This is a genomic window from Streptomyces sp. NPDC107581 (genome assembly GCF_055657175.1).
Window position 1 is genome coordinate 679,996 of the sequence record NZ_JBVKBH010000001.1, and the last position, 56,402, is coordinate 736,397.

At 71.6% G+C, this 56,402-nt stretch carries 51 protein-coding genes, 2 tRNA genes and 1 pseudogene (1 of these 54 running past the window's edge); 26 read left to right on the forward strand and 28 right to left on the reverse strand.

Annotation, left to right across the window (positions count from 1 at the left end; translation table 11 throughout):
• Positions 1–24 precede the first annotated feature (24 nt).
• The 6 genes from ACZ7P3_RS03120 to ACZ7P3_RS03145 all read right to left on the reverse strand — a co-directional run bounded on the left by ACZ7P3_RS03120 (position 25) and on the right by ACZ7P3_RS03145 (position 6,296).
• Positions 25–912, reverse strand: coding sequence for an HAD hydrolase family protein (locus ACZ7P3_RS03120; RefSeq protein WP_472078627.1), 888 nt, complete (start codon positions 910–912; stop codon positions 25–27).
• Between the two features lie 160 nt (positions 913–1,072).
• Positions 1,073–1,975 (reverse strand): LLM class flavin-dependent oxidoreductase, encoded by a 903-nt coding sequence (locus ACZ7P3_RS03125; protein ID WP_472078628.1) that lies wholly within the window; start codon positions 1,973–1,975, stop codon positions 1,073–1,075.
• Between the two features lie 112 nt (positions 1,976–2,087).
• A complete protein-coding gene (locus tag ACZ7P3_RS03130) occupies positions 2,088–2,636 on the reverse strand; it encodes an RNA 2'-phosphotransferase (protein WP_472078629.1) in 549 nt (182 codons plus the stop codon).
• 122 nt (positions 2,637–2,758) lie between these two features.
• The gene (locus tag ACZ7P3_RS03135; protein ID WP_472078630.1) at positions 2,759–3,706 is read right to left on the reverse strand and encodes a MerR family transcriptional regulator; all 948 of its coding nucleotides are present in this window, start codon (positions 3,704–3,706) and stop codon (positions 2,759–2,761) included.
• The gene (locus ACZ7P3_RS03140) at positions 3,703–5,457 is read right to left on the reverse strand and encodes an SDR family oxidoreductase (protein WP_472078631.1); all 1,755 of its coding nucleotides are present in this window, start codon (positions 5,455–5,457) and stop codon (positions 3,703–3,705) included. The genes ACZ7P3_RS03135 and ACZ7P3_RS03140 overlap by 4 nt, the downstream gene beginning before the upstream one ends.
• Positions 5,454–6,296 (reverse strand): M24 family metallopeptidase, encoded by an 843-nt coding sequence (locus ACZ7P3_RS03145; protein ID WP_472078632.1) that lies wholly within the window; start codon positions 6,294–6,296, stop codon positions 5,454–5,456. The genes ACZ7P3_RS03140 and ACZ7P3_RS03145 overlap by 4 nt, the downstream gene beginning before the upstream one ends.
• Before the next feature lie 241 nt (positions 6,297–6,537).
• On the opposite strand from ACZ7P3_RS03145, the gene ACZ7P3_RS03150 reads away from it, so the two are divergent.
• The 6 genes from ACZ7P3_RS03150 (at position 6,538) to ACZ7P3_RS03175 (ending at position 10,819) form a co-directional block, all read left to right on the forward strand.
• Entirely contained in the window at positions 6,538–7,509 is a 972-nt protein-coding gene (locus ACZ7P3_RS03150; RefSeq protein ID WP_472078814.1) for an ABC transporter ATP-binding protein, read from the forward strand.
• The gene (locus ACZ7P3_RS03155; RefSeq protein WP_472078633.1) at positions 7,499–8,416 is read left to right on the forward strand and encodes an ABC transporter permease subunit; all 918 of its coding nucleotides are present in this window, start codon (positions 7,499–7,501) and stop codon (positions 8,414–8,416) included. The genes ACZ7P3_RS03150 and ACZ7P3_RS03155 overlap by 11 nt, the downstream gene beginning before the upstream one ends.
• 52 nt (positions 8,417–8,468) lie before the next feature.
• Entirely contained in the window at positions 8,469–9,380 is a 912-nt protein-coding gene (locus tag ACZ7P3_RS03160) for an ABC transporter ATP-binding protein (protein ID WP_472078634.1), read from the forward strand.
• Between the two features lie 10 nt (positions 9,381–9,390).
• Complete coding sequence (locus tag ACZ7P3_RS03165) at positions 9,391–10,110, forward strand: ABC transporter permease (protein ID WP_472078635.1); 720 nt, start codon at positions 9,391–9,393, stop codon at positions 10,108–10,110.
• 93 nt (positions 10,111–10,203) lie between these two features.
• Complete coding sequence (locus ACZ7P3_RS03170) at positions 10,204–10,470, forward strand: SGM_3592 family protein (protein ID WP_472078636.1); 267 nt, start codon at positions 10,204–10,206, stop codon at positions 10,468–10,470.
• Positions 10,471–10,734: 264 nt separating this feature from the next.
• Positions 10,735–10,819 (forward strand) — tRNA-Ser (locus tag ACZ7P3_RS03175).
• Between the two features lie 228 nt (positions 10,820–11,047).
• On the opposite strand, the gene ACZ7P3_RS03180 is transcribed toward ACZ7P3_RS03175, so the two are convergent.
• From ACZ7P3_RS03180 to ACZ7P3_RS03220, 9 genes are all read right to left on the reverse strand, one after another.
• The gene (locus tag ACZ7P3_RS03180) at positions 11,048–11,851 is read right to left on the reverse strand and encodes an HAD family hydrolase (protein ID WP_472078637.1); all 804 of its coding nucleotides are present in this window, start codon (positions 11,849–11,851) and stop codon (positions 11,048–11,050) included.
• Positions 11,848–13,125, reverse strand: coding sequence for a serine--tRNA ligase (gene serS, locus ACZ7P3_RS03185; protein WP_472078638.1), 1,278 nt, complete (start codon positions 13,123–13,125; stop codon positions 11,848–11,850). The genes ACZ7P3_RS03180 and serS overlap by 4 nt, the downstream gene beginning before the upstream one ends.
• Before the next feature lie 552 nt (positions 13,126–13,677).
• The gene (gene pheA, locus ACZ7P3_RS03190; RefSeq protein WP_472078639.1) at positions 13,678–14,610 is read right to left on the reverse strand and encodes a prephenate dehydratase; all 933 of its coding nucleotides are present in this window, start codon (positions 14,608–14,610) and stop codon (positions 13,678–13,680) included.
• Positions 14,611–14,692: 82 nt separating this feature from the next.
• Positions 14,693–16,018 carry an iron uptake transporter deferrochelatase/peroxidase subunit gene (gene efeB, locus ACZ7P3_RS03195; protein WP_472078640.1) on the reverse strand — a complete coding sequence of 442 codons (1,326 nt, stop codon included), beginning with the start codon at positions 16,016–16,018 and terminating at the stop codon, positions 14,693–14,695.
• A gap of 8 nt (positions 16,019–16,026) precedes the next feature.
• Positions 16,027–17,952 (reverse strand): copper resistance CopC/CopD family protein, encoded by a 1,926-nt coding sequence (locus ACZ7P3_RS03200; RefSeq protein ID WP_472078641.1) that lies wholly within the window; start codon positions 17,950–17,952, stop codon positions 16,027–16,029.
• A gap of 13 nt (positions 17,953–17,965) precedes the next feature.
• Positions 17,966–18,469 (reverse strand): copper chaperone PCu(A)C, encoded by a 504-nt coding sequence (locus ACZ7P3_RS03205; RefSeq protein ID WP_472078642.1) that lies wholly within the window; start codon positions 18,467–18,469, stop codon positions 17,966–17,968.
• Positions 18,466–19,119, reverse strand: a complete 654-nt coding sequence (locus ACZ7P3_RS03210) for an SCO family protein (protein ID WP_472078643.1) — start codon at positions 19,117–19,119, stop codon at positions 18,466–18,468. The genes ACZ7P3_RS03205 and ACZ7P3_RS03210 overlap by 4 nt, the downstream gene beginning before the upstream one ends.
• A gap of 89 nt (positions 19,120–19,208) precedes the next feature.
• Positions 19,209–19,940, reverse strand: coding sequence for a YcnI family copper-binding membrane protein (locus ACZ7P3_RS03215; RefSeq protein ID WP_472078644.1), 732 nt, complete (start codon positions 19,938–19,940; stop codon positions 19,209–19,211).
• 174 nt (positions 19,941–20,114) lie between these two features.
• A complete protein-coding gene (locus ACZ7P3_RS03220; protein WP_472078645.1) occupies positions 20,115–20,942 on the reverse strand; it encodes a hypothetical protein in 828 nt (275 codons plus the stop codon).
• Positions 20,943–21,206: 264 nt separating this feature from the next.
• Between ACZ7P3_RS03220 and ACZ7P3_RS03225 the strand changes: the two genes are divergently transcribed.
• Together ACZ7P3_RS03225 and ACZ7P3_RS03230 are read left to right on the forward strand one after the other, a co-directional pair.
• Positions 21,207–21,656: an ATP-binding protein gene (locus ACZ7P3_RS03225; protein WP_472078646.1), complete on the forward strand. Its 450-nt coding sequence runs from the start codon at positions 21,207–21,209 to the stop codon at positions 21,654–21,656.
• A 38-nt stretch (positions 21,657–21,694) separates the two neighbouring features.
• Positions 21,695–22,273 (forward strand): GNAT family N-acetyltransferase, encoded by a 579-nt coding sequence (locus tag ACZ7P3_RS03230; protein WP_472078647.1) that lies wholly within the window; start codon positions 21,695–21,697, stop codon positions 22,271–22,273.
• 179 nt (positions 22,274–22,452) lie between these two features.
• On the opposite strand, the gene ACZ7P3_RS03235 is transcribed toward ACZ7P3_RS03230, so the two are convergent.
• From ACZ7P3_RS03235 to ACZ7P3_RS03250, 4 genes are all read right to left on the reverse strand, one after another.
• On the reverse strand, positions 22,453–23,742 hold the full coding sequence (locus ACZ7P3_RS03235; protein ID WP_472078648.1) for an MFS transporter: 1,290 nt from the start codon (positions 23,740–23,742) through the stop codon (positions 22,453–22,455).
• Between the two features lie 69 nt (positions 23,743–23,811).
• Complete coding sequence (gene pdxR, locus ACZ7P3_RS03240) at positions 23,812–25,176, reverse strand: MocR-like pyridoxine biosynthesis transcription factor PdxR (protein WP_472078649.1); 1,365 nt, start codon at positions 25,174–25,176, stop codon at positions 23,812–23,814.
• 196 nt (positions 25,177–25,372) lie between these two features.
• Entirely contained in the window at positions 25,373–26,860 is a 1,488-nt protein-coding gene (locus tag ACZ7P3_RS03245) for an aminopeptidase P family protein (protein ID WP_472078650.1), read from the reverse strand.
• Between the two features lie 229 nt (positions 26,861–27,089).
• Positions 27,090–28,505, reverse strand: a complete 1,416-nt coding sequence (locus ACZ7P3_RS03250; protein ID WP_472078651.1) for a PP2C family protein-serine/threonine phosphatase — start codon at positions 28,503–28,505, stop codon at positions 27,090–27,092.
• A 612-nt stretch (positions 28,506–29,117) separates the two neighbouring features.
• Between ACZ7P3_RS03250 and ACZ7P3_RS03255 the strand changes: the two genes are divergently transcribed.
• Together ACZ7P3_RS03255 and ACZ7P3_RS03260 are read left to right on the forward strand one after the other, a co-directional pair.
• Positions 29,118–29,783 (forward strand): bifunctional DNA primase/polymerase, encoded by a 666-nt coding sequence (locus ACZ7P3_RS03255; protein ID WP_472078652.1) that lies wholly within the window; start codon positions 29,118–29,120, stop codon positions 29,781–29,783.
• Between the two features lie 55 nt (positions 29,784–29,838).
• Positions 29,839–30,450 (forward strand): hypothetical protein, encoded by a 612-nt coding sequence (locus ACZ7P3_RS03260; protein ID WP_472078653.1) that lies wholly within the window; start codon positions 29,839–29,841, stop codon positions 30,448–30,450.
• A 243-nt stretch (positions 30,451–30,693) separates the two neighbouring features.
• On the opposite strand, the gene ACZ7P3_RS03265 is transcribed toward ACZ7P3_RS03260, so the two are convergent.
• From ACZ7P3_RS03265 to ACZ7P3_RS03275, 3 genes are all read right to left on the reverse strand, one after another.
• Entirely contained in the window at positions 30,694–31,656 is a 963-nt protein-coding gene (locus tag ACZ7P3_RS03265) for a DUF5926 family protein (RefSeq protein ID WP_472078654.1), read from the reverse strand.
• A 398-nt stretch (positions 31,657–32,054) separates the two neighbouring features.
• The gene (locus ACZ7P3_RS03270) at positions 32,055–32,693 is read right to left on the reverse strand and encodes an ATP-binding protein (RefSeq protein WP_472078655.1); all 639 of its coding nucleotides are present in this window, start codon (positions 32,691–32,693) and stop codon (positions 32,055–32,057) included.
• Positions 32,694–32,909: 216 nt separating this feature from the next.
• A complete protein-coding gene (locus ACZ7P3_RS03275) occupies positions 32,910–33,737 on the reverse strand; it encodes a glycerophosphodiester phosphodiesterase (protein ID WP_472078656.1) in 828 nt (275 codons plus the stop codon).
• A 317-nt stretch (positions 33,738–34,054) separates the two neighbouring features.
• On the opposite strand from ACZ7P3_RS03275, the gene ACZ7P3_RS03280 reads away from it, so the two are divergent.
• Both ACZ7P3_RS03280 and ACZ7P3_RS03285 read left to right on the forward strand, forming a co-directional pair.
• Entirely contained in the window at positions 34,055–35,563 is a 1,509-nt protein-coding gene (locus ACZ7P3_RS03280) for a S1C family serine protease (protein ID WP_472078657.1), read from the forward strand.
• Between the two features lie 250 nt (positions 35,564–35,813).
• Positions 35,814–35,900 (forward strand) — tRNA-Ser (locus tag ACZ7P3_RS03285).
• A gap of 338 nt (positions 35,901–36,238) precedes the next feature.
• On the opposite strand, the gene ACZ7P3_RS03290 is transcribed toward ACZ7P3_RS03285, so the two are convergent.
• The gene (locus ACZ7P3_RS03290; RefSeq protein WP_472078658.1) at positions 36,239–36,736 is read right to left on the reverse strand and encodes a hypothetical protein; all 498 of its coding nucleotides are present in this window, start codon (positions 36,734–36,736) and stop codon (positions 36,239–36,241) included.
• A 677-nt stretch (positions 36,737–37,413) separates the two neighbouring features.
• Here ACZ7P3_RS03290 and ACZ7P3_RS03295 point away from each other — a divergent pair.
• The 3 genes from ACZ7P3_RS03295 to ACZ7P3_RS03305 all read left to right on the forward strand — a co-directional run bounded on the left by ACZ7P3_RS03295 (position 37,414) and on the right by ACZ7P3_RS03305 (position 38,991).
• Positions 37,414–37,632 (forward strand): hypothetical protein, encoded by a 219-nt coding sequence (locus ACZ7P3_RS03295; RefSeq protein WP_472078659.1) that lies wholly within the window; start codon positions 37,414–37,416, stop codon positions 37,630–37,632.
• 186 nt (positions 37,633–37,818) lie between these two features.
• Entirely contained in the window at positions 37,819–38,172 is a 354-nt protein-coding gene (locus ACZ7P3_RS03300; RefSeq protein WP_472078815.1) for a hypothetical protein, read from the forward strand.
• 378 nt (positions 38,173–38,550) lie between these two features.
• Positions 38,551–38,991 (forward strand): VOC family protein, encoded by a 441-nt coding sequence (locus ACZ7P3_RS03305; RefSeq protein WP_472078660.1) that lies wholly within the window; start codon positions 38,551–38,553, stop codon positions 38,989–38,991.
• A 245-nt stretch (positions 38,992–39,236) separates the two neighbouring features.
• Here the strand turns inward: ACZ7P3_RS03305 and ACZ7P3_RS03310 are convergent, their stop codons facing one another.
• On the reverse strand, positions 39,237–39,881 hold the full coding sequence (locus ACZ7P3_RS03310) for a LysE family translocator (protein WP_472078661.1): 645 nt from the start codon (positions 39,879–39,881) through the stop codon (positions 39,237–39,239).
• A 136-nt stretch (positions 39,882–40,017) separates the two neighbouring features.
• Complete coding sequence (locus ACZ7P3_RS03315) at positions 40,018–40,983, reverse strand: TetR/AcrR family transcriptional regulator C-terminal domain-containing protein (protein ID WP_472078663.1); 966 nt, start codon at positions 40,981–40,983, stop codon at positions 40,018–40,020.
• Between the two features lie 140 nt (positions 40,984–41,123).
• Between ACZ7P3_RS03315 and ACZ7P3_RS03320 the strand changes: the two genes are divergently transcribed.
• Together ACZ7P3_RS03320 and ACZ7P3_RS03325 are read left to right on the forward strand one after the other, a co-directional pair.
• Positions 41,124–42,233, forward strand: a complete 1,110-nt coding sequence (locus tag ACZ7P3_RS03320; RefSeq protein ID WP_472078664.1) for an FAD-dependent monooxygenase — start codon at positions 41,124–41,126, stop codon at positions 42,231–42,233.
• Between the two features lie 395 nt (positions 42,234–42,628).
• Positions 42,629–43,804 (forward strand): esterase/lipase family protein, encoded by a 1,176-nt coding sequence (locus ACZ7P3_RS03325; protein WP_472078665.1) that lies wholly within the window; start codon positions 42,629–42,631, stop codon positions 43,802–43,804.
• A gap of 91 nt (positions 43,805–43,895) precedes the next feature.
• Here the strand turns inward: ACZ7P3_RS03325 and ACZ7P3_RS03330 are convergent, their stop codons facing one another.
• Positions 43,896–44,768 (reverse strand): bifunctional DNA primase/polymerase, encoded by an 873-nt coding sequence (locus ACZ7P3_RS03330; RefSeq protein WP_472078666.1) that lies wholly within the window; start codon positions 44,766–44,768, stop codon positions 43,896–43,898.
• A 367-nt stretch (positions 44,769–45,135) separates the two neighbouring features.
• Between ACZ7P3_RS03330 and ACZ7P3_RS03335 the strand changes: the two genes are divergently transcribed.
• From ACZ7P3_RS03335 to ACZ7P3_RS03370, 8 genes and pseudogenes are all read left to right on the forward strand, one after another.
• A complete protein-coding gene (locus tag ACZ7P3_RS03335; RefSeq protein WP_472078667.1) occupies positions 45,136–45,453 on the forward strand; it encodes a hypothetical protein in 318 nt (105 codons plus the stop codon).
• A 202-nt stretch (positions 45,454–45,655) separates the two neighbouring features.
• A complete protein-coding gene (locus tag ACZ7P3_RS03340) occupies positions 45,656–46,807 on the forward strand; it encodes an acyl-CoA dehydrogenase family protein (RefSeq protein WP_472078668.1) in 1,152 nt (383 codons plus the stop codon).
• The gene (locus ACZ7P3_RS03345) at positions 46,804–47,772 is read left to right on the forward strand and encodes a bifunctional MaoC family dehydratase N-terminal/OB-fold nucleic acid binding domain-containing protein (protein WP_472078669.1); all 969 of its coding nucleotides are present in this window, start codon (positions 46,804–46,806) and stop codon (positions 47,770–47,772) included. Before ACZ7P3_RS03340 ends, ACZ7P3_RS03345 begins: the two co-directional genes overlap by 4 nt.
• A gap of 1 nt (position 47,773) precedes the next feature.
• The gene (locus ACZ7P3_RS03350; RefSeq protein WP_472078670.1) at positions 47,774–48,805 is read left to right on the forward strand and encodes an acyl-CoA dehydrogenase family protein; all 1,032 of its coding nucleotides are present in this window, start codon (positions 47,774–47,776) and stop codon (positions 48,803–48,805) included.
• Positions 48,795–49,211, forward strand: a pseudogene (locus ACZ7P3_RS03355) (MaoC family dehydratase); the annotation flags it as partial. The gene ACZ7P3_RS03350 and the pseudogene ACZ7P3_RS03355, both read left to right, overlap by 11 nt.
• A gap of 167 nt (positions 49,212–49,378) precedes the next feature.
• On the forward strand, positions 49,379–50,545 hold the full coding sequence (locus ACZ7P3_RS03360) for a lipid-transfer protein (protein ID WP_472078671.1): 1,167 nt from the start codon (positions 49,379–49,381) through the stop codon (positions 50,543–50,545).
• A gap of 230 nt (positions 50,546–50,775) precedes the next feature.
• Positions 50,776–51,369, forward strand: a complete 594-nt coding sequence (locus tag ACZ7P3_RS03365) for a SigE family RNA polymerase sigma factor (RefSeq protein ID WP_472078672.1) — start codon at positions 50,776–50,778, stop codon at positions 51,367–51,369.
• A 99-nt stretch (positions 51,370–51,468) separates the two neighbouring features.
• Positions 51,469–53,124, forward strand: coding sequence for a long-chain fatty acid--CoA ligase (locus ACZ7P3_RS03370; RefSeq protein WP_472078673.1), 1,656 nt, complete (start codon positions 51,469–51,471; stop codon positions 53,122–53,124).
• Positions 53,125–53,326: 202 nt separating this feature from the next.
• Here ACZ7P3_RS03370 and ACZ7P3_RS03375 read toward each other — a convergent pair whose 3' ends face one another.
• Positions 53,327–54,577, reverse strand: a complete 1,251-nt coding sequence (locus ACZ7P3_RS03375) for an MFS transporter (RefSeq protein WP_472078674.1) — start codon at positions 54,575–54,577, stop codon at positions 53,327–53,329.
• Positions 54,578–54,703: 126 nt separating this feature from the next.
• Between ACZ7P3_RS03375 and ACZ7P3_RS03380 the strand changes: the two genes are divergently transcribed.
• Complete coding sequence (locus tag ACZ7P3_RS03380) at positions 54,704–55,285, forward strand: TetR/AcrR family transcriptional regulator (RefSeq protein ID WP_472078675.1); 582 nt, start codon at positions 54,704–54,706, stop codon at positions 55,283–55,285.
• Positions 55,286–55,646: 361 nt separating this feature from the next.
• Here ACZ7P3_RS03380 and ACZ7P3_RS03385 read toward each other — a convergent pair whose 3' ends face one another.
• Positions 55,647–56,402, reverse strand: partial view of a PAS domain-containing protein gene (locus tag ACZ7P3_RS03385; protein ID WP_472078676.1) — the 3' portion only. It continues 4,044 nt past the right edge of the window; the window shows 756 of its 4,800 coding nt (coding positions 4,045–4,800); the start codon falls outside the window, past its right edge — the gene reads right to left on this strand; its stop codon occupies positions 55,647–55,649.

Consider the following 56,402-nt stretch of genomic DNA (forward strand, 5'->3'; position numbering starts at 1 on the left):
ACGGGCCGCACTCCCGGGGTGGGGTCAGTCGCGTTCGGCGAGCAGCCGCTCGATCACGACCGCCACGCCGTCCTCGTTGTTGGCGACCGTACGGCCCGAGGCCGCGGCGACGACGTCGGGGTGGGCGTTGCCCATCGCGTACGACCGGCCGGCCCAGGTCAGCATCTCGACGTCGTTGGGCATGTCCCCGAAGGCGACGACCTCCTCGTGCGAGATACCGCGCTCGGCGCAGCACAGGGCGAGCGTGCTGGCCTTGGAGACGCCGGGGCCGCTGATCTCCAGCAGGGCGCTGGGGCTGGAACGGGTGACGTTGGCGCGGTCGCCGATCGCGAGGCGGGCGAGGGTGAGGAAGGCGTCCGGGGTGAGGGCGGGGTGGTAGGCGAGGATCTTGAGCACGGGCTGGTCGGCGTCCGGGCCGTCCGCGGCGAGGAGGGCCTCGGCGGGCAGGAGGTTGTCCGGTATCTCCATGTGCAGCTTGGGATAGGCCGGTTCCTGGTGGAAGCCGTACGTCTGCTCGATCGCGAACACCGTGCCGGGTGCCGCGTCGCGCAACAGCCGTACGGCGTCCAGCGCGTTCTTCCGGGCCAGCTCGCGTACCTTCACGAACCGGTGGGCGCCGGGGCCGCCGTGCAGGTCGACCACGGCGGCGCCGTTGCCGCAGATCGCCAGGCCGTGGCCGTGGACGTGGTCGCTGACGACGTCCATCCAGCGCGCCGGGCGGCCGGTGACGAAGAACACCTCGATGCCCGCGTCTTCGGCGGCGGCCAGCGCGGCGACCGTCCTCGGGGAGACCGACTTGTCGTCGCGCAGCAGAGTGCCGTCGAGGTCGGTGGCGATCAGCCGCGGCCGTAGGGCGGCGGCCGGGGTCCCGGGCTGTCTGGTCGCTGAGGTCACCCGGCCATTCTCGCGCATATGCCTGCACGGCCGTGCGAGAGTCCGCACAGATGAGTCCACAGACACATCACAGATGGCCTGCGGGCGACGTCTGTCGCGTGGCCGGTGGGCGATGCCTGTTATCTGGCCGGTGGGCGACGCTCGTCACCCGGCCGGTGGGCGACGCCCGCCACCGGGGTCACGCCAGCTGGGCCAGACCCTCCATGGCGATCTGCTCGAACACCTTCTCTTCCGCAGCGAAGTCCGAGTCCGGGATGGGCCAGTGGATCACGATCTCGGTGAAGCCCAGCTCCCGGTGGCGGCCGGCGAAGTCCACGAAGGCGTCCAGGGACTGCAGAGGCCGGCCGCGGTCCGGGGTGAAACCGGTGAGCAGGACCTTCTCCAGCCCGGCCGTGTCCCGGCCGGTCGCCGCGCAGGCCTCGGACAGCTTCTCCATCTGACCGCGCAGCGCCTCGACCGACTGCTCCGGGGTGCCGCTCTCGTACAGCTTCGGGTCGCCGGTGGTGACCCACGCCTGTCCGTACTGCGCGGCGAGCCTCAGTCCGCGCGGGCCGGTGGCGGCCACCGCGAAGGGCAGCCGGGGCCGCTGGACGCAGCCGGGGATGTTGCGGGCCTCGTGCGCCGAGTAGAAGCGGCCTTCGTACGACACGGCGTCCTCGGTGAGCAGCCGGTCGAGCAGCGGCACGAACTCGGCCAGCCGGTCGGCGCGCTCGCGGGGCGTCCACGGCTCCTGGCCGAGGGCGGTGGCGTCGAAGCCCGTGCCGCCCGCGCCGATGCCCAGGGTGATGCGTCCGCCGGAGATGTCGTCCAGGGAGATCAGCTCCTTGGCGAGGGTCACCGGGTGCCGGAAGTTCGGCGAGGTGACCAGCGTGCCCAGGCGGAGCCGCTCGGTGGCGGCCGCGGCGGCGGTCAGCGTCGGTACGGCGCCGAACCACGGGCCGTCGCGGAAGCTGCGCCAGGACAGGTGGTCGTAGGTGTACGCGGTGTGGAAACCGAGCTGCTCGGCCCGCATCCAGGCCGAACGGCCGCCCTCGCTCCAGCGGCGGTAGGGCAGGATCACGGTGCTCAGTCGCAGACTCATGGGTCCGAGGGTAAGCGGACCCACCGGCAGGGTCCGAAATCGGTCACCGCACGTGCCCGCCGGGCTACGGGGTGAGCAGGACCTGCGGGGGGTGTGCTTTTTGTGGGTGCCGTCAGTGCCGGTCGGGAAAGCGCAGGTAGCGGGGCGGTACGGCCGGGGTGAGCCACACGCCGTTCGCGCTGCGGTGGAAGACATGGCCGTCGCGGTGCATGGCTGCGGCGTCCACGGCGAGCACGACGGGGCGGCCGCGCCGGGCGCCGACCCGGGTCGCGGTCTCGCGGTCGGCCGAGAGGTGGACGGCGTGCCGGTTCATGGGCCTGAGGCCCTCGGTGCGGATCGCGTCCAGGGAGCGGGCGACGGTCCCGTGGTAGAGGTACGGCGGAGGGGTCGCCGGGGGCAGCCCGAGGTCGACGTCGATGCTGTGGCCCTGGCTGGCGCGGATCCTGGTGCCCTCGATCGCGAAGCGCTGTTTGTCGTTGACGGCCACGACGTGGTCGAGTTCCTCGCGCGAGATGCGGAAGCCGTGTGCGGAGGCGGCGGCGATCAGGGTGTCGATCTCGACCCAGCCGCCCGCGTCGAGGGTGAGGCCGATGCGTTCCGGCTGGTGGCGCAGATGCTTCGAGAGGTACTTCGACACCTTGACGGTGCGTCTTTCATCCATCTCCCCAGCGTGCGGGAGAGATGCGGATCACGCAGGTTATTTTTTGTCCGGAGGTTTGATCCACAGCCAAGTCGAGTTATCCACAGGGGAATTGGCGAAGTTGTGGACAACTGACGGGCTGTTCAGGGTGATTCGCCAAGACCTTTGTGCGGAAGTTCCGATGATGACAGTTCGTCCAAGAGGCGTGCCCGGACCTCACGTTCGGCCGAGAGGGTGATGAACGCGACGGTGTGCTCGGGGCCAACAAGGCTTTCCACGGCGCTGATCGTCTCCTCGGGCAGCTCGACGGAACGCCTGTCCCTGCGCGGCTCGGGCGGAGTCCCGGTGCCCAGGCGGGTGCGAAGGTGCCGGGTCGCGAACACGCGCATGGCACGGGCCAGTTCGGCATCGACCGTCTGCTGGGCGAGGGGCCGTAGCCGGCGTACCAGCGAGGCGGCCTCCGCCGCGTGTGCGTCCGTGCGCCGGCCGGGGTCGTCCAGGTAGCGGGCGAAGACGTACTCGGTGGTGAACTCCAGGAAACGGGCGGCTATGTGCTCGACCTGTCCCCTCAACTCCCGCAGATGGCCAGAGATCGCTGAGAGCGGCACGCCGGCCGCATGCAACTCGGCGGCCACGGACAGCTCTTGGGGGCTCGGTACGAGGAAGGTGTCCCGGTCGCCGTCGACCGGCTCCAGTACGCCGAGCGCGACGGCCTCGGCCACGGCGTCGTCGTCCGGGGTGCCGCCGAAGCGGGCGTTCAGCTCGGTGCGGGTGATGCGGGCCGGTTCCTCGTCGGTCCACGGGCCTTCCACCTCGGTGACCAGGCCCAGGACGCCGCCCAGGCCGCGGCCGGTGTCCCAGGCGTCCAGAAGCTCCTTGATGGAGGCCAGGGTGTAGCCGCGGTCGAGGAGGTGGGCGATCTGGTGGAGACGGGTGAGGTGGATGTCGGAGTAGAGGTTGGCCCGCCCCTGGCGTTCGGGACGGGGAAGGAGTCCTTTGTCCTGGTAGGCCCGGATGGTCCGTACGGTGGTGCGGGTGCGGTGGGCGAGGTCTTCGATGCGGTAGGCCTGGTGGGCCGGCGGATCGGTCACAACTTCGGCTCCACGCGCGCGATTCCCCTCAGCACCCCCGGCATGAACCGGGACAGGAGATGTGCGCCCCGTGCCTCCGGTGTCACGGGTACCACCGCCCTGTTGCGGGTCACCGCGTCCAGGATCGCCTCGGCGACCTTCTCCGGCGGGTAGTTGCGCAGCCCGTACAGGCGCGCGGAGTGTTTCTGGCGGCGGCGTTCCTCGGCCTCGTCGACGCCGGTGAAGCGGGCCGTGGAGGTGATGCCGGTGTTCACGAAGCCGGGGCAGATCGCCGTGACGCCGATGTCCTGCGCGGACAGTTCGGCGCGCAGGCACTCGGAGAGCATCAGGACCGCAGCCTTGGAGGTGCTGTAGGCGGGCAGCGCCCGGGAGGGCTGGTAGGCCGCCGCCGAGGCGATGTTGACGATGTGGCCGCCCTGGCCGCGCTCGGCCATCCGCCCTCCGAACAGGCGGCACCCGTGGATCACCCCCCACAGGTTGACGTCCAGGACCTTGCGCCAGTCGTCGGTGGTGGTGGTGAAGAAGGAGCCGGACAGACCGATCCCCGCGTTGTTGACCAGCACGTCCAGCACGCCGTACGCGCGGTGCACCTTCTCGGCGAGCTTCTCCATGGCCTGCTCGTCGGAGACGTCCGCGGTCTCCGCCCAGGCCTCGGGGGCCCCGATCAGCCGGGACAGCTCGGCGGTGCGGGCGGCGGCCTCGGCGTCACGGTCGACGGCCACCACGCGCGCGCCGGCCTCCGCGAACGCGAACGCCGTGGCGCGGCCGATACCGCTGCCCGCGCCGGTGACCAGCACCAACTGCCCGCCGAACCGGTCGGCATGGCGGCCGGTGGCGGTCGGCTCGGGGCGGCCGCCCTCCACGGACGTCACGAACTCCGCGATCCAGGAAGCCAGTTGATCAGGGCGTGTGCGCGGGATCCAGTGCTTGGCCGGAAGCGTGCGCCGGGTCAGCTGCGGTACCCACCGGTCGAGGTCGTCGTAGAGCCGCTCGGACAGGAACGCGTCCCCCTGGGGCGTGATGAGCTGCACGGGCGCGTGCGCGTACGCGTCGGGGCGCGGCCTGCGCAGCCGGGCGCGGACGTTGTCCCGGTACAGCCAGGCGCCGTGGGCCGCGTCGGAGGGCAGGGAGGCGGTCGGGTAGCCGTCGCCCGGGACCTTCTCGACCCGCTGGAGGATCTTCGGCCAGTGCTTGCCGAGGGGCCCGCGCCAGGCCAGCTCCGGCAGGGCGGGCGTGTGCAGCAGATAGACGTACCAGGATTTGGCGCCCTGGCCGAGGAGCTGGCCCACCCGGCGGGGTGTGGGGCGCTGCACGCGCGCGTTGATCCAGTGCCCGAAGTGGTCGAGGGACGGTCCGGACATCGAGGTGAAGGAGGCGATGCGGCCCTCGGTGCGGCCCACCGTGACGAACTCCCAGGACTGCACCGAGCCCCAGTCGTGACCGACCACGTGCACCGGGCGGTCCGGGCTGACCGTGTCCACGACCGCCAGGAAGTCGTCCGTGAGCTTCGCCAGGGTGAAGCCGCCGCGCAGCGGCTGCGGCGCCGTGGAGCGGCCGTGGCCCCGGACGTCGTACAGGACGACGTGGAAGCGGCCGGCGAGGCGCGCGGCGACCTCCGACCAGACCTCCTTGCTGTCCGGGTAGCCGTGCACCAGCACCACGGTCGGCTGCGACGGATCACCCAGCTCGGCCACGCACAGCTCGACCCCGCCGGATCGCACCCGGCGCTCACGCGCACCCTTCAGTGTCACTTCTCCTCCGCCCAGCGCCGCACGTGCGGCAGATCGTCGTCCAGCCAGAACGCGCTCTGTTCGGGGTCCCGGGAGTCGGTGACCACCAGGATCTCCTCGAACTTCGCGCCCGTACCCCGGAAGCCGAGGTGCGGTTCGACCGCCCACAGGCCCGGCTGCGGCGGGTGGTCGGAGAAGCGGTACGGCGACCACAGGGGCGACCAGCCCTCGCGGTGGCCGTGCAGGGCGTCGGCGGCCAGGCCCTTGAGGGACTGCGTGCCGAACCCGAACAGGTGCGGGGACCAGCGGCGCTGCTTCACCCGGTCGACCTTGTGGGCGATCACGCCGAAGGGATACGCCCGGTGCCGGTTGGCGTAGCCCTGGCGGACCATGAGGCGGTCCACGTCCTCGTAGATCTCGCGCAGCGGCCGGCGTTCGCGGACCTCGCGCAGGATCAGCTCGCGGTGCGCCTCCAGGTCGGCCATCAGCCGGTCCTGCACCGGGTTGACGCCGAGGGAGCCCGAATAGCCGATGTCGGCGGTGTATCCCTCGTAGACCGGGGCCATGTCCAGGATGAACGGCATCCCGGGCTCCAGGGCCCGGTCGGTCGGGAAGAACTGCAGGGGGATGCGGAAGCCCGCGAACGCCGTGCGGTCGCCGAACCAGGCGAAGGGCAGGTGGAACCAGTCCCGCACCCCCCGCCCGCGCAGCCATTCCCGCTGCATCCGTGCCGCCTCGCGCTCGGTCACGCCCGGTGCCAGGCGCGCGGCCACCGCCTCCGCGCACTCGTAGGCGAGGCGCTGCACCCGCCTGAATCCCCGCAACTCAACGGAGAGTCCGCTGCTCACTGCCGTCGTCATGCCGCCCCGTCCCGTCGACTGCGGTACGCGTCCGTAACTTGACACTGGTGAATGTGACAGTTGTTAGAGGCGGCGTCAATAGGCGGGATCAAGGCCTGTGGACGACTCGCCGTACGTGTCTGTGGACAACGCTCGCCCAGGGGGATCCCCTAGTGCCCCGTAATACTCGAGTCTGACGCGAAGACGGCTCTGAGGTCTGACGTCCGGCGCGGTATGCGTCACTACCGTCGAAGCCGTGACTGTGATCGTGACCGAAAGCCTGAGCAAGCGGTTCCCCCGGGTGACCGCGCTCGACCGGCTGTCCGTGGACATCGGACCCGGTGTGACCGGACTCGTCGGAGCCAACGGCGCCGGCAAGTCCACGCTCATCAAGATCCTGCTGGGTCTGTCCCCCGCCACGGAGGGCCGCGCCGAAGTGCTCGGCCTCGACGTCGCCACCCCGTCGTCGGGTGCCGCCATCCGCGAGCGCGTGGGGTACATGCCGGAACACGACTGCCTGCCGCCCGACGTCTCGGCCACCGAGTTCGTCGTGCACATGGCGCGCATGTCCGGCCTGCCGCCCACCGCCGCGCGCGAGCGCACCGCGGACACCCTGCGCCATGTCGGCCTGTACGAGGAGCGCTACCGCCCCATCGGCGGCTACTCGACCGGCATGAAGCAGCGCGTGAAGCTCGCCCAGGCCCTGGTGCACGATCCGCAGCTGGTCTTCCTCGACGAGCCGACCAACGGCCTCGACCCGGTCGGCCGCGACGAGATGCTCGGCCTGATCCGCCGCATCCACACCGACTTCGGCATCTCGGTCCTGGTCACCTCCCACCTGCTGGGCGAGCTGGAGCGCACCTGCGACCACGTCGTCGTCATCGACGGCGGCAAGCTGCTGCGCTCCAGCTCCACCACCGACTTCACGCAGACCACGACCACCCTCGCGGTCGAGGTCACCGACAGCGACGGTCACCCCGACGGCACCCGCGCGGTGCGCGACGCGCTCCACGCGCGCGGGGTGGACACCCGGGACGAGGGCGGCGGGCTGCCCGGCGCCGGCCACATCCTGCTGCTCACCGCCGCGGGCGAGGAGACGTACGACCTCGTGCGCGACGTGGTCGCCGACCTGGGCCTCGGCCTGGTGCGCATGGAGCAGCGCCGGCACCACATCTCCGAGGTGTTCACCGACAGCGACGAGCAGCGGAAGGAGGCCGCCGGCCATGGCGGTTGACCAGCCCATGCACCCGGCGGGCGCGCCCTCCGGCGATCAGACCCGCATCCACGACATCGGCTATCGCGGCTACGACGGCCCGCGCCTGGGCCGCGCCTACGCCCGCCGCTCGCTGTACTCGCAGTCCCTGCGCGGCTCCTACGGCCTCGGCCGCTCGGTGAAGTCCAAGGTGCTGCCGATGCTGCTGTTCGCGGTGATGTGCGTGCCCGCCGCCATCATGGTCGCCGTCGCGGTGGTCACCAAGGCTCACGAACTGCCGGTGTCCTACACCCGCTACGCGATCGTCATGCAGGCCGTGATCAGCCTGTACGTCGCCTCCCAGGCACCCCAGTCCGTCTCGCGCGACCTGCGCTTCAAGACGGTGCCGCTGTACTTCTCGCGGCCCGTGGAGACCGCCGACTACGTCCAGGCGAAGTTCGCGGCGCTGGCCTCGGCCCTGTTCATCCTCACCGGCGCCCCGCTGCTCGTGATGTACGTGGGCGCACTGCTGTCCAAGCTGGGCTTCGCCCACCAGACCGAGGAATTCGCCCAGGGACTGGTCTCCGTGGCCCTGCTCTCACTGCTGTTCGCCGGCATCGGCCTGGTCATCGCCGCGGTCACTCCGCGCCGCGGTTTCGGCATCGCCGCCGTGATCGCCGTGATGACCATCTCCTACGGTGCCGTCTCCACCCTCCAGGCCATCGCCGACACCCAAGGCAGCAGCAGTGCCGTCCCGTGGATCGGCCTGTTCTCGCCCATCACGCTGATCGACGGCGTGCAGTCCGCCTTCCTCGGCGGCAGCTCCGCCTTCCCCGGCGGCGCGGCCCCGTCCAGCGGTGCGGGCGCGGTCTACGTCCTGGCCGCCCTCGGCCTGATCGCCGCGTGCTACGGCCTCCTGATCCGCCGCTACCAGAAGGTGGGCCTGTGACCATGCCCAGCCCGTCGCCCGCCACCACCCTTCCCGGGAAGGGGCCGCGCCCATGAGCACTCTCGTCATCGACCACGTCTCCCGCTGGTTCGGCAACGTGGTCGCCGTCAACGACATCACGATGACCATCGGCCCCGGCGTCACGGGCCTGCTCGGCCCCAACGGCGCCGGAAAGTCCACCCTCATCAACATGATGGGCGGATTCCTCGCCCCCTCCACCGGCTCGGTCACCCTGGACGGGCAGCCGGTGTGGCGCAACGAGACCATCTACCGGCACATCGGCATCGTCCCCGAGCGGGAGGCGATGTACGACTTCCTCACCGGCCGCGAGTTCGTCGTCGCCAACGCCGAACTGCACGGACTGGGTGCCAAGGCGGCCCAGCGGGCCCTCGCCACGGTCGAGATGGAGTACGCGCAGGACCGGCAGATCTCCACGTACTCCAAGGGCATGCGGCAGCGCGTGAAGATGGCCTCGGCGCTCGTTCACGACCCCTCCCTGCTGCTGCTCGACGAGCCGTTCAACGGCATGGACCCGCGCCAGCGGATGCAGCTCATGGACCTGCTGCGGCGGATGGGCGACGAGGGCCGCACCGTGCTGTTCTCCTCGCACATCCTGGAGGAGGTCGAGCAGCTCGCCCGGCACATCGAGGTCGTCGTCGCCGGACGGCACGCGGCCAGCGGCGACTTCCGCAAGATCCGCCGCCTGATGACGGACCGCCCGCACCGCTATCTGGTGCGCTCCAGCGACGACCGTGCCCTCGCGGCGGCGCTGATCGCCGATCCCTCGACGTCCGGCATCGAGGTCGACGTCACCGAGGGCGCGCTGCGCATCCAGGCCGTGGACTTCGGCCGCTTCACCGCCCTGCTGCCCAAGGTCGCCCGTGACCAGGGCATCCGGCTGCTCACGGTCTCGCCGTCCGACGAGTCCCTCGAGTCCGTCTTCTCGTATCTGGTCGCGGCGTAGGAGGCCGAAGATGTACGACCCCACCGTCGCCCGGCTCACCTACCGGGCCCTGCTCGGCCGCCGCCGGGCCCTCATCCTGGGCGCGCTGCCCCTGCTGCTGATCGTGATCTCCGCGGCAGTGCGCGGTCTGACCGGAGCGGACGACCAGACGGCCGCCGACGTCCTCGGCGGGTTCGCGCTCGCCACCATGGTGCCGATCATCGGTGTCATCGCCGGCACGGGCGCGATCGGGCCGGAGATCGACGACGGCTCCGTCGTCTACCTGCTGTCCAAGCCGCTGAAGCGGCCCACGATCATCTTCACCAAGCTGATCGTCGCCATCGCGGTCACCATGGCGTTCTCCGCGGTGCCGACCCTGATCGCGGGCCTGATCCTGAACGGCAACGGACAGCAGGTCGCCGTTGCCTACACGGTGGCCGCGCTGGTGTCCTCGATCGCCTACTCCGCGCTGTTCCTGCTGCTGGGCACCGTCTCCCGGCACGCGGTCGTCCTCGGGCTCGTGTACGCGCTCGTGTGGGAGGCCCTGTTCGGCTCGCTGGTGCCCGGTGCGCGCACCCTGAGCGTCCAGCAGTGGTCGCTCGCCGTCGCCCACAAGATCGCGGGCGGGGACCTGGTGACGTCCGACGTCGGGCTGACGACCGCCACGGTGCTGCTGGTCGTGGTCACCGTCCTGGCCACCTGGTACGCCGGCCAGAAGCTGCGCGCCCTGACGCTGGCGGGCGAGGAGTAGGCCTCGATCGGGCCCCGGCGGCCTTTGACAGGGACTTCACCTGTGTCCGGGCACACTGGGCAAAGCGGATGTACGGCTAGGAGGCCGCAGCAGATGGCAGAGGAGACGCCGCAGCACGACGCCCGCGGGACGCCGCAGCACGACGCCCGCGGGCGGGCCGAGGGTGACGTGTGGGACGAGCTGGTCCTCGACGAGAGCTTCGTCCGGGGCGCCGGGGCCTGTGAACCGTCCGCACGGGCCCGTATGCTCGCCGCCCGCTGGCGTGCCGAGGAGCCTGAGCCGCAGCCGTGGCGGTCCGACGAGCCGCCCGCGGGCTGGTTCTTCAGCAAGGCGCGCCGGCGCAGATGGCGGCGCCGCTAGCGCGGTCTCCCGGCCGCCGGTTAATTCGGTGGCGTCCAACTCGGCGGCGGGGCACAGTGGTTGTACCCCATCCGCCGGGAGTGTCCCGGCGCCGCGAACCGGGAGTGGAGGTGGGCGATGTCCATGCACGGCAGTACGCCCAGCTCCCGACAGGGCAGTCCGAGGCCGGCTCCGGAGTAGCCATTACCTCTCCGTGAGCCACGGGAGCTGCCCGGGGCGGCCGCTTCGAGCACGCGATGTCGCTCTCGCGTGGGCCGCCCACCCGGAGGATTGGCCGAGTGGCAAGGCACCGGCTTGCTAAGCCGTGGTCGGGGGTGACCCCGCGCACGTTCGATCCGTGCATCCTCCGCAAGACGTCGCCCCTGAGACCCACCCGAGCAACAGACCCAGGCCCCAGCCCACGCAATGGCAGTACATGAATGGCAGTACATGACTGCCCACGACGCCTGAAGCGCCCTGAAGGGGCGCGGGGAACTGCGCGATAGCCCACGACGGCCCGCACCCGGCAATGGCCCGCATCCGGCGACGGCCCGCACCCGGCAACGGCCCCGCACGCCTCGCGGCGGGGACCCGCCGGTCACCCCAGCATCCGCTCCAGCACCACCGCGATCCCATCCTCCTCGTTCGAGGACGTCACCTCGTCCGCCACCGCCCTCAGGTCCTCATGAGCGTTGGCCATGGCCACACCCCGCGCCGCCCAGCCGAACATCGGGATGTCGTTGGGCATGTCGCCGAAGGCGATCGTGTCGGCGGCCTTCAGGCCCAGTCGGCGGGCCGCGAGGGACAGCCCCGTGGCCTTGGACAGGCCGAGGGGCAGCAGCTCCACGATGCCCGCGCCCGCCATGGCGACGGTGACGAAGCCGCCGGCCGCACGGCGGGCCGCCTCCGCCAGTTCGTCGTCGCCCAGCGTCGGGTGCTGTATGTAGATCTTGTTCAGCGGAGCGGTCCAGAGGTCGGACGCATCCGTGAAGGGGGTCGCGGGCAGCCTGCCGGTGACCGCGTACCCCGGCCCGACCAGCACCTCGCCGTCCAGGCCGTCCCGGCTCGCCGCCAGATGGAGCGGCCCCACCTCGGCCTCGATCTTCGCCAGGGCCACGCCCGCCAGCTGCCGGTCCAGGGTCACGGACGTCAGCAGGCGGTGCTGCCCGGCGTCGTACACCTGCGCGCCCTGGCCGCAGACGGCGAGGCCGCCGTAGCCGAGGTCGTCGAGGATGTGCCGGGTCCAGGGCACCGCGCGGCCGGTGACGACGATGTGCGCGGCGCCCGCCGCGGTGGCCGCGGCGAGCGCGTCACGGGTGCGCTGCGAGATCGACTCGTCGGAGCGCAGGAGCGTTCCGTCGAGGTCGGTGGCGATGAGTCGGAAGGGGAAACCGGCGCTCACTTGGCGACCGGCTCCAGGACCTCCCGGCCGCCCAGGTACGGGCGCAGCACCTTGGGCACGTAGACGGAGCCGTCGGCCTGCTGGTGGTTCTCCAGGATCGCCACGATGGTGCGCGGTACGGCGCACAGGGTGCCGTTGAGCGTGGCCAGCGGGCGGACCTGCTTGCCCTCACGGACCCGGATCGACAGCCGGCGGGACTGGAACTCGGTGCAGTCCGAGGTCGAGGTCAGCTCGCGGTACTTGCCCTGGGTCGGGATCCACGCCTCGCAGTCGAACTTGCGGGAGGCCGAGGCGCCGAGGTCGGCGGACGCGACGTCGATGACGCGGAACGGCAGCTCCAGCGAGGTCAGCCACTGCTTCTCCCACTCCAGCAGGCGCTGGTGCTCCGCCTGCGAGTCCTCGGGAGTGACGTATGTGAACATCTCGACCTTGTCGAACTGGTGCACGCGGAAGATGCCCCGCGTGTCCTTGCCGTGCGAGCCGGCCTCACGGCGGAAGCACGGGGAGAAGCCCGCGTAGCGCAGCGGCAGCTTGTCGGCGTCGATGATCTCGTCCATGTGGTACGCCGCCAGCGGGACCTCGGAGGTACCGACCAGGTAGAGGTCGTCCTTGTCGAGGTGGTAGACGTCCTGGGCCGCCTGGCCGAGGAAGCCGGTGCCGGCCATGGACTGCGGGCGCACCAGTGCCGGGGTGAGCATCGGCGTGAAGCCGGCCGCGGTGGCCTGCGCGATCGCCGCGTTCACCAGGGCCAGCTCCAGCAGGGCGCCGACGCCGGTGAGGAAGTAGAAGCGGGAGCCGGAGACCTTGGCGCCGCGCTCGACGTCGATCGCGCCGAGGATCTGGCCCAGCTCCAGGTGGTCCCTGGGCTCGAAGCCCTCGGCACCGAAGTCGCGGATGGTGCCGTGCGTCTCCAGCGTGACGAAGTCTTCCTCGCCGCCGACGGGCACGTCGGGGTGGACGAGGTTGCCGAGCCGCTGGAGCAGCTCCTGGGTCTCGGTGTCGGCGGCGTCGCGCTCGGCGTCGGCGGCCTTGACGTCGGCCTTCAGCTGCTCGGCACGCTTGAGCAGCTCGGCCTTCTCGTCGGCGGCGGCCTTGGGGATCAGCTTGCCGAGCTGCTTCTGCTCGGCGCGCAGCTCGTCGAAGCGGACGCCGGAGGACCTGCGCCGCTCGTCGGCAGACAGGAGAGCGTCGACGAGCGCGACGTCCTCTCCACGGGCGCGCTGGGACGCGCGCACACGGTCGGGGTCCTCACGGAGCAGGCGAAGGTCAATCACGTGGCCAAGGCTACCGGTGCGAGCTCGCAGGCCACGACCCACTATTACGACTCACGCGCTACGTGCCGTTATGGGGTAATTGCGCAGAGTGTCGGAGTCGGTCAATAAAACCCGTCTCATTCCCTGGAAGGTAGCAGCAGGTGAACATCCGGTTGACTGGATTCCCTTGTGGAGAACGGCACTTGGGGAGGCCGTTGTCCACAGGAATCCGCACCCCGGGAAGAGTTATCCACAGGCTGTGCGGAAAGCCTGTGGACTTCGGAATTGATCACTCCGGAACTGTCGGCCGGACTGAAGAATTCCCTGCCCAACCACGGGTGACACCCACTTTCGAGTGGAAAGGGGTCGCTCCAAAAGATGAACCAAAGGAAACGGGTGGACGAAGGGTGACTTGCGGGGCAGCGGCCTCAAGAAGGACTTGCAGGGCGATTTGTCGACTGGGTCGCCTACCTCTGTCGACTTGTCCCCAGGTCGAGAAGCGGACCTGTGGATAACTTCTGTGGATAACGAAGATATGCAGGTAAGACTGGCTCCAGGCAGTCTACGACCGGGTCAGAACCGGCCGTCCTGGCAGCGCGCCACCCAGTCGGCCGCCGCCACGAACTCCTCGTCCGAGGTCCCCGGCAGGGTGGGCCGTGCCTCGCCCGGCCGGATGTCGGCACGGGGATAGGAGCCGAGGAAGCGCACCTGGAGACAGATCCGTTTCAGCCCCATCAATGTCTCGGCCACCCGGCGGTCGGAGATATGGCCCTCGGCATCGATGCAGAAGCAGTAGTTGCCGATGCCCGCACCGGTCGGCCGGGACTGCAGCAGCATGAGGTTGATGCCCCGGCCGGCGAACTCGCCGAGCAGGTCGCGCAGGGCACCGGGGTGGTCGTCCCGCTGCCACAGCACCACCGAGGTCTTGTCGGCACCGGTCGGTGCGGCGGGCCGGGCCGGACGGCCGACCAGCACGAAGCGGGTCTGGGCGTTCTCCGCGTCGTGGATCCCGGTCTCCAGGGCCTGAAGGCCGTACCGGGCGGCGGCGAACTCGCCCGCGAAGGCGGCGTCGTACTGGCCCTCCTGCACCAGCCGCGCGGCGTCCGCGTTCGAGGCGGCCGACTCCCAGTGGACGTCGGGGAGGTTCTTCTTGAGCCAGTTGCGGACCTGCGGCTGGGCGGCCGGATGGGCGGAGACCGTCTTGATGTCGGACAGCTGCGTGCCCGGCCGGACCAGCAGCGCGAAGGTGATCGACAGCAGCACCTCGCGGTAGATCATCAGCGGCGCGCCCGCGACCAGCTCGTCCAGGGTGGTGGTGATGCCGCCCTCGACGGAGTTCTCGATCGGCACGAACGCGGCCTCGGCCTCGCCGGCCCGCACCGCGTCCAGCGCGGACTGCACCGACACGTAGGGGATCAGCTCCCGGGTGGCCGCCTCCGGAAGCGTGCGCAGGGCGACTTCGGTGAAGGTGCCTTCGGGACCGAGATACGCATAGCTCGCTGGCATGTCCCTCACCCTAATGGCCGCGGTGACACGCGTCGTCCGTGTCTCACGGACGCCACCCGACCGGGTGGTTTCAAACCCGGAATCACCCTTCCAGCAGCCGCTGGCCCACGTACTCTCCCTCGGCCGCACCGCCGGGCACCGCGAAAAGACCGCTCGACTCGTGCCGGATGAACTTCGACAGGGCGTCCCCGCGATCGAGCTTGCGCTGTACGGGCACGAAGCCGCGCAGCGGGTCCGCCTGCCAGCAGACGAACAGCAGACCGGCGTCGGGCGTGCCGGTCGTGTCGATGCCGTCGTGGTAGGAGAACGGGCGCCGCAGCATGGCCGCGCCGTCGTTCTGGTCGGGCCGGGTGATCCGGGCGTGCGCGGTGACCGGGACGACGTACTCGCCCTTGGCGTCGGCCTTCTCCAGATCCATCGGGGTCGTCTCGGTGCCTCCGGACAGCGGCGCGCCGTCGTTCTTGCGCCGCCCGATGACCGCCTCCTGGCCGCCGGGCGAGAGCTTCTCCCAGTCGTCCAGCAGCATGCGGATACGGCGTACGACGGCGTAGGAGCCGTTCGCCATCCAGGCGGGTTCCGCCGAGGCGGGTACGAAGATCCGTCGGTCGAAGTCGGCGTCGGCCGGCTTCGGATTGCGGGTGCCGTCCAGCTGGCCCATCAGGTTGCGGGCCGTCATCGGGTGGGCGGTGGCGCCCGGGGTGCGGTTGAAGCCGTTCATCTGCCAGCGGACGCGGGCCGCGGCGCCCGCGTCCTTCTGGATCGCGCGCAGGGCGTGGAAGGCCACCAGGGCGTCGTCGGCACCGATCTGCACCCACAGGTCGCCGTCGCTGCGCGCCTTGTCGAGGTGGTCGGAGGAGAAGTCGGGCAACGGGTCGAGGGCGCCGGGCCGCTGCTTCTCCAGGCCGGTCCTCCCGAAGAAGCTGTGGCCGAAGCCGAAGGTGATCGTCAGCGAGGACGGGCCCGCGTCCCGGGCCACATCGGTGTCGTCGTGCGCGGCGGCCTCGCCCGCCATCAGCCGCTGGGCCGTCGCCGACCAGCGGCGCAGCAGGGCGGCAGCCTCCTTGCGCCCCGCGCCCGCCGCCAGGTCGAAGGCGACGAGATGGCCGCAGGCCTGCAGACCCTCGGTGATGCCGGGCTGATGTTTCCCGTGAAACATCGCCCGGCCCGAGCCCACCGAGGTCAGCGGGGTGGCCTGGGCGGGTGCGGATGCGTAGCCCACGGCCCCGCCGGCCGCGCCGAGTACGAGTCCGGTGGCGCCGGCGGTACCGAGCAGCGCACGCCGGGAGACGCCGTGGCCGCTGCCGGAACCGGGCTTCTGTGCGGCGGACCCGGGCTCCTGCGCCGCGGAACCGGTGTCACGCGCCGCCGAGCCGGGCGTACGGGCCTGAGGGACGGACTGGTCGGGCATGGTGTGGTTCAGCCGATCTGCGCGTTCTTGGAGACGGTCACCTGGTCGATGTCGGAGGTCCGCACGGTCACGGCGACCTTCCAGTTGCCGGCCATCGGGATCTGCACGCTGCTCGCCGACCAGTGGCCGGTGGTGATGTGGTCGGGGGTCACGGGAAGCGGACCGATCTTCTTCTCCGTGAGGGTGAAGGCGACCTTCACCTCGGGGATGTCGAAGGCGCGTCCGTTGGGCCGCTGTACATAGACGTGCATCTCGTTGCCGCCCACGCGCGCGGGGTCGATGTCGATCCGGACCAGGCCCTTGCCGTCGGTGCCGCCGGTGTCGAAGGGCATGTCCAGCGTCAGCGCGCCGGACGAGGACGAGGAGGCCGAGGAGGAACTGGCGGACGACGAGGAGGCGGCCTTGGCCTCCTGCTCGGTGCGGCCCGGCTCGGTCTGGCTCAGCCAGGTGGCGACGGCGAGCAGTACGACCGCGACGCCGGCCTCGGCCAGCACCGAGCGGCGCAGGCCGAAGCGGTTCGGGTCGGCGTCGCGCAGCTGCTTCTGCCGGGCGGTGGCCACCGCGGCCCGCTGCCGCGCCAGCTGGGCGGCCCGCTTGTCGCCACCGGAGGCCGCACCCTTGCCGGCGCCCTTGCCCGCCTTCGACGCGGAGACGGACTCCTTCTCGCGCTGCTTCGCCTTCTTGGATCTGGTGGCGGCGATCGTGTCGGTGAGCCGTCCCGTCCAGCGCCGCGAGATCCCCGCGATGCCCACCAGCAGCGCCACCAGTGCGATCTTGACCAGCAGCAGCTGGCCGTAGCGGGTCTCGGTGAACGCCGACCAGGAGCCGAGCTGGCGCCAGGACTGATAGGTGCCGGTGGCGACCAGGGTGAGGACGGAGCCGAACGCGAGCCGGGAGAACCGCCGGACGGCGGCGGCCTCGATCGGTGTGTCCGCGGGGGCCCGGTAGAGGGCGACGAGCAGAGCGGTGAGGCCGCCCAGCCAGGCCGCGACGGCCAGAAGATGGAGGACGTCGACGGGCATGGCGACAGCCGGCTGGAGCCCGGTGGAGGCGTGCTCGGCCATGGCCCAGCTCGCCGCGATCCCGGCGGCCACGACCACCCCGCCGATCGAGAGCCCGAAGGTCAGGTCGCTCTTCTCCTCGCTCTCCTCCCGCCGGTTGTAGGCGCCGAAGAGGACGGCGATGAACAGCGCGGCGGCGGCGAGCAGCAGCAGCCGGGAGACCAGCGCGGCGCCGCTCTTGGTCTGCAGCACCTGGCCGAGCAGGTTCAGGTCGAAGACGTCGGCGAGCTTCCCGGAGGAGGTGTAGGAGCCGCGCAGGAGCAGCAGCCACAGGGTGGCCGCGGTGAGCGCGAGCCAGCCGCCGACGACGAGCCGCTGCACGGCCCGCACGCCCGAGCCGCGCCGCCAGCAGGCCAGCACGAAGGCGGCGCCGCCCGCCAGCACGATGAACCCGGCGTAGGAGACGTAGCGTCCGATCGCGTAGAGCGCGCCGACGACTCCGCCGCCCGCCCCGGTCCCGACGCCGGAGACGACGGTCTGGGAGGGCGCCCCGATGGAGAAGGTGTAGGCGCCGGAGACGGGGTGGCTGTCGGCCGAGACGACCTGGTAGGCGACCGTGTAGGTGCCCTTGGCGAGGCCGCTCTTGAGCCTCACGGCGTACGTCGTCCCGCTCACGTTGGACGGCGAGCCGACCTCGACCTTCTTGCCCTTGGGGTCGAGGACCTGCAGCGAGTCGTCGTTCATCGCGACCTGCTCGGAGAAGGTGAGCGACACCTGGGTGGGCGCCTTGTCGACCACCACCCCCTGCGCGGGGTCGCTGCCGGTGAGCGCGGCGTGCGCGGAGGCCGGTCCGGCGCCCGCGAGCAGTGCGCCGGTGACGGCGAGGAGCAGCAGCACCAGGGTCCGCAGGCGGGGGGTGATGGTCCGCATCAAGATGGTCCCTCCCTCAGTGTCCGGTCGACGGGTTGTACGTGGCGGACTCCACCGGCATCTCGACGGTGAGGGGCCCGGACTTGGCAAAGGTGAGCTTCAGGGTGACCTTCTGGCCCTGTTCGGGCTTGCGCTTCAGCTTCTCGAACATCAGATGGTTGCCCCCGCTTTTGAACACGAGTTGACCATGGGCGGGTACGGCGAAGGAGGTCTTCTCCTCCATGGCCCCGCCGACGGTGCTGTGCATGGTGACCTGGCCGGCTATGTCGCTGGTGACCGAGGTCAGCTCGTCCTTCGTGCCGCTCTTGTTGGCGATCGTCAGGAATCCCGCGGCCATGTCGGCGGAGACCGGCTGGGGCATGTAGGACGCGCGCACGGACAGCTCGGCCTTCGAGGACGCCGAGGAACCCGAAGAGCCCGAGGAGCCGGAGCCGGAGCCGCAGCCCGCGAGGGCCAGGGCGGCGGCGAGCGCGGTCACGGGCAGGACGGCACGCTTCACGGTCTGGCTCGTGCGCCTCACGGCTTGGCTCCCTTCACGAGCTTCGGCAGGTCCTTCGTGTAGTCGTCGACCGTGGCGTCCTCGCCGTAGAGGACGTACCCGGCGTCGGTCTTCGGCGAGAAGGCGATGACCTGGGTGCCGTGCACCGAGACGAGCTTGCCGTTCTTGTCCTTCGACGTCGGCTCGATGGAGATGCCCACGGAGCGGGCGCCGGCCTGGATGGTGGAGAAGTCGCCGGTCAGGCCGATGAACTGCGGGTCGATGCCCTTGAGCCATTTGCCCAGTTCGGCGGGGGTGTCGCGGTCGGGGTCGGTGGTGACGAACACGACCCTGAGGTTGTTCTGCTCGGCCTTGGGCAGCGCCTTCTTGGCGACGGCGATGTTGCTCATCGTCGTGGGGCAGATGTCGGGGCAGTGCGTGTAGCCGAAGTAGACGAGGGTCGGGTGGCCCTTGGTCTCGGCGCGCAGGTCGTACTTCTTGCCGTGCGTGTCGGTGAGGACCAGGTCCGGCTTCTCGAACGGCTGGTCGAGGATGGTCGCGGCCTTGCCCGAGTCGGTCTCCTCGGAGACCACGGCGACGGGCGACTTGCCGTCCTTGCCGCTGCCACAGGCGGAGAGGGGCAGGATGGCGGCGGCGAGCAGCGCAGCCGCTGCGAGCGTCTTCTTGCGCATAGAAAAATGTCCCAGATGTGAGAACTCCGGCGCGCACCGGGGTCGTACGACAGCGTCGCACGGCCCCGGTGCGCGCGCGGAACGGTGGGTCAGGCGCTCCGGCGGCGGCCGGCGAGAACGCCGTAGGCCACACCCGCGGCGCCGATGACGATGCCGACCACGCCGAGCACGCGCGCGGTGGTGTCGCTGCCGCCCTTCGAGTCGTCGGCGGCGGCCGTCTTCTCGGTCTTGCCGTCGGTCGTCTCGGAGGCGTCCTTGGCCGTGGAGCCGCCGTGGTGGTCGCCGGTGGCGGCGGACAGCTCCAGCGCCGGGGCCGGGTTCTCGGGTTCGGCCTGGCCTTCCTGGGGCGTCTCGATCCAGCGCACGACCTCGTTGTTGGAGTAGGTCTGGATCGCCTTGAAGACGAGCTGGTCGGTGTCCTCGGGCAGGGCGCCGACGGAGAGCGGGAACTTCTGGAAGTAGCCGGGCTCGATGCCCTTGCCGTCGGCGGTCCAGGTGACCTTGGTGACGGCCTCGTCGATCTTCTCGCCGTGCATCGTCAGCGGCTTGTCCAGCTTGGACTTGGTGACCTGCACGCTCCAGCCGGGGATCGGCTGGGGCATGACCGAGGCGAGCGGGTGGTCGGCCGGGAGGTTCACCTCGAGCTTGGTGGTCGAGGCCTTGTCGCGCTCGTTGGGGACCTTGAAGTCGATGACCGCGTAACCGCCCTTGGCCGCGGCGCCCTCGGGCTGCACGGTCACGTGCGCGAAGGCGGGGGCGGACAGGGCGAGGACGGCCGTGCCGGCGGCGGCAGCGGCGGCGACGATACGAGAAGCCTTCATGGCAGGGAGCACTCCACTCCGGGTGAGTTGCGGTGGTGATCAGGAGTACGCGTGCGCAGGGCGACACCACTCGGGGTGCCGGTGCCGATGTGCGCACACGCGCGTGCCGCGCGACGGCGGCCCCTCCCGTCCGGCTCTCCGTCTCCGGCTCCGGTGGAGTGTGGTCGCCTCGCGTCAGGCGGCGAGGAGGAACGCGTCGGCGGGCGGGCCGCGCCGGATCACCGTGTGCTGGAGTGCGGTGGTGTGCGGGGCGGGGCCCTCGTCCCGGGCGGTGCGACGGCCGCGTGGGTGCGGCTCGGCCGCGGGCAGGAGCTCGGCGCACAGGGCGTGCGCCAGCGCGAGCGCCGCGCGCAGGGATCGTACGAGCGCCCCCTCCGTGACTCCATGCACCGACAGCTCGATCAGCCGCAGCACGGCCAGATCGCCCCGGCGCAGCAGCCAGCCGGCGGCGACCGCCGCGAGGACGTGCCCGAGCAGCATCGGCAGGGAGGGCAGGAGCGAGGCCGAGGTGCCGGTGGCGTCGGCCATGTGGGGCATGGGGGGCATGGTGCCCACGGCCCGGCCCGACGGGTCGATGAGGCGCGCGTCGAGCAGGAGCCGGTAGGCGTGCCCGGGGGTGAGCACCGACGGGCTGGACCCGCACACGAGCCGGGCGGCCCGCTCGACGAGCGCGCTACTGCTCAGCGACCCGTCCGTCGGGCCCGTCGGCATCGCGCCCGCCGCCGCGTGCCCGCCCAGCCCGAACAGCGTGTGCAGCGCGATCTGGCCGAGCGCGAGGAGGGTGGCGATCCCCGGCAGCGAGCGTTGCCGTCCGGTGAGCGGTGCCACGACCAGCAGGGATCCCAGGAATCCCGCGCCGAGCGTCCACAGCGGCACGCGCGCGCAGGAGGCCAGTGTGTGCCCGGCCGCGGCCAGCACGACGCAGGCCGCGGCGAACACCGCGGCCCGCAGCATCCGGAGCCCGGCTCCGGGGCCCGCCGTGCGCGGGTGGGGGGCAGTCATGGCGGGCTCATCATCCCACTGGCCTTACCCGAGCCCTACGGCAGGTCACGGGATCCCGTCACGGCCGGAAGGGACCGCCGCCGCGGCGGAAAGATCGCCGTTACGAGTGGAAGATCGTCCTCCGCCGACATTCATGCCCTCATACACCGATTCCTCCCGGGGCGCATCGCCTGAATGGGCGGAGTCACGTCAATGGTGTGCTTACGGGCGCGTGCGGGCGGCAATACGTATCGGTATGTCGAGCCGCGGCCAGGAGGCTGGAGCATGAGCATCTGGTGGTCACTCCATCTGCGCCGCGAGGCTGCGAGCGTGCCGCTCGCCCGGCGGTTGCTGATCGGCACGATGGAGACGGCGGGCGTCGACCCGGACGTCTCCTACGATCTGTCCGTCGCACTCAGTGAGGCCTGCGCGAACGCCGTCGAGCACGGCGGGGGCGGCGCCACACTCGGAAGCCGCTCGGAGGCCTATCGGGTGACGGCGTACCTCGACGGCGAGAAGTGCCGGATCGAGGTGGCGGACGCGGGCCCCGGCTTCACCCGCGCTCCGGACGTCCGGCCCGCCCGCATGGACGCCGAGCACGGTCGCGGGCTGTGCCTGATCAGAGAACTCGCCGATCATGTCCACATCGGCGCCAAACCGGGCCGGGGCGGGACCGTGGTGAGCTTCGACAAGATTCTCAAGTGGAAGAAAGATCCTTCCCTGCTTACGGCATGACGGTCCCCTTAACGGGCTCACGCCGTTAAGGTGCGCGCATGTACACCGATTGCAGGGAAATACAGGACGCGGAAACAGTGGGCGGTGTGATCCTGCGCCCGCTCGCACCGGACGATGCTTTCGCGCTCGCCTCCGCCTATACGGAGAACAGGAAACACCTCGAACCGTGGGAGCCGGTCAGACCGGATTCCTTCTTCACCGTCGAGGGCCAGGCGGAGCGCATCGACGGGCTGCTGCGGCAGTCCGCCGAAGGAGCCCTGGCGCCGTGGGTGTTCGAGGCTCAGGACGGGCGGATCGTGGGGGCGATCACCCTGTCCGGGATTTCCCACGGCCCTTTCTGCAGCTCGTATCTCGGGTACTGGGTCGCCGCCGACCAGCAGAACAGGGGGCTGGCCAGCGCCGCGGTGGAGCAGGTCTGCCGTATCGCCGCGGACCGGATGGGGCTGCACCGGATCGAGGCTTCGACGCTGACCGAGAACACCGGTTCACAGCGGGTGCTCCAGAAATGCGGTTTCGAACAGATCGGGCTCGCCCCGAATTACCTGCACATCAACGGGAAATGGCGGGACTGCCGGCTCTTCCAGCGGATACTGCACGACCACGCCCCGACGCCGTGAGGGCGCTTTTCCCGCCTCCTTCTCCAGGTGTGCCCGGTCTGCACAGCGCTTTGCCGGGGCATGTCCGCCGGACCGGTCAGCGGCGGTCCCGGCTTTTCCGGATTTCCCGGCCGTGACGGGAACCCACCGGAAAACCGCCGCACCGGGCACCGTGATGCCGGCGGGCGATGTGTTGCCGGTCAGTTCGCGAGCAACGGTTCGGTGACCGTGCGGGGCGCACGGCCGGCGGCCCGACGGGCTGCCGGCCCCATCGCGCAGGCCGCGACCGACATCAGCGCGCCCAGCAGGAGCCAGCCCGGAGTGCCCCAGCCGAGCAGCAGCGAGGTCACCACGAGCGGCCCGAGCGCGCGGGCCACCGTCACGCCCGTGCCGAAGAAGCCCTGGTACTCGCCCATCCGGTCGGCCGGGGCCAGGTCGAAGGAGAGCTGCCAGGAGCCCGCCGACTGCTGCATCTCCGCGACGACCTGCAGCACCGCGCCTGCCACCAGGAGCAGGGCCGCGGGCCACGCGGACCGGCCCGCCGACAGCGCGAACACCGCGCAGGACCCGAGCATCACGACCCCGGACCGGCGCAGCACCCGCAGGGCCGTGGCGAGTCCGGTGACCGCCCGGGCCGCCCGCACCTGGAACAGCATGACGAAGCCGGTGTTGAGGACGAACAGTGCGGAGGCCAGCCAGGCCGGCGCCCCGGTCCGCTCGGTGATCCACAGCGGCAGGGCGAGGCTGAGCAGCGGCATCCGCAGCAGCAGCACGGCGTTGAGCAGCGCGACGAGCGCGTACGGCCGGTCGCGCAGCACGGCGAACCGCTCCTTGCGCCGTCCGTCGTCGTCCGTCATGGAGGCCGTCGTCGGTCGTTCGTCGTCGTCCGTCACGGAGACCGGCGCCCGCCGAACGCTGCCGGCCGCCACGGCTTCCGGTGCCGGCAGCCGCAGCAGGATCAGCGCGCACATCAGGAAGCACATCGCGTCCAGCGCGAACACCGCCCGGTACGCCACCGCCGTCCCCGCGCTCAGCGCGAGACCGCCCAGCGCCGCGCCGACGGCGAGTCCCCCGTTCAGCGTCGACTGCAGGCGCGCCAGCAGCCCCGTGCGCTCCCCGGCCGGCACCAGCCCCGCCAGCAGCGCCTGCCGGGCCGCCGCCAGACCCGACTGCGCCGACGCGTAGGCACAGGCGGCGAGGGCGAACGGCACGAACCCCCGCACCAGGAGGAACGAGGCGACCGCCGCCCCGGTTCCCAGGGCCAGCAGTACCGCCGTCCCGCGCGCCCCGCGCCGGTCCGCGAGACGCCCGAGCGGCACCCCGACCAGCGAGCCCACCGCCCAGGCAAGCGTGAGCCCGAGTCCGACGCGCGCCGGGTCGAGACCGGCGACATGCGTGAAGTACAGCGCCGAGGTGACGTAAAAGGCGCCGTCACCGACGGAGTTGGCGAGCTGGGCGAGGGCCAGGAAGCGCCGCGGACGAGTCTTCATACCGTTGACGCTAGGGACCCGGCGGACCCTTGAGCAGACCCAATCGGCCGTCGCTCCAGTGGCCCACTTTCAGTGGCCCAGCACCGTGGCCAGCACCTCCAGCGCCTCCGGATACAGCCGTTCCCGCGGGGTGCCGTAGCCGACGACCAGGCCCTGCGGCCGGCCCTCGCCGGGTGTGTGCCAGTGGTCGCCGAGGGCGCCGAGCGCGAGCCCCTTCGCCGCGGCGCGGGCCAGGGTCTCCGTCTCGTCGGGCACGTCGACCAGCGCGTGCAGCCCGGCCGCGATGCCGCGCACGCTCTGCCGCCCGCCGAGCCGGTCCAGCAACTGGTCCCGGCGGCGCCGGTAACGCAGCCGGCACGCGCGCACGTGCCGGTCGTAGGCATGGCTGCCGATCAGCTCGGCGAGCGCCAGCTGCCCGATGGTCTCGGTGTGGTGGTCGCTGTGCAGCTTGGCGTCGGCGACCGCGTCGACCAGGTGCGGCGGCAGCACCATCCAGCCGAGCCGCAGCGCCGGGCCGAGGGTCTTGGAGGCGGTGCCCAGGTACACCACCTGGCCCGGTGCCATGCCCTGCAGCGCACCGACGGGCTGGCGGTCGTAGCGGAACTCGCCGTCGTAGTCGTCCTCGACGATGAGCCCGCCACGCGCGCGTGCCCAGTCGGTGAGCGCGCGCCGGCGCTCGGGGTGCAGCGTGACTCCGGTCGGGTACTGGTGGGCCGGGGTGACCACCACGGCCGCCGCCTCGCCCAGCTCGCCGGGACGGACCCCGCGTTCGTCCACCCGCACGGGCAGCACGGTCCCGCCGTTGCGCCGCACCACCTCCCGGTGGAAGGGCAGCCCGGGGTCCTCCATGGCGAGACGGGCGCCGTCCAGCACGCGGGTGAGGAGCGCGAGCCCCTGGACGTAACCAGAGGTGATCACGATCTGCTCCGGCGGCGCGAGCACCCCGCGCGCCCGCCCCAGGTAGCCCGAGAGCGCGGTGCGCAGTTCGATCCGGCCGCGCGGATCGCCGTAGTCGTAGGCCAGGGAGGGCGCCGTCGCTATGGCCCGGCGCAGCGCGCGCAGCCAGGCCGCCGCCGGGAACGCGCCCACGTCGGGGCTGCCGGGCCGCAGGTCGAAACGCGGCGCACGCGTGCGTGCGCGTGTCTGCGGCGCCTCGGAGTCCACGGAGGGCAGCGGGGCGACCCGGGTGCCCGAGCCCTGCCGTGCCATCAGGTATCCCTCGGCGACCAGCTGGTCGTAGGCGGCCTTGGCCGTTCCCCGCGAGATGCCGAGCTCGCCGGCGAGCCGCCGGGTGGCCGGCAGCCGGGTGCCGGGCGCGAGCCGCCCGTCGCGCACGGCGTCCCTGAGCGCACGCTCCAGACCGGCCCGGCGGCCGTCCGCCGCGTCGGGTTCGAGATGCAGGTCGACGCCGATTCCGGACCAGAAGTCGTTCACGATCCCCCTACGTGAGTTCCGCGTCCCGAAGGGCGCGGCGCTGCGTCCGACATGGGCCCCGCCGCGTGGGCGCGACCCGCCACCCACTGCGTGCGCACGCGACCGGCCGCCTACCGCGTGCGCACGCGACCGACCACGCACTGCGTGCACACCAAATGGCCGGGTACCCACCGGTACCCGGCCATTCAGTGTGACGTCAGCCCTTCAAGGACGCCATCCATTCCTCGACCTCGTCCGACCGGCGGGGCAGTGCGGCGCTGAGGTTCCGGTTGCCGTCCTCCGTGACGAGGATGTCGTCCTCGATGCGGACGCCGATGCCCCGGTACTCCTGCGGGACCGTCAGGTCGTCGGCCTGGAAGTACAGGCCGGGCTCGACGGTGAGCACCATGCCGGGCTCCAGCGTGCCCTCCACGTACGTCTCGGTCCGCGCGGCCGCGCAGTCGTGGACGTCCATGCCGAGCATGTGGCCGGTGCCGTGCAGGGTCCAGCGGCGCTGCAGGCCCAGCTCCAGCACCCGCTCGACCGGGCCCTCGACCAGGCCCCACTCGACGAGCTTCTCGGCGAGCACGCGCTGGGCGGCGTCGTGGAAGTCGCGGTACTTGGCGCCCGGCCTGACGGCCGCGATACCGGCCTCCTGGGACTCGTACACGGCGTCGTAGATCTTCTTCTGGATCTCGCTGTACGTGCCGTTGACCGGCAGCGTGCGGGTGACGTCCGCGGTGTACAGCGTGTGGGTCTCCACGCCCGCGTCGAGCAGGAGCAGGTCGCCGGAGCGGACCGGGCCGTCGTTGCGCACCCAGTGCAGCGTGCAGGCGTGCGGGCCGGCCGCGCAGATGGAGCCGTAACCGATGTCGTTGCCCTCCACGCGCGCGCGCAGGAAGAACGTCCCCTCGATGTAGCGCTCGCTGGTGGCCTCGGCCTTGTCGAGGACCTTCACGACGTCCTCGAAGCCGCGCACGGTGGAGTCGACGGCCTTCTGCAGCTCGCCGATCTCGAACCCGTCCTTGACCAGCCGGGCCTCGGAGAGGAAGACGCGCAGCTCCTCGTCGCGCTCGGCGGTGACCTTGTCGGTCAGGGCCGCCTCGATGCCGGCGTCGTGGCCGCGCACCACACGGACCGGGCCGGTGGCCTCGCGCAGCCGGTCGGCCAGCTCGCGCACGTCCGCGGCCGGGATGCCGTAGAGGGCCTCGGACTCGGTGAGGGAGTGGCGGCGGCCCACCCACAGCTCGCCCTGGCCGGAGAGCCAGAACTCGCCGTTCTCGCGGTCGGAGCGGGGCAGGAGGTAGATCGTCTCCTGGTGGCCGTCCCCCTTCGGCTCCAGCACCAGGACGCCGTCCTCGGTCTGGTTGCCGGTGAGGTACGCGTACTCGACCGAGGCGCGGAAGGCGTACTCGGTGTCGTTCGAGCGGGTCTTCAGGTTGCCCGCGGGGATGACGAGGCGCTCGCCGGGGAAGCGTGCGGAGAGCTCGGCGCGGCGGCGGGCGGTCTCGGCGGCCTGGGCGATGGGCTCGAGGTCACGCAGCTCGGTGTCGGCCCAGCCGGACTTCATGTTCTCGGCCAGTTCGTCGGAGACGCCCGGGTACAGGCCGTTCTTCCGCTGCTTGATGGGCTCGTCGGACTCGAGTTCCGGGTCCGCCGCGGTAGCGGTGGCATCGGAAAGAGCCTGGTTGAGCTCGTCGGACACGTGATCCTCCTCCGTACGGCATGTGATCTCCCCCGGGCCCGCGACGCTCACGCTTGTGGCCGAGCGGGGGGACCTCCATCATCGTACGGTCGTGCGGAAAGCGACCCGGGGCCGGAAGATCTGTTATGCCCGCCCATGCCAGGCGGTGTGAAAGCGCTCTCAGTCGCTCGCCGCGTCAAGCAATCGCTCCCCGCGTCACGCAGCCGCTCCCCGCCACTCTCGGGCGCTCCTAGTCGAAGCGCGCCGCCAGCAGCACCACGTCCTCCTCGCTGTCCGCCGTGTCCAGGCCGTCCGGCAGCACGGTGTGCAGGACGTGGTCGGCGACGGCGCCGGGATCGCGGCGCAGCGTGCGCGGGATGCTCGCGGCGGCCGCGTGCAGCCGGGCGAAGGCACGGTCCATCGGGTCGCCGGTACGGTGCAGCAGCCCGTCGGTGTAGAGCAGGACGGTCTCTCCGGCCTCCGCCTGGATCTCCACGCTGGGCGCCTCCCAGCAGGCGAGCATGCCGAGCGGAGCGGAGACGGAGGTCTCGGCGAACTCGGTGCGCCGCTCGCCGATCAGCAGCGGCGGGCTGTGCCCGGCGCCGGCCAGGGTGACCTTGCGCAGGGCGGGTTCGCAGTAGGCGAACAGGGCGGTGGCGGAGCGGGCGGGCTCGGTCAGCCGCAGCAGCAGCTCCAGGTCGGACAGGACGGCGACCGGGTCCTCGCCCTCCATCACGGCGTAGGCCCGCAGGGAGGCGCGCAGCCGGCCCATCGCGGCGACCGCGCTGGGGCCGGAGCCGGTGACCGAGCCGACCGAGAGCCCGAGGGCGGCATCGGGCAGCGGCAGCGCGTCGTACCAGTCGCCGCCGCCGCGCGGGCCGGTGCGGTGCCGGGCGGCGAGCTGGACCCCGGCCACCCGTGGCAGCCGGGAGGGGAGCAGTTCCTCGGCGATGGTCGCCACGCACGCGCGCGTGCGCTCGACTTCCAGCAGCCGTGCGAGGTGTTCGGCCGCATGACGGATGTACAGGCCGACCAGGTGGCGGCGGCGCTCGTCCGGCTCGGCCGGCTCGTCGTACAGCCAGACGGCGGCACCGAGCCGGCCGGCCGGCCCGGCCGACAGGGGGAGGGCGTAGCTGGCGGCGTAGCCGAGGCGGGCGGCCACCTCGCGGTGGCGGGGGTCGAGGCCGTCCTCGGCGAGCAGGTCGGCGTGCACGACCTCGGTGCCCGCGCCGGTGTCGAGGAGGGCGCCGTAGGGGAGCGAACCGCGCGGCACGGTCTCGATGTGGCCGAGGTCGGCGCGGCCGAGGCCGAGGCCGATGGTGGTGCAGGGGCCGAGGCCGTCGCCGGGTTCCAGGACGACGAGGCCGCGACGGGCGCCGACGAGGGCGGATCCGGCGCGCAGCAGTTCCTGGAGAGCGGGCTCCAGCGCGTCCGTGCGCGACAGCCGTTCGGTGAGCTCGTGGAGGGTCGTGAGGTCCGAGACCCAGCCGGCCAGCCGGTCCTGGAGCAGGGTCCCGGGAGCGGGGCCGGTGGGGGCGGGGAGGGCTGCGGCGGTGTCCGGGGAGGGGCCTGTGCCCGGGGAGGTGGGTGTGGGCGCGACAGTGTGTGCAGGCGTGGGGACCGTTGGATCGATTCCAGCCACTTTCGGAGGGTGGGGAGCGTTCATGGCGTCCGGCCTTCAGACCGGTGCGTTTTGCTCAAAAGCATCGCGAACCCCCATGTCATTCTGCGCCGCTAGCAGTGTCTCCACATGTACACGCACTCGTAAGGGGATGTCCAGCATTGTCCTGCAGGGATTCCTGGTGTCCATGGGCCGGATGTGGGTTTCTTCCGAAACCCTTGCCTTACTGTCAAGTTGGCTTAAAACTGCCTCGGGTATCGGTTCATTGCGGTCGACTGGCCTTGCTCCACAGAGCGTCACAGCGGTCGTGATGGGTACGTACTCGGAGAAGGCCAGGGGTGGTTGGGGGCCACCCGGAACCTGGCGACGGACCCGGGCGTCATAGCCACCGACGACCGAGCCCCATCCTCCCGCGGCGGAGGCGGAGAGAAATACGTGCGACGGCAAAACGCCATACTTCGCCACCCCCGCGCCGCAACCGTGCTTTTGATGGACGCGCCATGGACGCGGACGCGGCCAATGCTCGACCCCCTGGGGTTCCCTCTGCCGTGCGCAGGGGTGTGATGCGCCAACAGGTACGCACAGTGAAGTGATCGACACATGGTGTGATGTGGTCCACGGTGTTGCCAGCGGTGCAACGGAAAGGAACGAGCGCTGATGCGCGAGATCCTCGGAAGGCGACGCAGGCTCCTGTCCAGGCGGAACGGCGGGCGGCCTGAGCTGATCAGCGCGGCCCTGACCTTCGCGACGGAATGGCAGTGGCCCGTACTCCCGGGCGTGGCCCCGGACCCGCAGGGCCGGGCCCGCTGCGGCTGCCCCGACCCGGAGTGCACGGTCCCCGGTGCGCACCCCTTCGACCCCGGCCTGCTCGCGGCCACCACGGACGCGCGCATGGTGCGCTGGTGGTGGACCAACCGGCCGGGCGCGCCCATCGTCCTCGCCACCGGTGGCCCGGCGCCCTGCGCGGTCAGCCTGCCGGCGCCCGCCGCCGCCCGCGCTCTCGACCTGCTCGACCGGCGGGGCATGCGCCTCGGCCCGGTGATCGCCGCACCGACCCGGTGGGCGGTGCTGGTCAGGCCGTACACCATGGAGCAACTGGGTGAACTGCTCTACGCCCAGGACTTCGTGCCCGGCTCGCTGCGCTTCCACGGCGAGGGCGGCTATCTCGCCCTGCCCCCGTCCGAGACCGGCCAGGGCGCCGTCCGCTGGGAGCGCGCGCCGCTGCCGGGCTCGGCCTCGCCCTGGGTGCCCGATGTGGAGGCCGTGGTGGACGCCGTGGTCCATGCCCTCACTCGTACGGGTGTGAGCGCGCCCGAGTTGTAGGGATCTCGGGCGCGGCCGGGCGGTTTGCCTGTCTGCGGTCGTTATCTTCCGCTACATGCTGCGCATTTCTGGGGGTCACGGCACTCGTTCGTCGCACCGCGGCGGGCCGGACCCCCGCAGGCTCCGTCTGCTTGCCCTGGTGGGCGTCGTCGCGGCCGCGGTGGCGCTGCCGCTGGCCGTGGCGTCCGCGGGACAGGTGGGTGATGTGCCGGGACCTGCGGACCACGGCGGCCGTACCGCCGTCACCGCCTCCCCCGACGACGCGAAACTGCCCTCCGCCGACCCCTCCCGCTCTCCGCTGCTGCTCGGGCTGGGCCTGGCCACCGCCGCCCGCTGCGGGCCCGAACTCTCCTCCCCGGACGGGATCGAGGCACAGACCTGTGTGCTGACCCAGGGCGCGGACACCTGGGCGCGCACCTACTACCGCAACGCCACCGGTGCGGCCGTGGACTCCGTGCTGAGCCTGATGGGGCCGGGCGGCCGGACCGTGCAGACGCGCTGTCCGGTAGGCGCCGACGACGAGCCCGCCACCTGCGAGACGCCCCGTGAGCACACCCGGGGCGCGCTGGACGGCTACACGGCCGTCACCGAGTTCGCCGCGCGCGGCGCCGACGGGCCGCTGCTGCTGCGCTCGGCCAGCAACTCCGAGGATCCAAAGGGGAGTTGACGCTCCGCCGGGCGGTGCGCACCGGACGCGGACATGAAAAGGCCCGGTTGCTGGCGACGGGGGATGCACCAGCAACCGGGCTACTGGAACGGTAACAAGAGATCGGCGGTTCGCAAATTCGATCTCGGCTATTCGGACACCGATTTCCCTGCGGAGACGGGGAGTTGTGACAGGAGTCACCCGTTCCGGTGTGGTCATCACGGCTGAACGGTCGGTCAGCCGTGATGTGTGTGCGAGCGCGACTCAGCTGAGCGTGACCTGCCGGTTGGTCAGTCCGCCGCGCGCCCGGCGTTCCTCGGCCGTGAGCGGCTCCTCGGCGGCGAGAGCGGTGGCGAGCCGCTCGGCGAACTCGGCGGCCGGCTTCTCCACGTCCTCGGCCGTGACGCCGCTCGGCAGGTCCCAGACCGGCACTGTGAGGCCGTGAGCACGGAAGGAACCCACCAGCCGGGTGCCCTCGCCGAGGCTGGAGCGGCCCGCCGCGTGCAGCCGGGCGAGTGCGTCCAGAAGCTGCTCCTCGGGGTGCGGCATGACCCAGCGCAGGTGGTTCTTCTCCGGGGTCTCGCACCAGTACGCGGCGTCCACGCCGGACAGCTTCACGGTCGGGATGGCGGCGGCGTTGGCCCGCTCCAGCGACGCGGCCACCTCCGGGGTGGCGTTCTCCGCGTCCGGCACCCAGAACTCGAAGCCGCTGTGCACCACCGGCTCGAAGGCGCCCTCGGGGTCGAGGAGGTCCTGCAGCCGCGGACCGTCGGCAGGAGCGCGGCGGCCCTCCACCGGCGTGCCGGGCTCGGCCGCGAGCGCGCGCTGGAGGGTGTCGGCGAGGTCCCGGCTGATGTCGCCGGAGGGCGTGTCGTTCTGCAGGCCGAGCAGCACCGAGCCGTCGTCGCGGCGCAGGGCGGGCCAGGCCATCGGCAGCACCGTGGCGAGCGTGACCGACGGGACGCCCTCGGGCAGGCCGTCCTTGAGGGGCAGCTCGGCCGTCGCGGCCGGCACCAGCTCGCGCAGCGCGACCCAGTCGCCCTCGCCCGGCAGTCCCTCGAACGGGCGGCGCACCAGTTCGGTCACGGCGTGGGCGGCGGCTCGGCCGTGGCATGCCTTGTAGCGCCGGCCGCTGCCGCAGGGGCAGGGCTCGCGGGCGCCGACAACCGGGATCTCTCCGTCCGTGATCTGCGGCTTGGCCTTCGTCTGGGGGCGCTTCTTGGCCATCGTGGGTGTCTCCCGGTTACGGCTTGTCTCGTACGGCGGGAGCCTAGCCGTTCGCGCCGCGAGCGACGGGAACCTGTGGACAACGGACGCGTGGCCGAGGCCGACGGTGTGAACCTGCGGACCGCTTCCGTGCCCATCGGCGGCCCGGCCCGGCCCGGACCGTGGCGGCCCTCGCCTCCGGCGGGGCTGGTGGGCGGCAGGTGTCGCGGTGCCTCTGGCCTCCCGCGGGGCTGCGGGCGGCCGTGACGGCCCTCGCCACCGGCGGGGCTGTGGTCGCCAGGGATCGTGGCGGCTCTGGCCTTCCGCGATGCTGTGGGCGGCAGGTGTCGCGGCGTCTCTGGTCCTCCCGCAGGGCTGCGGGCGGCAGGGATCGTGGCGGCCCTCGCCTCCCGTGGGGCTCAGTCCAGGTCTTCGAACGCGTCCGCGAAGTCCAGCTCGGCCATGGCCGGAACCGTGGAGGAAGTGACGCGCGTAGCGAAACCGCCGCGGTGACACCCGGCATCCGGATCGTGCACGTCCTCGTGGACCACGACCCAGACCGTGACCTCGCCGTGGGTGTCGTCGCGGACGCCCCAGTCGTCGGCGAGGGCCGTGATGATGTTCAGTCCGCGGCCGCCGTGTGCGGTGACCGACGGGGTCGCCGGAGCCGGGCGGGTCGGGCCGCCGCCGTCCGTCACTTCCACGATGAGCCGCCCGCGCGTGTCCACCCGCCAGGCCGCACGCACGTCGCCGTCCCCGGCCAGAGCGTCGCCCAGGGGCCGCCCGTGTTTGCAGGCGTTGCTCAAGAGCTCGGAAAGGATCAGTACGGCGTCGTCGATGACCGGTTCCGATACGCCGCCGCTGCGCAGCTGCGACCGCATCCTGTGCCTGGCCTTTCCCACGCCCGCAGGGCCATGGGGTACGGCCATGCTCGACGACGTGGGCACCTCCTGTGCCACCACCAACGCCACCCCCGAGACCTCCTTTGCCCCACGCCACGGTGTGGATGCCCCATTGGCCTGTACCGGAAACCGGCCAATCCCCTTCCGGTGACGCATTCGCAACAACCGAACACGGACCGAACGCGCCGGAGCACTCCCTGTGACGGGCCTGTCGTCGTGTGGCTGGATTTCAATGGTGTGGCCGAGAAGGGAGGATGCTGGAGCCCGGCGGCCGGGTCAAGGGGTGCGGACCGGTCCTTACGCGGCTCTTGTGGTCCGCTCCCGCGCGATGGCCGCGCGGACCCGGCGGATCTGCCGGCCCGGCCTCCGTGATCAGCGGCCCAGCTGTCGCAGCACCTCGCGCGGGCGGTTGGTGATGAGGGCGTCGACGCCCAGCTCGACACAGAGGTCCACGTCCTCGGGCTCGTTCACGGTCCAGACGTGGACCTGGTGGCCGGCGCGTTTCAGCCGCTCCACGTAGCCGGGGTGGTTGCGCACGATGCGGACCGAGGGACCCGCGATCCGCACCCCCGCGGGCAGCCGCCCGTCGCGGAGCCGGGGCGAGAGGAACTGCACCAGGTAGACCGTCGGCAGTGTCGGCGCCGCGGCACGCACGCGGTGCAGCGAGCGCGCCGAGAAGCTCATGATCCGTACCGGCGAGGCGGCGTCGGAGGCCGGGGCGTCCAGCCCGAACCGTTTCAGCAGGAGCAGCAGCCGCTCCTCGACCTGCCCCGCCCAGCGCGTGGGGTGCTTGGTCTCGATGGCCAGTTCCACCCGCCGCCCGGCGTCCGCGACCAGTTCCAGCAGCCGCTCCAGGGTGAGGACGGAGGTCTCCTCGAGGTCCTCGGGCCGGTGTTCCCAGTCGGGCTCCTCGTCGCGTCCGCGCCAGGCCTCTCGCGTCTTCCAGGAGCCGAAGTCCAAGGTGGCGAGCTCGGCCAGTTCCAGGGCGGAGACGGCCCCGCGGCCGTTGGAGGTACGGTTCACCCGCCGGTCGTGGACGCAGACCAGATGACCGTCGGCGGTCAGTCTTACGTCGCACTCCAGGGCGTCCGCCCCGTCCTCGATGGCCTTCCGGTAGGCGGCCAGCGTGTGTTCGGGTGCGTCCTCGGAGGCCCCCCGGTGGGCGACGACCTGGATCTGGTGCTGTGGTGCGTGGGTCACCGCGTCATGGTCCCATCGCCGCGGGGTGCGCCGGGCGGCGCCGATGCGTCCGTGCGGCGAACGAGGGCATAGCTCCTGCCGGTTTATATAACTTTTGCCTAAAAGATCCTATATAAAGAATGGCCCTGGACCCACAGCCACCGCTTATGGTGCTCTGACGGCCCGTGGGAAAAGCTGACTGCATACAAGCGCGACACTGGACCATGCACAGCCGCTTCGCGCCGGACCATCGGCAGCGCGAACGCGCGTGACCGAATGCGACCGGACGCGACCGAGTGCAACCTACTGACAACAGCCGTGGATCGAGGAGAAGAGCTGTGAGCACCGAGAACGAGGGCAACGCGGTACCCCCGGCGCCGTCCGCACCTCCCGTGCCGGTGGCATCTCCCGCTGCTTCCCCGGGCCCCGCGCCCGACGGGAACGCACCGACGGCTCCGCTCCCGCCCGTGCCCCCCGGTACTCCGGGTGCGCCCGAGCCGGGCACGGCGCCTGCCGCACAGGCCCAGCAGGGCCCCTCCGACGGATACCAGCCCCCCGCCGGCCCCACCGGCCCCGCCCCCGAGGGACACCAGCCCCCGGCCGGCCCCGCGCCCGACGGCTCCTGGCCGGCTCCGCACCCGGCCACGCCCTCCTACGGCGACGGCGGCATGGGCGCCGCGGGCGTCGGCTGGGGTGCTTCGTACCAGCAGCCCGCTCCCAAGCCCCGCAGCGGTCGCGGCGGGCTGGTCGCGGCGGTCCTGGTGGCCGCGCTGGTCGCCGGCGGCCTGGGCGGCGGCCTCGGCTACACCCTGGCCAAGGACAACGACAGCAGCGGCTCCACCACCGTCTCCGCCTCCGACGGCAGTGCCGCGCAGGTCAAGCGCGCCCCCGGCACGATCGCCAACGTGGCCGCCAAGGCGCTGCCCAGCACGGTCACCATCGAGGCAGAGAGCAACAACGGCGAGGGCGGCACCGGCACCGGATTCGTCTTCGACACCCAGGGCCACATCGTCACCAACAACCACGTGGTGGCGGACGCGGTGGACGGCGGCAAGCTCACCGCCACCTTCCCGAACGGGAAGAAGTACGACGCCGAGATCGTCGGCCACGCCCAGGGCTACGACGTGGCGGTCATCAAGCTCAAGAACGCCCCCTCCGACCTCAAGCCGCTCGCCCTCGGCGACTCCGACAAGGTGGCCGTCGGCGACGAGACGATCGCCATCGGCGCCCCCTTCGGCCTGTCCAACACGGTCACCACGGGCATCATCAGCGCCAAGAACCGCCCGGTGGCCTCCAGCGACGGCAGCGCCAGCAGCAAGGCGTCCTACATGAGCGCCCTGCAGACCGACGCGTCCATCAACCCCGGCAACTCGGGCGGTCCGCTGCTGAGCTCCTCGGGCGCGGTCATCGGCATCAACTCGGCGATCCAGTCCAGCACCAGCGGCGGATTCGGCTCGGGCCAGTCCGGTTCGATCGGCCTCGGTTTCGCGATCCCGATCAACCAGGCCAAGTACGTCGCCCAGCAGCTGATCAAGACCGGCAAGCCGGTGTACGCCAAGATCGGCGCGTCCGTCTCCCTGGAGGATTCCACCAACGGCGCGAAGATCACCGACCAGGGTGCGAGCGGCTCCGCCGCCATCGAGTCGGGCGGCCCGGCCGACAAGGCCGGCCTCAAGCCCGGCGACGTCATCACCAAGCTCGACGACAACGTGATCGACAGCGGACCGACCCTGATCGGCGAGATCTGGACCCACAAGCCCGGCGACAAGGTCACGATCACCTACCAGCGGGGCGGCCAGGAGCACACGGTCGACCTCACGCTGGCGGCGCGGGCGGGCGACAGCTGACCCACCGGCAGACACGGAAAGGGGGCGCCTCTCGGGGAGGCGCCCCCTTCCTCATGGGCCCTCGCGGTCCTGTCGACTCCTGCGGTCCCGCGCTGCCCACCGGCCCCTGCGGGCGTGGAAGTTGGGCCGCCGCGGGTCTGCGCGGGGGCCCGGACGGACACCGTCGGCGGGTCTCCTGACGGCCACTCCGCCACGACCCGGCGGCGGGCCGGTAATCTGTACCCGCGCCGCCGGTCTCCGGCGGGAGCGGGGAGGCGTGCCCGAGCGGCCGAAGGGAACGGTCTTGAAAACCGTCGTGGCAGCGATGTCACCGTGGGTTCAAATCCCACCGCCTCCGCACAGGCCATGAGCCTTGCAGGTCAGAAGGGGTGTCTCTCGCTGAGGGGCACCCTTTCGCATGCAGCTTGTCTGCCGGGCTTCCCGCAGAACTCGCGGAGGCATCGGCTGCAGTCATGAGCCGGTCGAACGACCTCAGGGATTCGTCCCTGGGCACACCCGAGGTGCTTGAGCAACTGCACGATGCTCCCGAGCACCAGCCTGACTGGACCGTCGCCTGCCACATTGCCAAGGTGGCCTCCGCGACGCCCGACGCCACGATGTCGGGTTCGCGCAGGCCATCGGTCCATGTACAGGCTCCGCCGCGGGCGCCGCTCCTGCCTTCGCGACCCTCAAAGATCATGGCCAGACGCTATGAGTGACCGTGAACTTTGCGTACGCGGTATCTGGTGAGAGGAACTCCTTATTCTTGACGGACATTTCCCAGGTAAGCGGGCCGCCGCGGGTGGGAACCACCGTGGGTGCAGTAAAGGCCTCGCCGTCTTTGTCGGTGGTGACGCAGGACGTCCCTTCATACAGGAGTAGCGTCACCTGCACAGTAACTGTGTTGTCGCTCCTGAGTCGCGCATTGAAGCGCAACTCGCCTCTGGCCTGCTCGTCTGCACACTTCCGGATCGAGAATGCAGCATTTGTCCTGCTGTGCGTCATGTCTCTTTGGATCCGGAACGGGAAATGCGCTTCCCCCCAACCGTCGGCGCCGCAGCAGGAGAGCACGCTCAGCCGCCCTTTGAAGACCATGATGTGCGTCTCTTCGAGGGCTGCAGCGGGCTGCGTCATGCCTGCGAACGGGATGGGGGTCAACAGAACTGCGGCCGCCATGGCATGTGCAAGCTTCATTGGGAACCTCGCGCGAATCAAGGCCCTGCTCAATTGACGGGCACCTCGGCGCCAACAAGGGGCTTCGATGCAGACCTCTTACCATCAGAATCTCACTGTGGCAATTTCGGCGCATCTCGGGAAGGTGGTCCGACGGTAAGCCGAATTGCACCTGTAGTTGAATCGAGCATTGACCGGCGCGTGCCCGGTGCTATGCAGCAGCTGCGCGCAGCGCCGGGCACGAGGGGCGGCTCAGCGGTGGTGATGCCACCAGTACAGAGCGAGCGCCCCGTCCTCATCGCAGCCCTGTTCGCAGCATCGCAGAGATCCTTGGGATCGCTGCGAGTGCTACGGCGAGCGTGACAGCCGACTTTGCCGGAGCCCCCGTCGGGGGCAACGCACCCAGTCGCGCGACACTGTTGGCGTACGCCAACAGCAACGCACACCCATCGGCAGCCCCAGCAGTCCGCAACCGTGTGATCGGCCCCGGAGGTCAGGGGCACGGCTTGAAAATCAGGCGGTCGCGGGGCTTGATCGCCGGGGCTGTGACGGACTTGCCCGGGCGCAGCAGGAGCGGGGTGCCACCTGCTGGGAGCTTGCCGAGCGGGCCGGCCGTACCGAGTTGCGTCGGCGTCTGAGCGGCTTCGTCGATGACCCGCTGGAATGCGGGGCCGCATGTCCCGGATGATCCTGAAGGCATGTCCGGACCGATTCGAGTGATCGTGCATCCGCCGTCGCCCACGGGTGGCCGACGCGTACGTGTGGACGGCGAGATCCTCGGCCTGGCCCACAGCGTGGCCGACGTCGCCGAGTTCCTCCGCCGGGCCGGGCTGGAGATCGACCCGGCAGAGGTGGCGGGGGCGGCGTGGATCGACTGGCGCGGAGTGGGGCCGGAGCACTGGGGCCCGGAGACGTGACGCCCTGGGTGATGCGCCGGGTGTATCGCGCTGAGGCCGTCATCTTCTGCATCTTCTGACCCGTAGCTCTGTCCGGACCGGCCGGTGACGGCCGCTACCAGGCCCCGGAGGGACGCTGCCGGACGCGGGCGATCGCCGGGTTGCGGTGCCCGGCTGCTGTACCGCAGGATCCCGGTGGGGGTGACCATGGAACGGCAGGTGCTGGAGAAGCTGTTGGCCGGTGACGACGAGGCGTCCGTGGCTGCTCTGGCCGCCCTCCGCGGCGGCGCCACCTACAGCGCGTGGAGTACGGCGCACCCCGCAGAGCAGCATGCCGGGGTCTTTGCACGCCGACTTCGGCGCATGCGGCAGCACGGGGTCGAACCTCTCGGGCTGGAACGAATGGTGCGGCTCCTGCGCGAGCATCGCCGGCCGGTGCGCGGAGGGCTGATCGACTCTGCCGATAAGACATGGACCTTCCTGTTCTACTTCACCGAAGACGGCAGCGCACTGGTGGCCTGCGCCCGCTTCCAGCGGTGGGTCGAGCAAACACCGCTTTAGGAGCGAGGTGGAGCGACTCCGAGGCCGACCTGCCGAAGCAGCACGGAGTACTGGAGCGGCTTCTGCTCGTGAGGCTTCATGGCCGGCGCGGTCAGGTTGTGGGTGATCGCTCGGCCGGCCCCGTCTCGCAGGCCGAGCGCTTGAGCATGCTTGTTCTGATCCGTCCCTCGCGCAGCGCAGCAACCACGGTGTGGGTCTTCGGGGAGCCATTCCCATCGTGCCGGTGGTGGGTTGGTGCATCCGGATGATTCCCGCCCGAGGCGCGATCCGGATTTTTCGGAGTCCGGCGGTCCGGGGATGTCGAGAACGTGCCACCGGCTCCGTCCCGGGGACATCACCGGCCATCACCGGCCGCACGAGGAAGAAGGAGAAACCAGCATGGCGATTCAGCGGATGGACAACGTCGGGATCGTCGTCGAGGACATGGATGCCGCCATCGCGTTCTTCGTGGAACTCGGTATGGAGCTGGAGGGCAGGGGGGAGGTCGAGGGCCTCTTCGCCGACCAGTGCACCGGACTCGACGGCGTCCGCTGTGACATCGCGATGGTCCGGACCCCGGACGGTCACAGCCGGCTGGAGCTGGCGAAGTACCGCAGCCCCGCGGTGATCAGCGCCGGGCCGCGCAACCGGCCGCACAACATTCTGGGCACGCACCGCGTCATGTTCGCCGTCGACGACATCGAGGACACCGTCGCCCGCCTGCGCCCTCACGGCGCCGAACTCCTCGGCGCGATCGCACGGTTCGAGGACAGCTATCTGCTCTGCTACATCCGCGGCCCCGAGGGCATCATCGTCGGACTGGCCGAGCAACTGCGCTGAGAAGGAGGAACCGCAGCACGCAGCACCGCCACGCCGATGAACGACTTCAGAGGGCGCGGGCCACCTCTCTCCGAGGTCCGTCTCTTGGCTTCCGTCCGGCTTCGCAAATCAGGCCATCCGGCCCTGTCGTTGATCCAAAGCGTCGTTGGCCTGCGGAGCGCCAATCCCTGTGCCCCCATGGCCCGGCCTTGCAGCTCGGAAGGGCTGTCTCTCACTGAGAGGAGCCGCTTCTGCCGGGGCGGTTCTCAGTCGGCGCGGCCCGTCGCCGCCACCGTCACGCCCAGGCCGATCATCGCGAGGCCGCCCGCCCCGCCGACCATCGACAGTCGGCGGTCCGAACGCGCGAACCAGGAACGGGCCGCCGAGGCACCGAGGCCCCACAGGGTGTCCGTGATCAGGCCGATGGTGACCGGGACCAGGCCCAGCACCATCATCTGGAGGGGCACACGGCCCGCCGAGTGGTCCACGAACTGCGGCAGCACCGCGGCGAAGAAGACGATGCCCTTCGGGTTGGTGGCGCCCACGAGAACACCGTCCAGGACGGTGCGCAGGTTGCCGCGTCGCTCAGCTGCCGGGGCCTTCATGTCCGCCGCGCGCATCTCCTTGCGGTGCCGGAACGCCTGCACGCCGAGGAGGACGAGGTAGGCCGCTCCGGCCAGCTTCACGCCCGTGAACACGACCGCCGAGGTTTCCACCAGTGAGCCGAGGCCCCACGCCACGGCGGTCACCAGGAGGTAGGCGCCGATCATGTTGCCGACGATCGTCGCGAGCGCCGTGCGGCGGCCGTGCGCGAGGGCTCTGCCGATCACGAACAGCACGCTCGGACCCGGAATCACAATCACCACCAGCGCCATCGCCGCGAACGCGAGAATGCTTCCGGCAGACACCATGTGCCGTCACCTCCTGGAACGCTGCCCCGGGAGAAATACAAACAGATGGCCCACCGTCCGCTCCAGGGTCTGTCCGGCGGATCTTCGCCGGGAGCGCGGAACCATGACGCCTCCGGTGTGGCCCCGTCGAGGTCGGTCAGCCCTCGACGAGGTCGGTCAGGCCGTCGAGAACGGCCTTGAGGCCGAGTTCGAAGAGGGCGTCGAGGCGCAGGTCGTAGCCCTCGTCGAAGGCCCCGACCACCTTGGCGAAGGTGGGGAAGCGGCCGGATTCCACCAGTTCGCGCAGGGCGGGGGCCCGGCTGTCCATCCACTGGTCCTCCGACTGACCGGTGGCGGCTTCCGCGTGCGCCTCCCGCTCCAGGTGCACCGCCAGGCCCTGGACATGGCTGTAGATCAGTACGTGGATGTCGAACAGCGTGACGGGATCGAGGCCGTGGCCGTCGAGGGCGCTCAGCGCCCATTCGGCGTGGACCATCAGGCTGGGGACGAGCAACGGGCGGGTGAGTGAGCCGAGCTGGGCCAGCCACGGGTGCCTGCGGTACAGCGTCCACAGGGTCCGGGCGCTCAGTTCCAGGCGCGGGCGCCACCCCTCCGGCGGATCGCTCGGATAACCCTCCTCACCGAGTGCGGCGTCGGCCATGAGCAGGACGAGGGCGTCCTTGCCGGGGACGTACCGGTAGGGCGACATGGCGGCGACGCCGAGCCGGGCCGCGACGCCGCGCATGGAGAGCGCGGACAGTCCTTCGGCATCGGCGAGGGCGATGGCCGTGCGGACGATCCGGTCGAGCGTCAGCTCCTGCTCGGGGCCCGGGGCAGGTGACGGGGGCTTGCGGGGCGGCATGGCGGGAACGGTTCCGGCGACGACGGTCCCGGCCCGGGGGCGGGTTTCGACGAGACCTTCGAGGCGCAGGGTGGTCAGGGCCTTGGTGGCGGTGGCGAGCGCGACATTCCATTCCGCGGCGATCCGGCGGGTGGAGGGAACCCGGTCCCCGGGGGCGAGTTCGCCGTCGAGGATGCGCCGGCGGATCGCGGCGACGATGCGCAGATAGGGCGGCCGCCCCGCCTCGTCCGTGGGCTCCGTCACACCCTGCTCCCTTCCCATCCTGTACTAGTGCAGAGGTTAGCAGCGAGGACGCCGGACGGATGGGAACTGCCCTAGTACAGTCCGCTTTTCGGGCCGGTTGAAGGGGGTGGGCGTACGGCGTACGTTCAGTGCGCGTACAGCGTACCGAAGGGGTTCCCATGCAGACCGTTCTCATCTCCGGCGGCGGCATCGCCGGGCCTGTGCTCGCCTCCTTGCTGCACCGCCGTGGCTTCGAGGTCACCGTCGTCGAACGCGCCGCCGGCCCACGCCCCGGCGGCCAGGCCGTGGACGTGCGCGGCGTCGCGCTCGACGTCCTCGAACGGATGGGCCTGCTGGAACGGGCACGCCACGTCCGCACCCGGATGCGGGGCATGTCGATCCTCGACCCCGACGGCCGGGAGATCGAGCGCTCGACGGAGGCGACCTTCAGCAGCGGCCGACTCGACAGCGACGACATCGAGTTGCTGCGCGAGGACCTGGTGCGGATGGTGTACGAACACACGCGCGCGGACGTCCACTACCTCTTCGGCGACAGCGTCACCGCACTCGACGAGGACGGGACCGGCGTGCACGTCGACTTCCTGCACGCGGCGCCGCGCAGGTTCGACCTCGTGATCGGAGCCGACGGCCTGCATTCCACCGTCCGGCGCCTGGTCTTCGGCCCCGAGGACCGCTTCACCCATCACCTCGGCAGCTGTCTGGCGGTGTTCGGCGCGGACAACTTCCTGGCACTGGACCACTGGCAGACCTGGCTGCGGGACGGTGACGCGGGCGTCGGCATCATGCCCGTACGCGACAACACCGAGCTCAGGATCGTCTTCGGCTTCCGGTCCGGGCCCCTCGGCGACGGTCTTCGCGGCAACGGTGCGCTCCGGGAACTCGTCGCCGGCAAGCTCGCCTCCCTGAGGTGGGAAGGGACCCGCCTGGCCGAGGCCGCCCGCACCGCACCGGACTTCTACTGCGACGCCATGGCTCAGATCCGGATGCCCCAGTGGTCACGGGGCAGGGTGACGCTGCTCGGAGACGCCGGCCACTGCCCCTCCCCGCTCTCGGGGCAGGGCACCAGCGTGGCCCTGGCGGGCGCACACGTACTGGCCGACTGCCTCGCCCGGGCGGACGGCGATCACCAGAGCGCGTACTCCTCCTACGAGCGGCGGATGCGCCCCTTCGTCGACCTCAACCAGGCCCTGGCCACGGAGAATCCGGGCGGGCCCGCGTCCGAGGAGTCCGTCGAACACGCCAAGACCGCGCTTTCGCTGGACGCGTGACGAGGTCCGGGCAACGGACCCGTCCACGTAATGGGCCGGTCCGGGCAATGGGCCGGTCCGGGCAATGAGCCTTCGGCCTCTGCCGGCGGCCGACAGCCTGGCGGCCGACAGCCTGGCGGCCGAACGTCCGGCGGCCGACCGCCCGCACCCCACAGCGCGGCAGCCACGCCAACGGCAACGGCAGCAGCGATGGCGACGGCGGCAGCAACGGCAGCGGCAACGGCAGCAGTAACGGCAGCGGCAGCAGCAACGACAACGGCCGCCCGCCCGGCTGACCGTGCGTGCGCCGAACGGGCGCACATGGCGCGCCGTGCGCGAACGCGATGCGGCGGGTCCCGAAGGCTGGGGCGAGCCCGAGCCCACCGACGGCCCGTCACCAGGAGGTGCGCACCTCGATGCGCCGATCCCTCAAGGGCGCAGCCACTGCCCTGCTCGCGGCGGCCTGCCTGACCGCAGCCGGCCCCGCCGCTTCCGCCGCGGTCCCCGTATCGCAGCGCACGACCACCGAGGCTCCCGCATCCCGGCCTCCCACCGCCGACGCTCCCGTATCGCAGCACACGACCGCCGCGAAAGCCCCCGCATCCCGGCCTCCCGCCGCCGTGACCCCCGTACCGCAGCGCATCGCCGCAGCCCCCGCACCGCGCCCTCCCGCCGCCGTAGCCCCCGCACCGCGGCGCAGCACCGCCAAGGTCTCACCGGTGTCGGTCGTGAACCCCTTCGGGGATCTGGGGGCGGTCAGCTGGGGGCTGGCCCTGCTCGCCTCGGTACCCGATCCCGACCGCTCGCCGGCCGGGGCCAACGACTTCGGCTGCAAGCCCTCGGCCGCCCACCCCTACCCGGTGGTGCTGGTCCACGGCACCTTCGAGAACGCCTTCGACAACTGGAGCGGGCTCGCCCCGGTGCTGAAGGAGGCCGGCTACTGCGTCTTCGCCCTCGACTTCGGCGAGAGCAAACCCCACGCCGTGCTGAAGGCGACCGGCCCGGTCCCCGCCTCGGCACGGCAGCTGGCCGACTACGTGGACAAGGTGCTGGCCGCCACGGGGGCGACGAAGGTCGATCTGGTGGGCCACTCCCAGGGCGGCGGGCTGCTGCCCCGGTGGTACCTGCGCTTCGACGGCGGTGCCGCGAAGGTGCACCACCTGGTGGGCATCAACCCCAGCAGTCACGGCACCACCGCAAGCGGACTGGTCCACCTCCTCGACGCGGCACTGGACGTGCTGGGGCATGCCGGCAAGCCGCTCGGCCTCGACAGCCCCGCGGCCAGGGACCAGACGATCGGCTCCCCGGTGCTCCAGCGGCTGTACGCGAAGGGCGACACGGAGCCCGGCGTCACCTACACCAACATCGTCACCCGCACCGACCCGGTCGTGACCCCGTACATCAACCAGTTCCTCGATGCCGGTCCCGGTGCGACCGTGCACAACATCCTGCTGCAGCGCCAGTGCGCGCTGGACCTCACCGGCCACCTGGGCGGCTCGTACGACCGCAACGTGTACCGGCTGGTGCTGAACGCCCTCGATGCCGCGCACCCCGAGCCGTTGCGCTGCGCCGTCATGCCGGTCCCGGTCTGACCCCGGCCGGCCCGTGCGCACGCGGCCCGCCCCTCACGGCCGGTGCGCACGCGGCTCGCCCCTCACGGCCCGTGCGCACGCGGCCGGCCCCTCACGGCCGGTGCCCCGTCATCCGCGCGGCCGACGCGATCGTCGCCCGGGCCTCGCGTTCGGTCAGGCCGGTGTTCAGGGCCGCCTCGACCAGCGGGACGAGCAGGGCGGGGCCGAGGCCGTTCTCGTAGGCGCGGCAGGCGGCCCAGAAGAGGCGGGTGTTGCGCTGGCCCTCGTGGGCCGAGAGGACGAACTGCACCAGGCCCCGGCCGTGGTCTCCGGCGGGCGCCTGCGACGGCGCCGGGTGCGCGGCGGCCGGCGGGGGCAGGAGCAGTCGTAGCAGGGCCGGTGGGCAGGCGGCGGGCGCCAGGTGCGCGGTGCCGGGCGCGGCGGCGTACACGCCGTGCTCGGTGCGGGAGCCGGGGCCCACGAGATAGCCGCCGGCGCCCCGGATGTCGATGCCGGGGGCGAGCCGGCCGGCCGAGTTGGGGACGACGGCGTCCGGCGGGCCGGTCAGCCACAGGTGGCGGCCGCCGCTCGGGGTGAGGACGACGACCGTCTCGGGGATCGTGAACAGATGCCGCAGGGCCAGTTCGCGCAGCGCGACGGAGGAGTCGGTGCCGGACTTGGTGTCCAGGTCGACGCCGATGAGGTGGTGCGGGGGCAGTCCGCAGGCGATGCCGTAGCCGGTGGCCCAGGGGGCGGCGGCGAACAGCTCGCGGATGCGGACCGGATCGGTGGAGGCGTCGTACACCCCGTGGCCGAAGCGGCCGCACCCGCCGTGGCAGGGCGTGGGGTCGGGGTCGTCGCGGTGCGGGGAGCGCACGGCCGGGAGTTTCGTCCGGGACAGGGGGATGACGGCCAGTCCGCGTTCGGCGGCTGACAGGGCGTGTGCGAGGGCCAGCGTCGTGGCCTGCCGGTCGGTGGTGGCCATACCTCCATGTTCGTACACGCGTTCGAAAAAGAAAAGAGGAGTCGGTGCCGACGCGCCGGGGCGGGGGGATTGGCCGGAAAACTGCTGGAACGATTCACCTCTTGTGACGCTTGATACCTGAAGGTCCGTCCTGTCATGAGATGGGACATGAGTCGACCAAAGATGGCGATAAGGGTTTATCGACTTGTCATCACACTTGCGTGCGAATCACGGCTTCCGGGGTGGTTGGGAAGGGATTCGGCGGGCAACTCTGGATTCGCGACGTCGTCCACAACGTCGAGGCGGTCGGCCAACTGCCTTGGCAACAGCCGTACTTCACGTATTGCCGGCCCTAGGGCCGCACAGTGCTCGGTTCTGGAGGAACAACATGGCAAGCATCCGTACCGCCCGCGTTCTCGCCGCCGTCTCTGCTCTCCCCCTCGCAGCCGCCCTCTTCGCCGGTGTCGCTGCCGCGGACAACGGCGCCATCGCGGACAACGGATCGAGCGCCAACGCCGGTGTGGCGGGCATCATCGGCAGTGGTGTCGGCCACAACAACAACGGAAACTCGTCCACCACCCAGCAGAACGCGGTCGGCTCCGGCGCGTCGAACCAGAGCAACACCGCACAGGTCAACGGCTCGGCGTTCACGGGCATCCAGCAGGGCAACGGGAACGTCGCCGTCCACTTCACCCCTCTGTGGTGAGTCCGGGCCGGGGCCTCTCGTGATGAGGGTCCTCGTGGGGTGTGCTTCGGGGTCATGAAACGTCTGCGCGGCGGTACTTCGGTGCCGTCGCGCAGACGTTTTCCGGCGTGCCGGCGCGGGGTCCGCGACCTTGACAGGGAACGTCATCTGACGGACAGTCAGAAACCGTCCTGTCAGGTACGCGAGGCCGGGAGGGCCCACCGTGCACCTCGCCCCCACCGGGCGCCAGCAGCGCCTGCGCTCAGAACTCCGCTCCTACTTCCGGAGCTTGATGCCCGAGGACGGCGAACCCCGCGACCCCCGGGCCCTGCTGCGCCGCATCGGCGCCGACGGCTGGCTGGGCCTCGGCTGGCCGGTCGAGTACGGCGGCCAGGGCCGGGGCGCGGACGAACAGTTCGTCTTCTTCGACGAGGCGAACCGGGCCGGTGCCCCCGTCTCCATGGTCACGCTCAACACGGTCGGTCCCACGCTGATGAGGTACGGCAGCGAGCGCCAGAAGGCGAGCTTCCTGCCCCGGATCCTCGCCGGGGAGCTGGTCTTCGCGATCGGCTACACCGAACCCTCGGCCGGCACCGACCTCGCCTCGCTGCGGACCCGGGCCGTACGGGAGGGCGAGGGCTGGCGGATCGACGGGCAGAAGATCTTCACCTCGGGCGCCCAGCACGCGGACTGGATCTGGCTCGCCTGCCGCACCGACCCGCAGGCGCCCGGGCATCGGGGCATCTCCCTCCTGCTCGTCCCCACCGAGGCCCCCGGCTTCTCCTGGACCCCGATCGAGACCGTGGGCGGGCAGACCACCACGGCCACCTACTACGACGGCGTCCGCGTGCCCGCGCAGAACCTGGTCGGCGCCGAGAACGAGGGCTGGTCGCTGATCACCAGCCAGCTCAACCACGAACGGGTCGCCCTCGCCGCGATCGGGATGCAGGCCGAGGACTTCCTCGCGGCGGCGCTCACCGCCGCCCGCACCCCCGATCCGGTGAATGGGCGGCGCCGGATTGACGAGCCGTGGGTGCGGTTCAGGGCCGCCGAAGCGCATGCCCGGCTGGCGGCGAACCGCCTGCTCAGCTGGCGTCTGGTGGCAGATGTGGGGGCCGGCCGGCTGACCCCCGGGGAGGCGAGCGGGGTGAAGTTCGCGGGAACGGAATCGGCTGTCGCGACGTATCGCATGTGTCAGGAGATCGCCGGAGAGGCCGGACTGGTCCGCTCCGGCTCCCCGGGGGTCCTCGGGGACGGCGAGCTGGAGCGGCTGAACAGGGCGGCGCAGATCAACACGTTCGGGGGCGGGGTGAGCGAGGTGCAGCGGGAGATCGTCGCCGCGATGCGGCTCGGGATGACGAGGGGGCGGAGGTGAGCGCGGTGGACGTCGAGCCCGACGAGCTGGGGGTCCGGCTCAAGGAGTACGAAGGGCGCCCCGCCGCCGTCGCAGCGGCGGGCAAGGACCCGGTGAACCTGCCGATGATCCGGCACTGGTGCGAGGCGATGGGCGACAGCAGCCCGGCCTATCGCGGACCCGACGCGATCGCCCCGCCCACGATGCTCCAGGCGTGGACGATGGGCGGCCTCTCGGGCCACCAGGGCCGCACCGGCGCCTACGACGAACTCCTCGGCCTGCTCGACGAGTCGGGCTGTACGTCGGTGGTGGCCACCGACTGCGAGCAGGAGTACCTGCGGCCCCTGCGCCCCGGAGACGAGGTCACCTTCGACGCGGTGATCGAATCGGTCTCCGGGCGCAAGACCACCAAGCTGGGCACGGGGTACTTCGTCACGACCCGCATGGACGTACGGGTGGACGGCGAGCCGGTGGGCACCCACCGCTTCCGCATCCTCAAGTACGCCCCGGCGCGCCGCGAACCCCCGGACCGGCGCCCCCGGCGCCCCCGTCCGGTGGTCAACCGGGACAACGCGGGCTTCTGGGAGGGCGTGGCCGCACACCGGCTCCTCATCCAGCGCTGCACGGGCTGCGGCACCCTGCGCCACCCCTGGCTGCCGGGCTGCAACGCCTGCGGCTGCCTGGACTGGGACACGCTGGAGGCGAGCGGCGAGGGCACGGTCTACTCCTACGTGGTGATGCACCACCCGTCCTTCCCGGCCTTCACGGAATCCGATCGGGCCGCCGGCGCGGCGGGCCCCTACGCGGTCGGCCTGATCGAACTCACCGAGGGCGTGCGCATGGTGAGCAACGTGGTCGGGGTGCCGTACGACAAGGTGCGCATCGGCCTGCCGGTCCGGGTGGAGTTCCGCAGCCACGAGGACGAGGGTGCCGAGGAGGGCGCACTGGTCCTGCCGGTCTTCCGGGTCGTCGAAGGGGAGGGATGACATGGACTTCACGCCCACCGAGGCCCAGGCCGAGGCCCGCGACCTGGCCGCGCGGATCTTCGGCGACCTCGCCACCCACGAGCGGCTGAAGGCCGCCGGCACCGGCAGCGACCCCGAGCTGTGGAAGGCCCTGTGCACGGCCGGCCTGGTCGGCGCCGCGGCGGAGCTGGGCCTGCTCGGCCTGGTGCTGATCCTGGAGGAGCAGGGGCGTACGACGGCCCAGGTGCCCTATGCGGCGACCTGTGTGTACGGCCTGATGGCGGTCACCGCCCACGGCACCCCGGAGCAGCGGGAGCGCCTGCTGCCGGGCATCGAGGACGGCTCGGTGGTGGTCGGCGGGGCGCTGACGGCGCAGGGGGGTTTACGGGCCGACGCGGGTGGTGAGCTGACCGGCTCCGTCCCCGTCGTCCCCTGGCTCCGGGACGCCACGCACGTCCTGGTCGCCGACAGCGACCGCCGGCTCTGGCTGGCCCCGCTCGGCGAGGGCACCGGGATCGCCCCGGTGGAGCTGACGGCCCCCTGGTCGGCGGCCCGCCTCACCCTCGACCGGGCACCGGCGGAACCGCTGGGCGGCCCGGGCGCCGCCGCCTGCGCCGACGTCCTCGCCACCGCGCGCACCGCCTTCGCCGGGCTCCAGGCCGGGGTGTGCGCAGGGTCGCTGGCACGGGCGGTGGCGCACACGAACTCCAGGGAGCAGTTCGGGCGGCCGCTCGCCACCCGGCAGGCCGTCCAGCTCCGGGCCGCCGACGCCCACATGGACACCGAGGCGATACGGGTCACGGCGTACGAGGCGGCCTGGCGGCGGGACGCGGGGCTGCCGTACGCCACGCATGCGCTGACCGCCGCCTGGTGGGCCTCCGAGGCGGGGCAGCGGGTCGTCCACAGCGGCCAGCATCTGCACGGCGGGGCGGGAGCCGACCTCGACCATCCGGTGCACCGGCACTTCCTGTGGGGGCGGCAGCTGGACGCCCATCTGGGATGCGGAGCAGAACTGCTGCAGGAACTGGGGGAGTTGATCGCGCATGGGGAGTGAGGAGCGGGCCGGGCGGCCGGTGGCGGGCACCGAGCTGCCCGCGCTGGAGATCCCGGTCACCCGCACGCTGATCGTGGCCGGGGCCATCGCCTCCCGGGACTACCAGGACGTGCACCACGACGCGGAGCTGGCCCGGCAGAAGGGCTCCCCCGATGTCTTCATGAACATCCTGACGACCAACGGGCTCGTCGGCAGGTACGTCACGGACCACTTCGGCCCGACGGCGATCCTCCGCAAGGTCGCCATCCGGCTGGGGGCGCCCAACCATCCGGGCGACACGATGGTGCTGACGGGCAGGATCGAGGAGGTCGACGGCGACACGGCGACGGTGCGGGTGGTCGGGGCCAACGCCATCGGCCGCCATGTCACCGGCACGGTGACCGTCAGCGTCCCGGCCCCGCGACCGGCCCCGCCGCCGACCCCGCCGGCGTCCTCGGCGTCAGCCCCGGCCCCGGCATCAACACCAACACCGGCATCGGCCCCGGCACAGGCCTCTACCCCGGCCCCATCCCCGGCCGCATCCCCGTCGCCGTGCCCGTCCCCGTCCCCGTCCCCGGCCAAGGAGGCCGCGTCATGAGCGTGCGTACACGGGACTCCCTCGGCGGCCGGGCGGCGATCGTCGGCATCGGGGCCACCGAGTTCTCCAAGGACTCCGGGCGCAGTGAGCTGCGGCTGGCGGTGGAGGCGGTGGAGGCCGCGCTGGCGGACGCGGGGCTCACGCCGGCGGACGTGGACGGTCTGGTGACGTTCACGATGGACACCAGCCCGGAGATCACGGTGGCCCAGGCCTGCGGGATGGGCGAGCTGTCCTTCTTCTCCCGCATCCACTACGGCGGCGGGGCGGCCTGCGCGACCGTGCAGCAGGCGGCGCTCGCGGTGGCGACGGGCGTGGCGGAGGTGGTCGTCTGCTACCGGGCCTTCAACGAGCGGTCGGGCCGCAGGTTCGGCGCGGGCGTGCAGCACCGGGAGCCCTCGGCGGAGGGCGTGGCGCTCGGCTGGGCGCTGCCGTTCGGGCTGCTCACCCCGGCCTCCTGGGTGGCGATGGCGGCCCAGCGGTATCTGCACACCTACGGGCTGACTCCCGAGGTATTTGGGCATGTGGCCGTGGTGGACCGCAAGTACGCGGCGACGAACCCGGCGGCCTACTTCCACGGACGCCCCATCACCCTCGCGGAACACGCCGCATCCCGCTGGATCGTGGAGCCGCTCCGGCTGCTGGACTGCTGCCAGGAGACCGACGGCGGGCAGGCCCTCGTGGTGACGTCCCTGGAGCGGGCCCGGGACCTGCCGCGGCCGCCCGCCGTGATCGCGGCGGCCGCCCAGGGCGCCGGCCGGGCGCAGGAGCAGATGACCAGCTTCTACCGGGACGACCTGTCCGGCCTGCCGGAGATGGGAGTGGTGGCCCGCCAGCTGTGGCGGACGTCGGGACTGGGCCCGGCCGACATCGACGTGGGGATCCTGTACGACCACTTCACGCCGTTCGTGCTGATGCAGCTGGAGGAGTTCGGGTTCTGCGCCGAAGGGGAGGGGGCGGACTTCGTGGCCGGGGAGCGGCTGCCGCTGAACACCCACGGGGGCCAGCTCGGGGAGGCGTATCTGCACGGGATGAACGGGGTGGCGGAAGCCGTGCGCCAGCTGCGGGGCACGGCGGTGAACCAGATACCGGGCGCGGCCCGGACCCTGGTGACGGCCGGCACCGGGGTGCCGACGTCGGGACTGGTCCTGACGGGTGACGGATGAGCCTTCGGGGGGAGCCGTCAGGAGCCTTCGGAGAGGAGCCTTCGGGAGCACTCGAGGGCGCCCGGGAAGAGCTTTCAGGAGGGGCACTCAGGGTCGGACCCGTAGAAGAGGTGCCCCCGTACTCCACCTTCAGGAGGTGTGGAGAACCCCACCCGTACAACCTGAGGGGGACCCCGCTTCGGGACCTGGGGCCGATCCGCGGGAGCGCCGTCCGCTCATAGCGTGGAGCCATGACCACACCCGTCTGCACCAGCGCCTCGGCCGCCGCCGCACCAGCGGGACAGACCCGCCCCCACTCCCGGCTCCGGTCGGGCGGGGGGACTCCCACGTACCCGTCGTTCTCCTCGTACATGAGGGCCCGCCAGCCGGTGCTGCTGCGCACCGCACGCTCGTTGACCGCGAACCCGAGCGATGCCGAGGACCTGCTGCAGACCGCGCTCACCAAGACCTATGTGGCCTGGGAGCGGATCGAGGACCACCGGGCGCTGGACGGCTATGTGCGCCGGGCGCTGCTGAACACCCGGACCTCGCAGTGGCGCAAGCGCAGAGTGGACGAGTTCGTCTGCGACGAGCTGCCCGAGCCGGAGCCGGTGGTGGGCGGGGACGACCCGGCCGAGCGGCAGGCGCTGCACGACGCCATGTGGCGCGCGATCGCCAGGCTGCCCGCACGGCAGCGTGCGATGGTCGTGCTCCGGTACTACGAGGACCTCAGCGAGGCCCAGACGGCCGAGGTGCTCGGGGTGTCCGTGGGTACGGTGAAGTCGGCGGTCTCGCGGGCCCTGGGCAAGCTGCGCGAGGACCCCGAGCTGGGGCTTGTGCGCTAGACCCCAGTTTTCCCCTCCCTAGTGACATACCGCGTGGTATGCGCGGAGAATCGGCGCGACCTCTACCACCGCGTAGGCAATGTCGCCCAGGAGGACGCCGTGCTGAGCACCATGCAGGACGTACCGCTGACCGTCACCCGTATCCTCGAACACGGGGTGAGGGTCCACGGCCGGTCCCGGATCATCACCTGGACCGGGGAGGGCGAGCCGCAGCGGCGTACTTTCGCCGAGACCGGAGCACGCGCGGTACAGCTGGCGAACGCCCTCAGGGACGAGCTCGGCGTCCGCGCCGACGACCGGGTCGCCACATTGATGTGGAACAACGCCGAGCATGTCGAGGCGTACTTCGCGATCCCGTCCATGGGCGCGGTGCTGCACACGCTCAACCTGCGTCTGCCCGCCGAGCAGTTGGTGTGGATCGTCAACCACGCCGCCGACCGGGTGATCGTCGTCAACGGGTCGCTGATCGCGCTGATCGCCCCGCTGCTGTCCAAGCTGCCGACGGTGGAGCACATCGTCGTCTCCGGCCCTGGTGACCGTTCCCCGCTCGCGGGCGCCACCGCACGGGTGCACGAGTACGAGGAGCTGATCGCGGGCCGGCCCACCACCTACGACTGGCCCGAGCTGGACGAACGCCAGGCCGCCGCGATGTGTTACACCTCCGGCACGACCGGTGAGCCCAAGGGCGTGGTGTACAGCCACCGTTCGATCTACCTGCACTCCATGCAGGTGAACATGACCCAGTCGATGGGCCTGACGGACCAGGACACCTCGCTGGTCGTGGTCCCCCAGTTCCACGTCAACGCCTGGGGCCTGCCGCACGCCACCTTCATGACCGGCGTCAACATGCTGATGCCCGACCGCTTCCTGCAGCCCGCCCCGCTCGCCGAGATGATCGAGCAGGAGCAGCCGACGCACGCGGCCGCCGTCCCCACCATCTGGCAGGGCCTGCTCGCCGAGCTGACCGCCCGCCCCCGGGACGTCTCCACGCTCACCCAGGTCACCATCGGCGGCGCGGCCTGCCCGCCCTCCCTCATGGTGGCCTTCGACAAGCTCGGCATGCGGGTCTGCCACGCCTGGGGCATGACGGAGACCTCCCCGCTCGGGACGGTGGCCCGCCCGCCGGCCCACGCGGTCGGCACCGAGGAGGAGTTCGCCTACCGTCTCACCCAGGGCCGTTTCCCGGCCGGCGTCGAGGCCCGCCTCACCGGTCCCGGCGGCGAGCGCCTGCCCTGGGACGGCGAGTCGGCGGGCGAGCTGGAGGTGCGCGGCCCGTGGATCGCCGGCGCCTACTACAACGGCCCCGACGCCGAACCGCTGCGCCCCGCCGACAAGTTCAGCGAGGACGGCTGGCTGAAGACCGGCGACGTCGGCATCATCTCGCCCGACGGCTTCCTCACCCTCACCGACCGCGCCAAGGACGTGATCAAGTCCGGCGGTGAGTGGATCTCCTCGGTCGAGCTGGAGAACGCGCTGATGTCCCACCCGGATGTCGCCGAGGCCGCCGTGGTCGCCGTACCCGACGACAAGTGGGGCGAGCGCCCGCTGGCCACGGTCGTCCTCAGGGAGGGCGCCATCGCCGACTTCGAGACGCTGCGCACCTTCCTCGCCGAGGAGGGCAAGATCGCCCGGTGGCAGCTCCCCGAGCGGTGGACGGTCGTCGAGTCGGTGCCGAAGACGAGCGTGGGCAAGTTCGACAAGAAGGTGCTGCGCCGACGGTACGCGGAGGGGGAGCTGGAGATCACCAGCCTCTGACCCGCGGGGGGTGGGTGCCGCACGGAGCAGCCGACAGCCACGACCCGCCGGACCGGCCTCAGTGCCGCACCGCTGTCGTCACCCACCCCAGCTCTAGCCACGGCCCGCCGGGCGGGCGCTTCGGCGCCGTGCGGCCGTGGTCATCCATCCCACCTTCGGTCACGGCCGGCCGGGCGGGCGCTTCGGCGCCGTGCGGCCGTGGTCATCCATCCCACCTTCGGCCGCGGCCGGCCGGGCGGGCGCTTCGGCGCCGTGCGGCCGTGGTCACCCACCCCAGCACCAGCGACGTTCCCGCCACCGCGGCGACCCCGCCCCAGCCCCAGTGGCCGAAGGCGATTCCCGCCAGGGTCGAGGCGAGGGCGCCGCCGGTGAAGCCGGCCACGACATAGGCGGTGTTGGCGGTGGCCGGGGCGGTGGTGGTCGTCAGGGCCAGCGTCTGGTTGGCGACGTGCGCGGCGACCAGGGCGGCGTGGATGGCGATGGCGGCCGCGAACAGGGCGACCAGCACATGGCCGCCGAGCCAGAACAGCGGCACGGACGCGGCGGCGAGCAGATACGCGGACCGTACGACCTTCGCGGCGCCGAAGCGGTCGACCAGACCGCCGGCGAGCGGGGCCACCGCACTGGCCGTGAGGCCGAAGAGCCCGAACAGTCCGGCGGCCGCGGTGGACAGACCGTACGCCGGCCCGGTCAGCAGCAGGGCCAGCGAGGTCCACAGGGCGCTCCAGGCGCCGAACATCCCGGCCTGCCGGACACAGGCCCGCCACAGGTCGGGCGAGCGGCGGACTAGTCCGGGCAGCTCGGCCAGGCCGGCGAAGAGCGGACCGGTACGGCGGCGGTGCTCCTTCGGCAGGGCGCGCGCGGTGGCCAGGCCCAGGACGAGGGTGAGTACGCCGGACCCGGCGAACACCCACCGCCAGCCGAAGGCCTGTCCGGCGAGGGAGCCGACGACCCGGGCCGCGACGATGCCGGTGAACAGACCGGCGATGACGGCCGCGACGTGGCGGGCGCGGTGGTGGGCCGGAGCGCGCTCGGCGACCAGCGGGACGAGCAGCTGCGGGATCACGGTCGCCGCAGCGGCCACGAACACGGCGGCCGCGAGGGCGGCGGTGCCGGGCGCGGCCGCGCCGAGCGCCAGGGCGGCCGTCGTGGCCAGGGAGAGCAGGGCGACCAGCGGGCGCCGGTCGACGCGGTCGCCGAGCGGGGCGAAGAAGAGCAGGCCGGCCGCGTAGCCGAACTGGGCGACGGAGGCGATCCACGTCACCGCCGAGGGGGTGGTGCCGAAGTCGTGGGCGATCAGCGGGAGCAGCGGGGCCGCGAGGTAGATGTTGGCGGCCGTGACGGCGGTGCAGACGGCTATGAGCAAAAGGAAGAGCCGGCCGGAGGCGGCGGCCCGGTCACGAACGGGGACCCGGACCTCTGGTGCCTGGGTGGTGGTGGTCGCTGACGGCATGAGCGGGGGCACTCCTTGGAGGCGATGCTGACAACTAACTGGTTGGTTGGATGTCACAACAGACTGCACCTCTGCCGGATTCCCTGTCAACCAAATGGTTGGTTACAAGGGCGGTACCCTGACCGCATGGCACCAGTCAGGGACCCCGAGGCCACCAGGGCCCGCATCTTCGACGCGGCGGTCGCCGAGTTCGCCCGGCACGGCATCGCGGGCGCCCGCATCGACCGCATCGCGAGCGAGGCCAAGGCCAACAAGCAGCTGATCTACGCCTACTACGGCAACAAGGCGGAGCTGTTCACACAGGTCCTGGGCCGGTGCATGGTCGACCTGGCCGCGGCCGTCCCCGTCGACCCGGACGACATCGACGGCTGGGTCGACCGGCTCCTCGACTACCACGCCGCCCACCCCGAACTGCTGCGCCTCCTCTTCTGGGAGGGCATCGAGTACGGCACGGCCGCGCTGCCCGACGAGGCCGAGCGCCAGGACCACTACGGCCGCAAGGTCGCCGCGCTCAGTGACGGCCAGGCCCGGGGCATCATCACGGACGCCATTCCGGCCGGCGACCTGCTCATCCTGCTGACCGCGCTGACCAACTGGATGGCCGTGGTCCCGCAGATGCGCCGCATCCTCGCGGGCGTCGAGGACACCGACCGCGACCGCCTGCGAGCCTCCATCAAGGAGGCGGCCCGCAGACTGGTCGCCCGCTGAACTCCGCCGGGTCGCCCGGAGCCGCCCGCTCAGCCCTGCCGGGCCGCCCGGAGCCGTCTGCTGAAATCCTCCGGGTCGCCCGCGGAACTCCGCGGACCCGCCCGGAGCCGCCCGCTCAGCCCTGCCGGGCCGCCCGGAGCCGTCTGCGGAACTCCTCCGGGTCGCCCGCTGAACTCCGCCGGGTCGCCCGGAGCCGCCCGCTCAGCCCTGCCGGGCCGCCCGGAGCCGTCTGCTGAAATCCTCCGGGTCGCCCGCGGAACTCCGCGGACCCGCCCGGAGCCGCCCGCTCAACCCTGCCAGGTCACCCGGAGCTGCCCGCTGAACTCCTCCCGGCCTCCGCTGAACTCCGCCGGGCCGACCGCTAGTTGGTGCCGATGCGGGCCAGCAGGTCGACGATCCGGGACTGCACGTCGCTGCTGGTGGACCGTTCCGCGAGGAACAGCACCGTTTCGCCCGAGGCGAGCCGCGGCAGCTCGGCCTGGTCGACGGCGGCGGTGTAGACGACGAGCGGGGTGCGGTTGAGCTGCCCGTGCGCGCGCAGCCAGTCGATGATCCCGGTGGAGCCGGCCTGGTGCCGGTGCACCTGCAGCAGGTCCATCACCACGAGGTTCGGCCGGAACTGCCCCGCCAGCGTCACCGCGTCGTTGTCGCTCGCGGCCCGCGCCACCTGCATCCCGCGGCGCTCCAGCGTCGAGGTCAGCGCCAGCGCGATCTCGGCGTGCTCCTCGATCAGCAGCACCCGTGGCGGATGCTGCTCGCTGTCGCGCGGCGCGAGCGCCTTCAGCAGGACGGCGGGATCGGCGCCGTACGCCGCCTCGCGCGTCGCCTGTCCGAGCCCCGCCGTGACCAGTACCGGCACCTCGGCCGCGACCGCGGCCTGGCGCAGCGACTGGAGTGCCGTACGGGTGATCGGCCCGGTCAGCGGGTCCACGAACAGCGCGGCGGGGAACGCCGCGATCTGCGCGTCGACCTCCTCGCGGGAGTGCACGGTGACCGGCCGGTAGCCGCGGTCGCTCAGCGCCTGCTGGGTCGTCACGTCCGGCGCGGGCCACACCAGCAGCCGGCGCGGGTTGTCCAGCGGCTCCGGGGGCAGCTCGTCGTCCAACGGCTGCGGCCG

Coding starts and splice junctions, on each gene's coding strand:
- ACZ7P3_RS03250 (WP_472078651.1), bottom strand. CDS start 28,505: ATGAACGCTCCCCACCCTCCGAAAGTGGCTGGAATCGATCCAACGGTC.
- ACZ7P3_RS03320 (WP_472078664.1), top strand. CDS start 41,124: ATGCAGACCGTTCTCATCTCCGGCGGCGGCATCGCCGGGCCTGTGCTC.
- efeB (WP_472078640.1), bottom strand. CDS start 16,018: ATGCCCGACCAGTCCGTCCCTCAGGCCCGTACGCCCGGCTCGGCGGCG.
- ACZ7P3_RS03360 (WP_472078671.1), top strand. CDS start 49,379: ATGAGCGTGCGTACACGGGACTCCCTCGGCGGCCGGGCGGCGATCGTC.
- ACZ7P3_RS03380 (WP_472078675.1), top strand. CDS start 54,704: ATGGCACCAGTCAGGGACCCCGAGGCCACCAGGGCCCGCATCTTCGAC.
- ACZ7P3_RS03170 (WP_472078636.1), top strand. CDS start 10,204: ATGGCAGAGGAGACGCCGCAGCACGACGCCCGCGGGACGCCGCAGCAC.
- ACZ7P3_RS03145 (WP_472078632.1), bottom strand. CDS start 6,296: ATGACGACGGCAGTGAGCAGCGGACTCTCCGTTGAGTTGCGGGGATTC.
- ACZ7P3_RS03295 (WP_472078659.1), top strand. CDS start 37,414: ATGTCCGGACCGATTCGAGTGATCGTGCATCCGCCGTCGCCCACGGGT.
- ACZ7P3_RS03265 (WP_472078654.1), bottom strand. CDS start 31,656: ATGGCCAAGAAGCGCCCCCAGACGAAGGCCAAGCCGCAGATCACGGAC.
- ACZ7P3_RS03120 (WP_472078627.1), bottom strand. CDS start 912: ATGCGCGAGAATGGCCGGGTGACCTCAGCGACCAGACAGCCCGGGACC.
- ACZ7P3_RS03125 (WP_472078628.1), bottom strand. CDS start 1,975: ATGAGTCTGCGACTGAGCACCGTGATCCTGCCCTACCGCCGCTGGAGC.
- ACZ7P3_RS03255 (WP_472078652.1), top strand. CDS start 29,118: ATGCGCGAGATCCTCGGAAGGCGACGCAGGCTCCTGTCCAGGCGGAAC.
- ACZ7P3_RS03230 (WP_472078647.1), top strand. CDS start 21,695: ATGTACACCGATTGCAGGGAAATACAGGACGCGGAAACAGTGGGCGGT.
- ACZ7P3_RS03300 (WP_472078815.1), top strand. CDS start 37,819: ATGGAACGGCAGGTGCTGGAGAAGCTGTTGGCCGGTGACGACGAGGCG.
- ACZ7P3_RS03235 (WP_472078648.1), bottom strand. CDS start 23,742: ATGAAGACTCGTCCGCGGCGCTTCCTGGCCCTCGCCCAGCTCGCCAAC.
- ACZ7P3_RS03350 (WP_472078670.1), top strand. CDS start 47,774: ATGGACTTCACGCCCACCGAGGCCCAGGCCGAGGCCCGCGACCTGGCC.
- ACZ7P3_RS03215 (WP_472078644.1), bottom strand. CDS start 19,940: ATGAAGGCTTCTCGTATCGTCGCCGCCGCTGCCGCCGCCGGCACGGCC.
- ACZ7P3_RS03130 (WP_472078629.1), bottom strand. CDS start 2,636: ATGGATGAAAGACGCACCGTCAAGGTGTCGAAGTACCTCTCGAAGCAT.
- ACZ7P3_RS03315 (WP_472078663.1), bottom strand. CDS start 40,983: ATGGGAAGGGAGCAGGGTGTGACGGAGCCCACGGACGAGGCGGGGCGG.
- ACZ7P3_RS03155 (WP_472078633.1), top strand. CDS start 7,499: ATGGCGGTTGACCAGCCCATGCACCCGGCGGGCGCGCCCTCCGGCGAT.
- ACZ7P3_RS03305 (WP_472078660.1), top strand. CDS start 38,551: ATGGCGATTCAGCGGATGGACAACGTCGGGATCGTCGTCGAGGACATG.
- ACZ7P3_RS03165 (WP_472078635.1), top strand. CDS start 9,391: ATGTACGACCCCACCGTCGCCCGGCTCACCTACCGGGCCCTGCTCGGC.
- ACZ7P3_RS03290 (WP_472078658.1), bottom strand. CDS start 36,736: ATGAAGCTTGCACATGCCATGGCGGCCGCAGTTCTGTTGACCCCCATC.
- ACZ7P3_RS03160 (WP_472078634.1), top strand. CDS start 8,469: ATGAGCACTCTCGTCATCGACCACGTCTCCCGCTGGTTCGGCAACGTG.
- ACZ7P3_RS03225 (WP_472078646.1), top strand. CDS start 21,207: ATGAGCATCTGGTGGTCACTCCATCTGCGCCGCGAGGCTGCGAGCGTG.
- ACZ7P3_RS03375 (WP_472078674.1), bottom strand. CDS start 54,577: ATGCCGTCAGCGACCACCACCACCCAGGCACCAGAGGTCCGGGTCCCC.
- ACZ7P3_RS03365 (WP_472078672.1), top strand. CDS start 50,776: ATGACCACACCCGTCTGCACCAGCGCCTCGGCCGCCGCCGCACCAGCG.
- ACZ7P3_RS03310 (WP_472078661.1), bottom strand. CDS start 39,881: ATGGTGTCTGCCGGAAGCATTCTCGCGTTCGCGGCGATGGCGCTGGTG.
- ACZ7P3_RS03210 (WP_472078643.1), bottom strand. CDS start 19,119: ATGCGCAAGAAGACGCTCGCAGCGGCTGCGCTGCTCGCCGCCGCCATC.
- pheA (WP_472078639.1), bottom strand. CDS start 14,610: ATGCCAGCGAGCTATGCGTATCTCGGTCCCGAAGGCACCTTCACCGAA.
- ACZ7P3_RS03330 (WP_472078666.1), bottom strand. CDS start 44,768: ATGGCCACCACCGACCGGCAGGCCACGACGCTGGCCCTCGCACACGCC.
- ACZ7P3_RS03335 (WP_472078667.1), top strand. CDS start 45,136: ATGGCAAGCATCCGTACCGCCCGCGTTCTCGCCGCCGTCTCTGCTCTC.
- ACZ7P3_RS03270 (WP_472078655.1), bottom strand. CDS start 32,693: ATGCGTCACCGGAAGGGGATTGGCCGGTTTCCGGTACAGGCCAATGGG.
- ACZ7P3_RS03325 (WP_472078665.1), top strand. CDS start 42,629: ATGCGCCGATCCCTCAAGGGCGCAGCCACTGCCCTGCTCGCGGCGGCC.
- ACZ7P3_RS03260 (WP_472078653.1), top strand. CDS start 29,839: ATGCTGCGCATTTCTGGGGGTCACGGCACTCGTTCGTCGCACCGCGGC.
- ACZ7P3_RS03220 (WP_472078645.1), bottom strand. CDS start 20,942: ATGACTGCCCCCCACCCGCGCACGGCGGGCCCCGGAGCCGGGCTCCGG.